The organism is Streptomyces sp. NPDC046881 (genome assembly GCF_040645015.1).
Lineage (GTDB): Bacteria > Actinomycetota > Actinomycetes > Streptomycetales > Streptomycetaceae > Streptomyces.
Map to the genome: position 1 here is coordinate 1 of NZ_JBEYXJ010000062.1, position 49,751 is coordinate 49,751.

Sequence of the window (49,751 nt, forward strand, 5' to 3'; positions counted from 1 at the left end):
TCCAGCGCGGCCCGCAGCCGCCCCAACTCCTCGTCGCGACCGGTGAACCCGGCGGGCGCCGGCGGCCGCGCGTCCAGGGCCGTAGGCGCCGGCCGCGGCGGCGGGGTCTCCGCCGACCCCCAGACCGGCCCCCCCCCGACACCCCCCCCCCCGCCCCACTTCTCGGCAAGTCACTCATTCGGGCGAGACCCGTGGCGTCAGCCGTCCGTACCGAACGCCATCACGAGGTACTCCTTGCTGGACGACGCCATGCCCCGCCTCTTGGCCCACACGGCGGACATGTAGAGCCGGCCCTGGCCGAAGCGCAGCTCCGCGTACTCCGGCAGCAGGTTGGCCTCCGAGTCCCGCACGCTCTTCGTGGCGGGGTTCTCCAGCAGCTTCACCGCCTTGAACGAACCGCCGTCGATGCTGACGACCTGCCCGCCCTTGTCGTACGGCGGCGCCTTGTAGGCGAGGAGGTTGCCGCCGTCGGTCCGCAGCGGGGAGAACGTGTAGCCGTCGCCGGCCTCGGCGCGCTGACCGGTGGGCTTGCCGGTCTTCAGGTCGAAGGCGACGATCTCGTTGGTCTTGCTGAAGTCGGCCTTGCCGTCGTGCGCCTCGGTCGCCAGGTAGAGCCTGCCGTTGCCCGCCACGACCTGCTTGCAGTCCTCGACCCGGGTGATGCCGTCGCAGTGGCCCGCGTAGGTGTCGCCGGGTGCGGGGATCCGGGCGAGCAGCGCGCCGGTCCTGGCGTCGATGGAGAAGTAGTCCGAGACGCCGCTGCCGTCGCCCGCGCTCTGGCCGACGTCGGCCGCGACCACCAGCGGGTCGGTGGAGACGACGGAGGCGTAGTCGATGCCGTCCGGCATCTTGTACTCGGAGTTCACCTTCCCGCTGGCCGGGTCGACGGTCTGGATGTGCAGCTCCGGCTCGTCGTAGGTGCCGCACTTGCGCACCGCGACCAGCCGGGTGCCGCCGCCGTACCCCTCGTCGTGGCAGGTGTCGCCCGGCTTGGGCTGCCACAGCGTCTTGCCCGACTCGATGTCGAAGGCGGCACCGCCCTCACCGCCGCCGACGGCGACGGTGTGCTGGGCGACGGTCACGTTCGAGAAGGTGACCGGGTAGTCACCGGACTTGATCGACTTCGTCCACAGCTGCTTGCCGGAGGTGAGGTCGACGGCGGAGACCTGGGTGCAGCCCGCGGTGGAGCCCTTCGCCGGCATCTTCGGCTGGAAGGCGACCGCCGTGCGGCCGTCCTCGTCGACGTGGCCGCTGGTCGCGCAGACCGGGCCGGGCAGCTTGAGCGTCCACAGCCGGGTGCCCTTGGCCGGGTCGTAGCCGACGATCTCCGCGATGCCGCTCTTGGCGTACACCGTGTCCGTCAGCCAGGAGCCCATGGTGCTGACCGTGTCGTCCGCCTTGGGCAGCGGCACCTCGAAGAGCACCTTGGCGGCCGCGTCGGACGGCACCTTCTCCTTGCCGCCCCCGCCGGTCGTGCCGCCGGAGCCCTTGCCGTGCGAGCCGCCGGAGGAGGCGGTGTGCTGCGGGTCGTCGCCCCCGGAGGACTTGGCGTACCAGACGCCGCCGCCGACGATCAGCGCGATGGCGACGACCGCCGCGACGACGATGAGCATCGCGGTGTTGTTCCGCCCGCCGCCCGCTCCGGGCTGGGGCTGCATCGGCACGGTCGGCGGCTGGCCCTGGCCCGGGTAGCCGTAGCCGGGCTGCGCGCCGTGCATCGGCTGCGGGGGCTGGGCGTAGGGGTTGTGCGGCTGGGCGCCGTAGCCCGGGGGCTGCGGGGCGGGGTGGGCCGGCGGCTGGGCGTACGGGTTCTGCTGCGCGCCGGGGTGGCCGTACCCGGGCTGCGGCGGCTGGGCCGGCGGCTGCGGGGGCGGGGGCGGCGGGTAGCCGTAGCCCGGTTGCGGCGGCTGCGGCGGCTGGTTCGGCGGGGGCGGGGGCGGCTGGGTCATGCTGTGGGTACCTCGATGACGCGGGAAGGCCGTACGGCGAAGGGGACTCGGGCAGGGGCGGGCTGCGGCCGGCTCAGTTGCCGAAGGCGATCATGAGCTTCTCCTTCGCGTCGTCGTCGCCGGACAGCCGGCCCGCGGAGACGAAGAGCCGCCCGCCGGTCCAGTCGACGACGCCGTCGTAGAAGGTGTTCTCGGCCTCGGCGGCGCCCTGCGGGTTCTGCAGCAGCCGGGTCGTCGGGTGGGAGGAGCCGGTGACCGGGACCGACACGACCTGGCCGCCGGTGTCGTACGACGGCTGCACGTACGCCACGAGCTTGCCGCCCTCGACCTTCACCGGTGACATCGGCTCGTCGGCCGGGGACTTCACCCGCCACTTCTCCTTGCCGTCGGAGAGGCTGATGGCGACGATCTCGTTGGCGCTGCCGGTGGCGTCGGTCGGCAGGTAGAGCATGTTCGCGTCGACCGCGACCCCCTGGCAGCCCTGCAACTCGCGCTCCAGGACCGCCCAGCCGCAGCGGGGGGCGAACTTCTCGTCCACCTTGACCTCCGAGCGGAACTTGCCGCTGCTGGTGAAGGTGGAGATGTTCCAGGCCTTCTTGTCCCGGTTGGTCAGGTAGACCACGAGCGGGTCGACCGAGTACGTCCGGGTCACCTCCCAGCCCTTCTTGACCGGCTGGGTCCAGCGCACCTTGCCGGTGGCCGGGTCGAGTTCCTGGATCTCCTCGTGCTCCTTGCCGGTGCCGGCGCCGCAGGAGGCGACCTGGATCAGCCGGCCGGTGCCGCCCGCGTAGGCGGCCGGGAAGCAGGCCGCGCCGTACTTCTTCTTGTCGTACAGCTTCTTGCCGCTGTCGATGTCGTACGCCGTGCCCGACTGCGAACGGCCCACCATCAACGTCTTGCCGCTCACCGTCAGTTCCACGTTGAGCGCGCTGTCGAACAGTCCGCCGTCGGCGACCTCGGCGCTCCAGCCCTTCTCGCCGGTGCGCAGGTCCAGCTGCTGGAGCTGGTTGCACTTGGCGCGGTCGCCGCCGCCGTTCAGGTACGCCACGACGATCTTGTCGTCGGCGGACTTCTGCGGGGTGGCCGCGCAGATCTTCTGCGGGAAGTCGACCGGCCCCCAGGCGGTGGCGCCGTCGGCGGTGCCGAAGGCGAAGACCTGCTTGTACGCCGCCTTCACCGCCGTGTCGCCGCTGACCCACATGCCGGGCGCGTCGGCGCCGGAGGCCGGGGCGTCGGGCGCCGGCTTGTACCAGAGCACCTTCGCGTCACCGGCCCGGCGGCCCTCGTTGAGGTGTTCCGGGTCGTCGCCGCCGGAGCCGGTCGGCGAGGCCGTGGCGGAGTGCTTGGGGTCGTCGCTCTGCTGGGCGACCGGCTTCTTCTTGCCGCCGCCGTCGTCGTCTCCGCCGGTGAGCGCGACCACCGTGCCGCCGACGACCAGCAGCGCGGCCACCGCACCGCCGACGATCAGCGCCGTCTTCTTGCGGGAGGCCGGCTTGCCGGCGACGAGGCCGCCGGGCGCGGCGCCGGGCATGCCCGGGTACGGCGGCTGCTGCGGGTGGCCGTAGCCGGGCTGCGGGGCGCCGTACGGGCCCTGCTGCTGCGGGGGTTGCTGCGGGTAGCCGTAGGGACCCGGGGTGGCGCCGTACGGGCCCGGTTGCGGGGGCTGCTGCGGATAGCCGTAGCCCGGCTGGGGCTGCTGCGGGGGACCCGCGGGCTGCTGCGGGGGCGTGGCCGGCGGCGGAGGCGCGCCGAACCCGCCCTGCGCGGGCGGGGTCTGCGGTGCGGCACCGAACCCGCCCTGGGCCGGCGGGTTCTGCGGCGCGGGGCCGAAACCGCCGCCCTGCGGCGGCTGGTCCTGCGGCGGTCCGAACCCGCCCTGCGGCGGCTGGTTGGGCGGCTGAGTCATCAGCGCTCTTCCCCCTCGTTCACTGATTTTTAGCCACGCCCCGAGGTTCGTGACGGCCCCAAGGTCGCTTACAGACAGTTCTCAGACGGCTCTTTCTATCACCCGGCACAGACAGCACACGGGGCCGCGTCCTCCCCTGTTCCCAAGGGCGGACCGGCCCGTGATGCTGTTGTTATGCGCCTTCACTCCCCCTTCACGCGGCGCACGCGCCCCCCTTCGTGCGCGCCCGTGGGAAGCGTGTGGGGTCAGGCGTCCTCCGCCAGTTCCAGCCAGCGCAGCTCCAGTTCCTCGCGCTCCCCGGCCAGGTCCCTCAACCGGGCGTCGAGTTCGGCGACCTTCGCGAAGTCGGTGGCGTTGTCGGCGATCTGCGCGTGCAGCTTGGACTCCTTCTCGGAGATCTTGTCCAACTGGCGCTCGATCTTCTGGAGTTCCTTCTTCGCGGCCCGCTGGTCGGCGGCGCTCTTCTCCGCGGTGACCGGCTTGGGTGCCGTGGCGGCGGACTGCGCGGCGACCGCCTCCTCCATCCGCTGCCGCCGCTCCAGGTACTCGTCGATACCGCGCGGCAGCATCCGCAGCGTGCCGTCGCCGAGGAGGGCGAAGACCCGGTCGGTGGTGCGCTCCACGAAGAACCGGTCGTGGGAGATGACGATCATCGAGCCGGGCCAGCCGTCGAGCACGTCCTCCAGCTGCGTGAGGGTCTCGATGTCGAGGTCGTTGGTGGGCTCGTCGAGGAAGAGGACGTTCGGCTCGTCCATGAGCAGGCGCAGCAGCTGCAGCCGCCGCCGCTCACCGCCGGACAGGTCCCCGACCGGCGTCCACTGCTTCTCCTTGCCGAAGCCGAACGTCTCGCACAGCTGACCGGCGGTCATCTCGCGCCCCTTGCCGAGGTCGACGCGCTCGCGGACCTTCTGTACGGCCTCCAGCACCCGCCACGTCGGATCGAGTTCGGCGACCTCCTGGGAGAGGTAGGCGAGCTTGACGGTCCGGCCGACGGCGATGCGCCCGCCGGCGGGCTGGGCCTCGCCCTCGGTACGCGCCGCGTCGGCCATGGCCCGCAGCAGCGAGGTCTTGCCGGCGCCGTTGACGCCGACGAGACCGATCCGGTCACCGGGGCCGAGCTGCCAGGTGACGTGCTTGAGCAGCACCTTCGGCCCGGCCTGCACGGTGACGTCCTCGAGGTCGAAGACGGTCCTGCCGAGCCGGGAGGAGGCGAACTTCATCAGCTCGCTGCTGTCGCGGGGCGGCGGCACGTCCGCAATCAGCTCGTTGGCGGCCTCGACCCGGAAGCGCGGCTTGGAGGTGCGGGCGGGGGCGCCGCGCCGCAGCCAGGCCAGCTCCTTGCGGATGAGGTTCTGCCGCTTGGCCTCCTCGGTCGCGGCGATCCGCTCGCGCTCGGCACGGGCGAAGACGTAGTCGGAGTAGCCGCCCTCGTACTCGTACACGTCGCCGCGCTGCACGTCCCACATGCGGGTGCAGACCTGGTCCAGGAACCACCGGTCGTGCGTCACGCAGACCAGTGCCGAGCGCCGGTTCCGCAGGTGCGTCGCGAGCCAGGCGATGCCCTCGACGTCGAGGTGGTTGGTGGGCTCGTCCAGGACGATCAGGTCCTGCTCCTCGATGAGCAGCTTGGCCAGCGCGATACGGCGCCGCTCGCCACCGGAGAGCGGTCCGATGACGGTGTCCAGCCCCTTCGGGAAGCCCGGCAGGTCCAGCCCGCCGAACAGCCCGGTCAGGACGTCCCTGACCTTGGCGTTGCCGGCCCACTCGTGGTCGGCCATGTCGCCGATGACCTCGTGGCGGACGGTGGCGGCGGGGTCGAGGGAGTCGTGCTGCGTGAGCACGCCGATCCGCAGTCCGCCGGAGTGCGTGACCCGGCCGGTGTCGGCCTCCTCCAGCTTGGCGAGCATCCGGATCAGGGTGGTCTTGCCGTCGCCGTTGCGCCCGACGACCCCGATCCGGTCCCCTTCCTGCACACCGAGCGAGACGCCGTCCAGCAGGGCACGGGTGCCGTACACCTTGCTGACGTTCTCGACATTGACCAGGTTGACGGCCATTTCACTCCTGTGCGCGGGGCTGTGTCTGTGTGCGGCTCCGCCGCGGGGTCGACCTTCTAGCGTAGGGCCTGCGGGGGTGAGGGCGGGGCGCGAGGGGGGTGTCACTCTTTGTGATGACGTGATCGGGAAAGGGCCGCTACGGTGGGAAGACAGGCCGCAGGATCCCGCCCATGGGAGGAACCATGACTGCCGAGCCGATCTCCGAGGCCGCCGCGCCCGACGACGAGCCGACCTCGCGGTGGCCGGTGCCTCCGGCGGACGGCTGGACCGTGGACGACCTGTTCACCCTGCCCGACCTCCCGCCGCACACCGAGTTGATCGACGGGAGCCTGGTCTTCGTGAGCCCGCAGCGGGATTTCCACAGCATTGTCATCGACCTGCTGGTGAGTGGCCTCCGCCGCACAGTGCCTACGAAGTTCAAGGTCCGCCGCGAGATGACCGTCGTCATCGACCGCAGAAACGGGCCCGAGCCGGACGTCTCCGTGCTCCGCTCGGAGGCGGTCGCCGGCCGCAGCCAGACGTCGTTCCCGGCCGCCGATGTCGTCCTCGCCGTGGAGGTGGTCTCGCCGGATTCTGAGTCACGCGACCGTGACACCAAGCCGCGCAAGTACGCCGCCGCGGGGATCGACCACTTCTGGCTGGTGGAAATGGTGGGAGAGGACGAGCGGCCGGTCGTCTACGTGTACGAGCGGGATCCGGTAACCAGGAGCTACACCGTCACCGGCATTCACCACGACCGGCTCAAGATCTCCGTCCCGTTCGACATCGACATCGACCTGACGGAGATCGACTCTCTCTGAGGCGCCCACCCCTCAGAGCACCGTCGCCCCCGCCACCGGCCCCGCCGCGGTCCGCACCGCCCTGCACGTCCCCGACGCCCGCAGCACCTCGGCCACCTTCTGGGCCGACTCCGCGTCCCGCGTGAGGAAGGCCGTCGTAGGCCCGGAACCCGAGACCAGCGCGGCCAGCGCACCCGCCCCGCGCCCCGACCCCAGGGTGTCCGCCAGCTCCGGGAAGAGGGACAGCGCGGCCGGCTGGAGATCGTTGGAGACGGCGGCGGCCAGCGCCTCGGCTTCCCCCTTCGCCAGCGCCTCCACCAACTCCGCCGAAACCACCGGCTCCGGGATCTCCCGTCCCTCGGCCAGCCGGTCGAACTCGCGGAACACCGCCGGCGTCGACAGGCCCCGCTCGGCCATCGCGAACACCCAGTGGAAGGTGCCGCCGACCTCCAGGGCGGTCAGCCGCTCACCGCGCCCCACCCCGAGGGCCGCCCCGCCGACCAGGCTGAACGGCACGTCACTGCCCAGCTCGGCGCAGATGGCGAGCAGCTCGGCACGCGAGGCACCCGTGCCCCACAGCCGGTCGCAGGCGAGCAGCGCGCCCGCGCCGTCCGCGCTGCCGCCCGCCATGCCGCCGGCGACCGGGATGTCCTTGGCGATGTGGACGTGGACGTTCGGTTCGATGCCCCGGCGCCCGGCGAGGGCGATCGCGGCGCGCGCGGCGAGGTTGGTGCGGTCCAGGGGCACCTGGGCGGCGTCCGGGCCCTCGCAGGTGATCCGGAGTTCGTCCGCGGGGGTCACCGTGACCTCGTCGTACAGGCCGACGGCGAGGAAGACGTTGGCGAGGTCGTGGAAGCCGTCGGGGCGGGCGGCGCCGACCGCGAGCTGGACGTTGACCTTGGCCGGGACCCGGACCGTGACGCTCACGTGCCGCTCTCCTCGTGCTCGGTGACGGCGTTCTTGTGCTCGGCGATCCGCGCGAACTCCTCCACCGTCAGCGACTCCCCGCGCGCCTGCGGCGAGACCCCGGCCGCGACCAGGGCGGCCTCGGCGGCGGCGGCGGATCCGGCCCAGCCGGCGAGCGCGGCCCGCAGGGTCTTGCGGCGCTGCGCGAAGGCCGCGTCGACCACGGCGAAGACCTCGGCCTTGGAGGCGGTGGTCTTGACCGGCTCGGCCCGCCGCACCAGGGACACCAGCCCGCTGTCGACGTTCGGCGCGGGCCAGAAGACGTTGCGGCCGATGGCCCCGGCCCGCTTCACCTCGGCGTACCAGTTGGCCTTCACGGACGGCACGCCGTACACCTTGTTGCCGGGCGCGGCCGCGAGCCGGTCGGCGACCTCGGACTGCACCATGACGAGGGTGCGCTCGATGCTCGGGAAGGTGTCGAGCATGTGCAGCAGCACGGGCACGGCGACGTTGTACGGCAGGTTCGCCACCAGGGCCGTCGGGGCGGGGCCGGGCAGCTCGCCGACGTGCATGGCGTCGGAGTGGACCAAAGCGAACCGGTCGGCGCGCTCGGGCATGCGGGCGGCGATGGTCGCGGGCAGCGCGCCGGCCAGAACGTCGTCGATCTCGACGGCGGTGACCCGGTCGGCGACCTCCAGCAGCGCCAGGGTGAGCGAGCCGAGTCCCGGGCCGACCTCCACGACCACGTCGTCGGGGCGGACGTCGGCGGTGCGGACGATACGGCGGACCGTGTTGGCGTCGATCACGAAGTTCTGGCCGCGCTGCTTCGTGGGACGCACACCGAGCGCTGCCGCGAGCTCGCGGACGTCGGCCGGACCGAGGAGGGCGTCGGGGGTGGGGCTGCTCACGGGGACAAGGGTACGGGGGCCGGGGGGACCGGCTTGCCAGGTGGCCGTCGGCCGGGGGCCCGGGAAACCGTGCGACCGGCCCCCGCGCCCGCCCCCGCACGCTCCCCGGTCACTTGTGCAGGAGCCCCCCGCAGTGCGGCCACGGGCTCGCCCCCCGGCGGATGTACAGCTTCTTCGCGCGGTAGGTCTGCTCCTCCGCGGAGGCGTCCTGGGGGCGGCCCTTGCCGCCGAGGGCGTGCCAGGTGCGGTTGTCGAACTGGTAAAGGCCGCCGTACGTGCCGGAGGGGTCGACCGCGTGCGGACGGCCGCCGGACTCGCAGGCGGCGAGCGCGCGCCAGTTCAGGTCGTCGGCGCCGTCCATGGCGGTGGGCCGCGGTTTGGTGCCGACCCGCACCACCTGCGTGCGGGGCGTGCGCACCAGCTCGGTCCGCTCCCGGCGCGGCCGCTGCCGGACCCCGTTGACGGTGCGCACGAGGTAGGTGATGCGCCGGAGCCCGGGCTGCCCGGGCTGGGCGACGACCTCGGTGCCCTTGAACAGCGAGGGGTCCTCGGTCCGCTGGACCTGGAACGGGATCTGCTCCTCGCGGACCTCGCGGGAGCCGGTCACCCTCAGCACGGTCACCGTCTGCCCGTCCCGCGGGAAGCTGTCGAGCGGGACGGAGGTGGTGTCCTGGCCGCGCAGGGTGATCCCGGCCTCCTCGACCGCCTCGCGGACGGTGGCCGCGTTGGTGCGGACGGTGCGGGTCCGGCCGTCGGCCAGGACCGTGACCGCGCGCTCGGTGCGCACGTCGAGCGCGAGTCCGGCGCGTCCGATGGGCCGGGAACGCGAGGTCGAGAGGTACGCGCCCTCGGCGCGCACCCCGAGCTGGTCCAGCGCGCCCTCCACCGTGTGCGCCGTCGTCCACACCTCGCGCCGCCGGCCGTCCAGGGTGAGCCGGACGGGACGGCCGTACCGCACCGCGACCTCGTCGCCGCTGGCGAGCGTCGTACCGGGGGCGGGCGCGATCACGTCGTGCGCCCCGACGTGTACGCCCTCCTCGGCGAGGAGTTCGCTCACGTCGTCGGCGAAGGTGTGAAGGGTGCGCTGCCTGCCGTCGACGCTCAGCTCGATCGCCTTGTCCTTGGCGACGAAGGCGGTGGTGCCGCCGGCCAGGAAGGCCACGACCAGGGCCTGCGGCAGCAGACGGCGCATGGGGGACTCCGGGCGCTCGGCGGAGCGCGCCCTGCGCCGGCGTGCGGCCCGCCCGCCGGCCTCCGTGGGCGGTCCCGGCACGGAGATCACCGTCGCGGGTGCGCCGGTCGTCTGCCGCGGCAGCGGCGGCACCGGCGGCAGCGCCTCCGTGACGAAGTAGGCCTCCGCCTCGTAGGCGGGCCGGTAGGTGTCCTTGGACAGGCCGTACGGCAGGGTCTCCGCGGTGTGGACGGAGGCGTCATGGCCGTAGGGGTCGTACGTCTCGTACTGCGACGTGCTCACGCCGACACGCTCCAGGGGCCAGAGGGGTCCGGATCGGGCCCCCAGAACCTAGCGGAGCGCCGGTCACTCTCCAAAGCGACTCGACTACGGACCGTCGCGCCTCGAACAGGCGCTCAGTAGCCGAAGGCGCGGGCGGTGTTCGCGCCCAGGGCGGTCGCCAGTGCGTCCTCGTCGATCCCGCGCACGGCGGCCATGGCACGGACGGTGACCGGCACGAGGTACGGGGCGTTGGGCCGCCCGCGGTAGGGCGCCGGGGTCAGGAAGGGCGCGTCGGTCTCCACCAGGACCAGTTCCAGCGGGGCGACGGCGAGGGCGTCGCGCAGGTGCTGGGCGTTCTTGAAGGTGACGTTCCCGGCGAAGGACATGAAGTAGCCCTCGCGGGCGCAGATCCCGGCCATCTCGGCGTCGCCCGAGTAGCAGTGGAAGACGGTGCGCTCGGGGGCGCCCTCCTCCTTCAGGATCCGCAGGACGTCGGCGTGGGCGTCGCGGTCGTGGATGACGAGCGCCTTGCCGTGCCGCTTGGCGATCTCGATGTGGGCGCGGAAGGAGCGCTCCTGGGCGGCCTTGCCCTCGGGACCGGTGCGGAAGTAGTCGAGGCCGGTCTCGCCGACGCCCTTGACCTGCGGCAGCGCGGCAAGCCGGTCGATCTCGGCGAGGGCCTCGTCCAGGGCCGCGTCGCCGCCCGCCGGGCGGGCGCCCTGCCGGGACCATCCGTCGGGGTCGCCGTGCACGATGCGCGGGGCCTCGTTGGGGTGGAGGGCGACGGCGGCGTGCACGCTCGGGTGGGCGGCGGCGATCTCGGCGGCCCACTGCGAGCCCTTGATGTCGCAGCCGACCTGCACGACGGTCGCCACGCCCACCGAGGCGGCCTTCGCCAGGCCCTCCTCGACCGTGCCGGACTGCATGTCGAGGTGGGTGTGGGAGTCGGCGACGGGCACCTGCAGCGGTGCCGGGAGCGGCGGGGCCGCCTTCCTGTCATCGTCTCCGGAGCTGTGGGCGGCGTTCGAAGGCATGCCCCGATCCTACGAAAGGGGCATGCCCCGGGCGGCCGGTGATCCGCTCAGCTCGCCCTGCGCTGGAACGGGTGCAGCAGGTCGGACAGGTGCCAGTGGTGCGGCTCCCTCGCCGGCCCCGGCACCTGCGGCGCCTCGGCCGGGCCCGCCGCCGGCACCCGGTGCTGCTGCCGCCCGGCCGCGCCGCGCACGGAGGAGACCTGGCCCGCGCGCATGATCCGCACGACGTGACCGTCGCAGTTGTGGCAGCACGGCCGGCTGAGCGGCGACGGCACGACCTGGCCGTCGGCCACGTACAGCACGAACTCCTGGCCCTCGGCGTCCGTGTGGTGCTCTATCTCGTACGACTGCTCCCAGCCGTGCCCGCACCGCATGCAGGCGAACGAATAGGACTCGTGAACGACGGCTGTGGCCGTACCGCGGAGACCGGTCTGCCCTGCTATGTCACTCATGCCAGCTCCCTGATGCACGGGTGCGTCCCTGATGGACGGGTGCGTCCCTCCGACCAGTGGACGCCTCGTCCGGGGCGAGCGCATCAGGCCTGTCGAGTGTTGGAGGCGATTTGGACATCGCTTGCCGAAGAGACGCGAACGAGACGGCTGAGCTTTGCCATCGACGCCAGCCCTTTGCCCGCCCATGGGGCGCGCGCTCACCCGAGAAGAGCCCTGCTCAGAGGCCTGGTGCGCCCCTAGCTCGGGTCTGCCTTCTTGGCGGCGACCACGGCGTCGAACACGACCCTCTTCGGCAGTCCGGCGTCCGCCGCCACCGCCGCGATGGCCTCCTTGCGGCGCTCGCCGGCCTCCTCGCGCACCCGCACCCGGCGGACCAGTTCCGCGGCGTCGAGTTCCTCGGGTCCGGGCTCGGGCGCGCCCTCGACCACGACGGTGATCTCCCCGCGCACCCCCTCGGCGGCCCACCGCGCCAGCTCGGCGAGCGGACCGCGCCGGACCTCCTCGTACGTCTTGGTCAGCTCGCGGCAGACGGCGGCCCGCCGGTCCGCGCCGAAGACCTCGGCCATCGCCGCGAGGGTGTCGTCGAGCCGGTGCGGGGCCTCGAAGTAGACGAGGGTGCGCCGCTCGCCCTCGACCTCGCGCAGCCGGGACAGCCGTTCGCCGGCCTTGCGGGGCAGGAAGCCCTCGAAGCAGAACCGGTCGACGGGCAGCCCGGACAGGGCGAGCGCGGTGAGCACGGCGGACGGCCCGGGGACGGCGGTGACCCGGATGTCCTGCTCGACGGCCGCCGCGACCAGCCGGTAGCCCGGGTCGGAGACCGACGGCATCCCGGCGTCGGTCACCAGCAGCACGCGCGCGCCGCCGAGCAGCTCCTGGACCAGTTCCGGCGTACGGGCGGACTCGTTGCCCTCGAAGTACGACAGCACGCGGCCCTTGGGGGTGACGCCGAGCGCCTGGGTGAGCCGGCGCAGCCGCCGGGTGTCCTCGGCGGCCACGACGTCGGCGCCGGCCAGCTCCTCGGCGAGCCGGGGCGGCGCGTCCGCGATGTCGCCGATGGGGGTACCTGCCAGGACAAGGGTTCCAGTCACGCCCCCATCCTCCCAGGAGTTCCGGGGCCGGTTCCGGGGGCCCGCATTCGGGGGGAAACGGACCGTGTCCCGACCGGTACCGCACATGCACGGGACTCGCACAGGCCGGTTCCCTACGATGGCGCGGTGACCAGTACCGCGTCCTCCATGGACCTCCGGCAGGGGCAGGCACCGCACGACCAGCGGCCGTCGTGGCAGCAGCGGCTGCGCCGATTCGGGTACGCGCCGGCCGCGGACGCGCCCTCGGGCGACGTACGCGACCGGCTGGTGCCGCCGTACGCCGAGCCGAGCCCCCGGCTGTGGCGGGTGCTCGGCGCGTCGCCGGTCCTCGCCGAGCGGCTCACCCGCTGGTCGGGCTGGGGCGGGCCGCTGCTGGTGACGCTGATGGCGGGCGTCATGCGGTTCTGGAACCTGGGCAGCCCGCGCGCGGTGATATTCGACGAGACGTACTACGCCAAGGACGCGTGGGCGCTCGTCCACCGCGGTTTCGAGGTCAGCTGGGACCAGTACGGCAAGAACGCCAACGACCTGGTGCTCCAGCAGGGCGGCCGTCTGACGCTCCCGACGGACCCGGCGTACGTGGTGCACCCGCCGGTCGGCAAGTACGTCATCGGGCTCGGCGAGCTGCTCTTCGGGTTCGACCCGTTCGGCTGGCGGTTCATGACGGCGCTGCTCGGCACGCTGAGCGTGCTGCTGCTGTGCCGGATCGGCCGCCGGATGTTCCGCTCGACGTTCCTGGGCTGCCTGGCGGGCGCGCTGATGGCGGTGGACGGCCTGCACTTCGTGATGAGCCGGACCTCGCTGCTCGACGGCGTGCTGATGTTCTTCGTGGTGGCCGCGTTCGGCTGCCTGGTCGTGGACCGGGACCGGGCGCGGGAGAGACTCGCCGCCGCGCTGCCGGTCGCGGCGGACGGGCGGGTACGTCCGGACGCGCGGGTCGCGGACGCCTTCCGGTTCGGGTGGCGCCCGTGGCGCTGGACGGCCGGGGTGATGCTGGGCCTGGCCGTGGGCACGAAGTGGAACGGCCTGTACGTCCTGGCCGCGTTCTGTGTGATGACGGTCCTGTGGGACGTCGGCACGCGCAAGGTGGCCGGCGCCCACCACCCGTACACCGCAGCCCTCAAGTACGACACCGGACTGGCCTTCGTGGCGACGGTTCCGGTGGCGCTGGTGGTCTACCTGGCCTCCTGGACGGGCTGGATCCTGTCCCCCACCAACGGCAGGGGCGGCTACTACCGCAACTGGGCGGCCACCGACGGCAAGGGCGGCACCTGGGCGTTCCTGCCGGACTGGCTGCGCAGCCTGTGGCACTACGAGCACGAGGTGTACAAGTTCCACGTCCACCTCGACCAACCGCACACGTACCAGTCCAACCCGTGGAGCTGGATCGTGCTGGGCCGCCCGGTGTCGTACTTCTACGAGTCCCCCTCCCCCGGCGCCGACGGCTGCCCGGCGGACGCGGGCGAGAAGTGCGCCCGGGAGGTGCTGGCGATCGGCACACCGCTGCTGTGGTGGGCGGCCTGCTTCGCGATCCTGTACGTCCTGTGGCGCTGGGCCTTCCGCCGCGACTGGCGGGCCGGCGCCATCGCCTGCGGCATCGCGGCGGGCTACCTGCCGTGGTTCCTCTACCAGGAGCGGACGATCTTCCTCTTCTACGCGGTCGTCTTCCTGCCGTTCCTGTGCCTGGCGGTGGCCATGATGATCGGCGCCATCGTCGGCCCACCGGGCTCCAGCGACACCCGCCGCGTGATCGGAGCGTCGGCAGCGGGCGTCCTGGTCCTGCTGATCAGCTGGAACTTCATCTACTTCTGGCCCCTGTACACGGGCCAGGCCATCCCGATCGACAGCTGGCGGTCGCGGATGTGGCTCGATACCTGGGTCTAGCTGGACACACACCACAGAAGGCGCGGCCAGCCGGCCGCGCCCTCGTGGCCGTTGTTGGTCGTCGGCAGTCGCCACTGGCCACCCTCGGACGGCCCGGCGACGGCAGCTTGGCTCACTCTGCGGGCCCACGCGAGTGAGCCTGGGGCGGGCCTCTCCCACCTCGATGCACTACATGAGCAAGGCGACCAGGGGTTTAGGCTCCTCCGCAGGCGATCAAGTTCAGTCATGCATGGGGCGGGGGAGCGTTGAGCGACATCGATCCGACGTCGATCGGCCATTACCGAATCGTGGGTCGGCTGGGGGACGGAGGCATGGGCCGCGTTTACCTGGGGCGTTCACCCGGTGGGCGCGCCGTGGCGGTGAAGGTGGTGCACCCGCAGTTCGCCTCCGACAGGGAGTTCCGTCGTCGTTTCGCGCGCGAAGTGGAAGCAGCCCGCCGGGTCAGCGGCGTGTTCACCGCTCCGGTGGTGGACGCCGATCCTGAGGGGTCGCCCCCGTGGCTTGCTACTGCCTACATACCGGGCGTTTCACTCCACGACGCCGTGGCCTGTCACGGTGCTCTGCCCACCGCCTCTGTACTCGGCCTCGGCGCAGGAGTCGTCGAGGCGTTGAAGGCCATCCATGAAGCCGGGCTCGTCCACCGGGACCTCAAACCGTCCAACGTCCTCCTGGCATCCGACGGTCCTCGCGTCATCGACTTCGGCATCGCCCTCGCATCCGAGGCTTCCGCGCTCACCCGGACCGGCACCACCATGGGTTCGCCCTCCTTCATGGCGCCCGAGCAGATATCCGGGGACAGGCCGGTCGGTCCGGCCAGCGACGTCTTCTCCCTGGGCTCAATGCTGGTCTTCGCCGCAACCGGAGAGGGGCCTTTCGGTTCCGGCCCCGTGCATTCGCTGCTTTTTCGGATCGTCCACCAGGAAGCGGCCATGGAGCGGGTCCCTACGGAACTGCGCGAGATCCTGGCCCCGTGCCTGCGCAAAGATCCGGACCAGCGACCGTCAGTGAACGACCTCCTGACGGATCTCACCACACGCCTGACCGTTTCACCGGAGGACGCTACGGTCTCGCTCCACAACCGCGGGTGGCTGCCAGACACGCTCGCGCGTACGATCCTGGGACGCATCGGGGCGGACCTTGCTCTTAGCGACCCGTCCGCTGACACGGAGATCCTCAGGGGCATCGGGCCAGACCGAACTCTCATCGACAACCAGGCTCTCCTCGGGACCGGAAACGGTGCAGCGGAAATGGCTGCACGCCTCAAGGAGCAGACCGAAGCGGAGTGCGCCGAGATGGTCGCGCAGGCCAGGACCGAGGCGTCCCTCATCCTTGCCAAGGCAGCTCGGGACGCCCAGGCCAAGCGGGAAGAGGCGGACGCTCTCTTCGAGGAGACCCGCGCCAAGGCCGCCCAGGCGGCAGCCGACTTCGAGACCAACCTCGCAAAGCGCCGCCGGCAGTCCGAGATGGAAATCCCGCAGGCCAGGACCGAGGCGTCGCTCATCCTTGCCAAGGCAGCTCAGGATGCCCAGGCCAAGCGGGAAGAGGCGGACGCTCTCTTCGAGGAGACCCGCGCCAAGGCCGCCCAGGCGGCAGCCGACTTCGAGACCAACCTGGCAAAGCGCCGCGAGCAGTCAGAACGCGACCTGGCCTCGCGCCAGCAGAAGGCCGAGAAGCGGCTGACGGAGATCGAGCACCGCGCCGAGCAGCTGCGCCTTGAGGCGGAGAAGCTGCGCACCGACGCCGAGCGCCGCGCCCGCCAGACGGTGGAGACGGCCCAGCGCCAGGCCGACGACATCAGGGCCGGCGTCTTCGCCCCATCTGAGCGGGACCTGGCAAAGCGCCAAGGGGAGGCATACATTCGTCTAGCCGAAACCGAGGAACGCGCGGAGACTCTCCGCCTGGAAGCAGAGAAGCTGCGCACCGACGCCGAGCGCCGTGCCCGCCAGGTAGTAGAGGCAGCGGAGCGAGAAGCCGAGGACATCAGGGCGGGTGCACTCGAAACCGTTGTGGACAGCGACTCCACGGCCAATCGCGGCACGAGGTGGTTTCGCCGGCACTAAGAAGCCTCGGGGGCTGCCGCCCTCCTGGCCTTCACGGTCCAGGCTGCATCGGGCTAACTGCATCTACTTCTGGCCCCTGTACACGGGCCAGGCGATCCCCATCGACAGCTGGCGGTCGCGGATGTGGCTGGACACCTGGGTGTAGCGGGGCGGGTGTCACACCCGCAGGCGTACCTGTGCCGGGCCGCCGGCGCCCGCGGTGACGGTGGCCTCGGCGGTCCGGTCGTCCGGGGTGCGGCACTGGACGGCGTAGACGCCTTCCGCCCGCACGGAGAGGGTGAAGCTGCCGTCGGCCCGGGAGAGCGCGGCGATGTCGGGGCGGGGCTCCGGGCCGGCGGTGAGGTACACGCTGGCCTCCGGGACGGGCCTGCCCGTCGCCGTGTCCTCCACGATCCCGGTGATGAGGTGGACGGGGTGACCGCCGGGCGGCACCTCAGGCCTTCCAGGCGACCAGGTTGTCGTAGACGGGCTGAGTGATCCTCGTCCCGGAGTTGACGGTCGCCCCGCCGTAGGCGTGCACGGCGATACCGTAGCGGTTGCCGTCGACGATGCTGAATACGGCGCTGCCGCTCTGCCCGCCGGCGGTGTCGATGTCGTAGTACACCTTCAGCGGGTTCACCGAGCTGATGCCCCGCGCGTCGAACCACTGGGTGCCCGGGGGCTTGTCGCCCGGGTAGCCGGAGATGTTGGCGGTGGTCTTGAGCAGATCGGCGTCCGGCCACGCCCCGAACCCGAACCATCCGGTGGTGGAGCCCAGTTCGGTGGGGATGATGATCGCGCCGTAGTCGTAGTTCTCGTCGCCGCCCGACTCGGTCCAGCCCTTCACCGAGCGGAAGTTGGTGCTGGTGACGGAGCCGAAGGGCAGGGTCGCGCCGTTGCGGCCGGGCATGACCTGGATGCTCTGGACCCAGCCGTGGTCGGGGTGACCGGGGTGGTTGATGAACACGACGTGGCCGGCGGTCGCGAGCGTGTGCGGCCCGATGAACCAGGCGGTCGCGATGTACGCGTCACCGTTCGCCGCGGTGATGCGCAGCGACGCGTTCGCCCGCCAGGGGTAGTCGGCCGTGTTCGTGATCTGAACCCTGTCGTCCGGTCCGTGCACGGTCTCGGCCACCGGCGGGGGCGGCCCGAACGACGCCACGCCGATGTCGGGCAGTTCCGCGGTGGGCGGGGTCCACAGCTCGGCCGGCATCCGGTCGTACTCCGGACGTACGTACCCCTCGACCTGTTCCAGTCCGTTGGTGCCCGCCGGTGCCCCGGCGCCCGCCACGCCCTCCGAGGGGGGCTGGAAGATGGCCTGCTCCGCGGCCAGGGCGACCTGTTCCGCGGGCTGGTTGGAGACAGAGATGTGCTGATCGCGTGTCATGTCCGAAGGCCTTCCTGCAGAAGCGGCGCCGCGATCAACCGGCGATTGCCGGCCGAACGTCCGACCACGCCACTTGGTATCCCCTTTGACACGATACGTCCGTCCGGGTGGTGTCGCATCAGCGGTATGGCCGCTCGCCCCGCCCGTCCAGGCCCGGCAACATCTCCTTTCGGACACCAATCGGCAACTCCGGTCACAAACAGGCGACACAACCGCTTACAGTGCTCCAGGACACCTGTTTTGAACGCGTTCAACAGGTCGGAGACGGAGGGGGATCCGCACCATGCGCAAGGGCGTCAAAGCGGGCGTCATAGGCGGAGTGTGCGTCACGCTGCTGGGCGGGGCCGGTTACGGGCTCTACCACGTCGCGTCCGCGCTGAACGGCGACGGCGGCCCGGGAGGCGCGCCGGCGCCCACGGGTCCGCCCAGCAGTTCCGAGGTGAAGGAGGCGACCGGCGCCTTCTTCGCCGCCTGGCAGAAGGGCGACGCGGCGGCCGCCGCCTCGTACACCAACTTCCCCGATGCCGCACAGCAGTTGCTGACGGCCTACTCCGGTGACGCGCACATCGGGAAAGTGCGGATCACGCCCGGCCCGGCCACCGGGGACACGGTGCCGTTCACCGTGCGGGCGACGGTGTCGTACGCCGGCGTGTCCCGCCCGCTGTCGTACCGCAGCACGCTGACCGTCGTCCGCGGCGAGACCTCGCACCGCGCGCTGGTCGACTGGCAGCCCTCCGTCGTCCACCCGCGCCTGCGCAAGGGGGACACGCTCACGACCGGCGACTCGGCCGCCCCGGAGATCGAGCCCGTGGACCGCGACGGCAAGGTGCTCACCCGCGTGAAGTACCCCTCCCTCGGCCCGATCCTGGACGAACTGCGCAAGCGGTACGGCGACAGGACCGGCGGCCGGCCCGGCGTGGAACTCGTGATCCGCCATCAGCCGGCCGCCGACGGCAGCCAGGCCGCGGACACCCCGCTGCTGACCCTTGCCAAGGGCAAGCCCGGCAGGCTCCCGACGACGCTCAGCGCGAGCGCCCAGGCGGCGGCCGAGAAGGCCGTGGAGAAGTACCCCGACTCCTCCGTCGTGGCCGTCAAGCCGAGCACCGGCGAGATCCTGGCCGTCGCCAACAACCGCAACGACGGCTTCGACGCGGCCCTCCTCGGCGAACGCGCCCCCGGCTCCACCATGAAGATCATCAGCGCGGCGACCCTCATCGACAACGGCCTGACCACGGCGAACGGACCGGCGCCCTGCCCGCCGTCGGCCGTCTGGCAGAGCCAGACCTTCCAGAACCTCAAGGGCCTGGCGCCGGACGAGCACGCCACCCTCGCCGACAGCTTCGCCCGCTCCTGCAACACGGCGTTCGTGAAGTTCGCGGACGAGGTGAAGGTCGACTCCCTCACCCGGGAGGCCGAGGAGCGCTTCGGGCTCGGGCGCAACAACTGGCAGGTCGGCGTGCCGACGTTCGACGGGCGGGTGCCCGCCTCCGGCGGCCCGGACACCGCGGCCAACCTGATCGGCCAGGGCCAGGTGCAGATGAGCCCGCTGAACATGGCGTCCGTCACGGCGACCGCGAAGACCGGCACCTTCCGCCAGCCCCTGATCGTGCCGCTGAAGCTGGACGACCGGGAACCGGCACGCGCGCGCGGGCTCTCCCCCGGCACGGCCCGGCAGCTGCGCGCCCTGATGAACCGCACCGCGCGCAGCGGCACCGCGGCGGGCGTGATGGCCGGACTGCGCGGCGAGGTGGGCGCGAAGACCGGGTCGGCCGAGGTCGACGGGGAGGCCAGGTCGGACAGCTGGTTCGCCGGCTACCGGGACGATGCGGCGGCGGCCGCCATGGTCCAGGACGGCGGTCACGGCGTCGACGCGGCCGGGCCGATTGTCGCAAGCGTGCTACGGAACGCGGGCTGAGATCACCCGTGAAGGCGGGGACTTTAAGGTGAATGCAGTCGTTGGGGAGTGTGAAGGGCGTACGGGGACCCTGGGGAAAGGTGCGGAGGAACTGAGGCTGTGGGCAAGAGAAGGCGCGTCGCCGAGCGGCGCAAGACCCGGCCCGCCGTACTCGGCGGGATGATCGCCGTGGTGGTCGGCGGCGCCGGGTTCGGCGTCTACGCGCTGTACGGCGGGGCCGCGGCCGACGAGCGGACCGGTGCCACGGCCGACCACAAGGCCGTCCCGTCCGGCCCCCTCACCGCCGCCGAGGTCCGCACGGCCTCCACCCGTTTCCTCACCGCCTGGCAGCACGGCAGGGTCACCGCCGCGGCGGCCGCCACCGACGACCCCGCCGCCGCCGGCAAGCTGCTCACCGGCTACGCCAAGGACGCCCGTCTGAAGGACGTCACGCTCACCCCGGGGACGGCGAAGGGCACCGAGGTGCCGTTCACCGTGAAGGCGACGGTGGCCTACCGCAAGCTCAGCAAGCCGCTGTCCTACGGCAGTTCGCTCACCGTGGTGCGCCGCGCGAGCGACGGCAGACCGCTGGTCGACTGGCACTCCGCCGTGGTCCACCCCGACCTCAGGGACGGCGACACGCTCGTGACCGGCGAGTCCGGCACCCCGCCGGTCAGGGCGCTGGACCGCGACGGCGGCGAGATCACGGCCGCCGAGTACCCGTCGCTGGGCACCGTGCTGGACGGGCTGCGGGAGAAGTACGGCAAGAAGGCGGGCGGCACGGCGGGCGTCGAGCTGCGCGTGGTGCGCGGCAAGGCGGCCAAGGCCGCCAAGCTCTCCGACAAGACGCTGGTGGAGCTGAGCAAGGGCACTCCGGGCACCGTGCGCACGACGCTCAGCCCGGCCCTCCAGGCCGCCGCCGAGCAGCAGGTGGCGAAGCGCGCGCGGGCCTCGGTGGTCGCCCTGCGGCCCTCGACCGGGGAGATCCTCGCGGTCGCCAACAGCGGGCACGGCTTCAACACCGCCTTCCAGGGCTCCCTCGCACCCGGCTCCACCATGAAGATCATCACGTCCTCGCTGCTGATCGACAAGGGCCTGGCCGGCGCGGACAAGAAGCACCCCTGCCCGAAGACGGTCACCTACGGCGGCTGGAAGTTCCACAACGACGACGACTTCGAGATCAAGGGCGGCACCTTCAAGGCGAGCTTCGCCCGGTCCTGCAACACGGCGTTCATCAGCCAGGCGAAGAAGCTGGAGAACGACGACCTGACCAAGCAGGCCCAGCAGGTCTTCGGGCTGTCGAGGAACAACTGGGCGATCGGGGTGCCCACCTTCGACGGCTCGGTGCCGGTGCAGTCGGCGGCGCAGATGGCGGCCTCGCTGATCGGGCAGGGCGGGGTGCGCATGAACCCGCTGAACATGGCCTCGGTGGCGGCGACCGTGAAGTCGGGCAGCTTCCACCAGCCGTACCTGGTGTCGCCGTCCGTGGACCACCGCACCCTGGCCACGGCCTCGCGGAGGCTGTCGGCCAAGACGGTGTCCCAGCTGCGCGAGCTGATGCGGTACACGGCCGCCTACGGCACCGCCGCCGAGGCGATGTCGGGGCTCGGCCCGGACTACGGCGCGAAGACCGGCTCGGCGGAGGTCGACGGGCAGAAGAAGCCGAACGGCTGGTTCACCGCCTACCGGGGCGACCTCGCCGCCGCCGGCGTGGTCCAGGCGGGCGGGCACGGCGGCGACACGGCCGGGCCGATCGTGGCGAAGCTGCTGAAGCTCGGGGGCTGATCAGCCGTATACGGGTTCGGCGAAGTACGTCCGGAGGAGGAACCGGATCAGCGCCTTCGACTCGAACTGCACCAGTTCGACGCCGTGGTCGGTGTGGAACTCGACCACGGCCTGGACCCGCCCGCAGGGCCACACCCGGACGGCGCCGCTCTCGGCGGGCGCCCGCAGTCCCCGTTCGAGGAGCGCGCGGGAGAAGGTCCACTCGTGCGGTCCCGGCAGGCCCACGCGGACCGACCAGGGATCGGCGTCGGGGTCGTACCGGAGCACGACGGGTACGGCTCCCGGGTCGTCCTCGTCCGTGACGATATGAGCGCGCGCGTACTGTTCGACTACAGACATCGGACCGCCCTCTCACGCACTGTGATCTATGCGAAAGCTGTGCATCCGCTTTCCATCAAGAGTCGCACACTTTCCGGTTCGCGCCCCGGCGAGACGAGACCCGGTCTCTCTTGCAAACAGTTCGCAACAAGGGCCTAAAATCATCTGGTGCATGTACCTGACGGATTCATCGACGCGCCCACCTCCGCGGTCACCGGGGTCGTCGCCGCCGGCGCCCTCGCGGTGAGCCTGCGCGGCGCCCGCCGCGAACTCGACGAGCGCACCGCCCCGCTGGCGGGCCTGGTGGCGGCGTTCATCTTCGCCGTGCAGATGCTCAACTTCCCGGTCGCGGCCGGGACCAGCGGCCACCTCCTGGGCGGGGCCCTGGCCGCGATACTCGTCGGCCCCTACACAGCCGTCCTGTGCGTGTCGGTCGTCCTGCTCATGCAGGGCGTGCTGTTCGCCGACGGCGGGCTGACCGCGCTGGGCGTGAACATCACCGACATGGCGATCGTCACGACGGTCGTCTCCTACGCCGTCTTCCGCGGCCTGCTCGCCGTGCTGCCCCGCAAGCGGCGCACGGTGACCGTCGCCTCCTTCGTCGCCGCCCTGGTGTCCGTGCCGGCCGCCGCGGTCGCCTTCACGCTGATCTACGCGGTCGGCGGCACCACCGACGTCTCCATCGGCAAGGTCGCCACCGCGATGATCGGCGTGCATGTGCTGATCGGTGTCGGCGAGGCGGCCATCACCGCGCTCACGGTCGGCGCCGTCATCGCCGTACGCCCGGACCTGGTGCACGGCGCGCGCGGGCTGCAGCAGCGGCTCCGGCTGCGCGTGAACGGCGAACTGGTGGACGCGCCCGCGCCCACGGCGCCCGTGGCGGCGCGCACCTCGCGGCGCACGCTGTGGATCACCGGTCTCGTCACCTCCCTGGTCCTCGCCGGCTTCGTCAGCTTCTACGCCTCCGCCGACCCCGACGGACTGGAGAAGGTGGCGCACGACAAGGGCATCGACAAGAAGGCGGAGAAGCACGCCACGGCCGACTCACCGCTCGCCGACTACGGCGTGAAGGACATCGCCGACGCCCGGCTGTCCGGCGGCCTCGCCGGCGTGATCGGCGTCGGTGTCACGGTCGTCGCGGGCAGCGCGGTGTTCTGGTCCCTGCGCCGGCGGCGCAGCGACGACGTGTCCCCCGCGAGCACCGGCGTCTGACGTGGGAGCGGGACACGCGCACCGGCTCTACCGGCACGGGCACTCGCCCGTGCACGGCCTGCCGCCGCACACCAAGCTCGCCGCCGTCTTCCTGTTCGTGGTGGTCGTGGTGTCGACCCCGCGCGAGGCGATGTGGGCGTTCGCCCTGTACGCCGTGCTGCTCGCGACCGTCGCGTACCACGCGCGCGTGCCCGCCGGTTTCCTGCTCCGGCGGCTGCTGATCGAGGTGCCGTTCGTCGCGTTCGCGGTGCTCATGCCGCTCGTGGCCGAGGGCGAGCGGGTGCACGTCCTGGGCCTCTCGCTGAGCGTGAACGGGCTGTGGGGCGCCTGGAACGTGCTCGCCAAGGGCACCCTCGGCGTCGCCGCCTCCGTACTGCTGGCCGCCACCACCGAGCTGCGCGAGCTGCTGCTCGGGCTCCAGCGGCTGAAGCTGCCGCCGCTGCTCGTGCAGATCGCGTCCTTCATGATCCGCTACGGCGACGTCATCACCGACGAGATGCGCCGGATGCGGATCGCGCGGGAGTCGCGCGGCTTCGAGGCGAAGGGCGTGCGGCACTGGGGCGTGCTCGCCAAGTCCGCCGGCGCGCTGTTCATCCGCTCCTACGAGCGCGGGGAGCGCGTGCACCTGGCCATGGTGAGCCGGGGGTACGCCGGCGCGATGCCGGTCATCGACGAGGTGACCGCCTCGCGCGCGCAGTGGTCGTACGCCCTCGCCCTCCCCTGTGCCGCCCTCGTCGTCTGTCTGCTGGGATGGATGCTGTGACAGCTTCTCTGGAGGTCTCCGGCCTCGCCTTCGCCTACCCCGACGGCCACCAGGCCCTGTTCGGCGTGGACTTCTCCCTCGCGCGCGGCGAACGGGTCGCCCTGCTCGGCCCGAACGGCGCCGGCAAGACAACCCTGGTGCTGCACCTCAACGGCATCCTGGGGGGCGGCACCGGCACGGTGACCGTGGCCGGGCTGCCGGTCGGCAAGCGGCACATGGCCGCGATCCGGCAGAAGGTCGGCATCGTCTTCCAGGACCCGGACGACCAGCTGTTCATGCCGACCGTGCGCGAGGACGTGGCGTTCGGGCCGGCCGCCGCCGGGATCCGGGGGGCCGCGCTGGAGGAGCGGGTGCGCACCGCGCTGGAGCGGGTCGGGATGCAGGACTTCGCCGACCGGCCGCCGCACCACCTCTCCTTCGGCCAGCGCCGCCGGGTCGCGGTGGCCACCGTGCTCGCCATGGAGCCGGAGATCCTGGTCCTGGACGAGCCGTCCTCCAACCTGGACCCGGCCTCCCGCCGGGAGCTCGCCGACATCCTGCGCTCCCTGGACGTCACGGTCCTCATGGTCACGCACGACCTGCCGTACGCCCTGGAGCTGTGCCCGCGCTCGCTGATCCTGAGCGACGGGGTGATCGCGGCGGACGGCCCGACGCCCGCGCTGCTGTCCGACGAGGAGCTGATGCGGGCACACCGGCTGGAGCTGCCGTTCGGCTTCGACCCGAAGTCCGTGACAATGGGCGCGTGACGAACGAGGACGCCGCCGCCGAGGGCTCGCTGCTGCTGGACGACCAGCTGTGCTTCGCGCTGTACGCGGCGCAGCGCGCCGTGACCGCCGCGTACCGCCCGCTGCTGGACGACCTCGGGCTCACCTACCCGCAGTACCTGGTGCTGCTGGTGCTGTGGGAGCGCGGGGAGACCACCGTGAAGGAGCTGGGGCGGGCCCTGCGGCTGGACTACGGCACGGTCTCGCCGCTGCTGAAGCGGCTGGAGGGGGCGGGGCTGGTGCGCAGGGAGCGCGCGCCGGGTGACGAGCGCTCAGTGCTCGTGGCGTGCACCGGGCGCGGCGAGGAACTCCGGGAGCGCGCGGCGCGCGTCCCCGGCGCCCTGCTGACGACGACGGGGCTCGGCGCGCAGGAGATCGCGCGGCTGCGCGAGGAGCTGTGGAAGCTGACCGAGCGCGCCGTCGAGGCGGCCGACCGGTACTGAGCCCGGGTTACCCCGGGTTTGCCACCCCCTGCGTCCCGCCCTGACCTACCGACAAGTACCTTGTGCACGATGTACTTGTGCGCCACTTGTTCCGGGGGAGGCCGGCCATGACCGAGGCAACCGCTGTCGACACGCGTCCGACGAAGATCATGTACGTCGCCGAGGCCACCGCCCACGGCGGCCGGGACGGCTACGTCACCAGCCAGGACGGCCGGATCGACCTGAAGGTCGCGATGCCCCCGGAGCTGGGCGGCCACGGCGGCGGCACCAACCCGGAGCAGCTCTTCGCGGCCGGTTACAGCTCCTGCTTCCACAACGCGCTGATCCTGGTCGGCAACCGCGAGGGCTACGACCTGACCGGCTCCACCGTGGCCGCGAAGGTCGGCATCGGCCCGAACAGGCACCGCGGCTACGGCCTCGCGGTCGCCCTGAGCGTCTCCCTGCCGGTCCTGGACCCCGAGGTGGCGACCCGGCTGGTGGACGCGGCACACGAGGTGTGCCCGTACTCCAACGCGACGCGCGGCAACATCGACGTAACGATTCTGTTGGGCTGATCCCACCGAGGAATCGCAGGCGCGCGGCCCGCGTTGCACCCACTGTCGCAGGCAATCTCGCAGGCAATCGGAAGGGGCGGCGGGCGTGGACGTGCACGGCACTGTGGCCGGGGGCTTCGAGCCGGTCAGGGAGGCGTTCGCCGCGAACTTCGCGCTGCTCGGCGAGCGCGGCGCGGCCGTCGCCGTCTACCGCGACGGCCACCGGGTCGTGGACCTGTGGGCCGGCACGGCGGACGTGGACGGTACGGCCCCGTGGCAGCCCGGCACCGCGCAGATCGTGCGCTCGGCCACCAAGGGCGTCGCCGCCGCCGCGCTGCTGCTCCTGCACCAGCGCGGCGAGCTGGACCTGGACGCCCCGGTCGGCACGTACTGGCCGGAGTACAAGGCGGCCGGCAAGGAGCACACCCGCGTACGGCACCTGCTCGCGCACCGCGCGGGCGTGCCCGTGCTGGACCGCCCGCTGACCCCCGCCGAGGCCGCCGACCCCGACGTGGGCGCCGCGGCCGTCGCCGCCCAGGCCCCGGTGTGGGAGCCGGGCACGGCCCACGGCTACCACGCCCAGACCTACAGCTGGCTCACCGGCGAACTGCTGCGCCGGGTCACCGGCCGCCCGGTCGGCGAGTGGATCGCGCAGGAGATCGCCGGGCCGGCCGGGGCGGACCTGTGGCTCGGCCTGCCGCAGGGGCAGCACGCGCGCGTGGGCCGCGTCGGCCCGGTGGACGCCCCGGAGAGCGCGGGCGGCCTGAAGACCCGCCCCAAGCGCGCGGTCGCCGAGGCCTACGCCGACCCGGAGTCCCTGACCCGGCGTGCCTTCGCCGCGATCACCCCGCTCCCCGACGAGAACGACCCCGCCTACCGCGCCGCCGCCCTGCCCGCCTCCAACGGCATCGCCACGGCCGACGGACTGGCCCGCTTCTACGCCTCGCTCATCGGCGAGGTGGACGGCGGCACCCGGCTGTTCACCCCGGAAACCGTGGCACTGGCCCGCGCCGAGCAGTCCGCCGGGCCGGACCGGGTGCTGGTGGTGGGCACCCGGTTCGGCCTCGGATACATGCTGCACGGCGCCGCGTCCCCGCTGCTCTCCCCCGGTTCCTTCGGGCACCCCGGCCGCGGCGGCGCCCTGGCCTTCGCCGACCCGGAGTCGGGCATCGCCTTCGGCTACGTCACCAACGGCTTCCGGCAGAGCGTCACCGCGGACCCGAGGGCGCAGGCGCTGGTACGGGCGGTCCGCACGGCGCTCGCCTGATCCGCGGCGCCGCGCGGCACGCCGGGCCGGTGTCAGACGTGGATGGGGTGCGAGGTGCGCCCGGACGCCGAGTCGATCTCCTCGTGGGCCTTGGTCAGCAGCTGCATGGCCAGTTCGTTCAGGGCGCGGGCACCCGCGATCTCCTCGCCGACCCGGGGCTGGTTCGCGTCGACGCGGTGCCGGCTGGCGCGGCCCTGGGCCCGCACCTCGGAGCCGTCGGGCAAGCGCACCAGCGCCGCCGCGCGCGTGTGCTGATCGTCCTCCATGAATTCCAGCTCGATGTGCCATCCGACAGTGGTGTGCATCATGACGGACTCCTCCCAGATCTCGCTGTCTCCAGGGTGCGCCTCGCCACCCCGGCCCGTCATGTCGTAGCCGGGGGCGCAGGGCCTTTCTTCCGGATCAGGCCGGCCCCCCAGCGACCGCGCCACCTGGCACCCCGCGACACCGGCAAGACCCGGAAGAGAGGCCCTAGCCGGCGCGCAGCATCAGTCCGATGCCCAGGACCACCAGGGCCGCCGCCGCGATGCGCGGGGCGCCGAAGCGTTCCTTGAAGAACAGGGCGCCGATGGCCGCGCCGACGATGATGGACGACTCGCGCAGGGCGGCGATCGGGGCGAGCGCGGCACGTGTCTGGGCCCACAGCACCAGGGCGTAGGCGGCGACGGACAGGGCGGCGCCGACGAGGCCGAGGGCGGCGTACGGCCGCAGCAGCCGTACCGTGTCGGCACGCGCGCGTGCGTACAGGAACACGGGCAGTACCGAGCCCTGGAGGACCATCAGCCAGGCGATGTATCCGAGGGACGTGCCCGAGGCCCGTACGCCCATGCCGTCGACGACGGTGTACACGGCGATGGTCACACCGGTCGCCAGGGCCGCGCCGATCGCCGCCCAGTCGGGCCGCTTCCCGCGCAGCCCCCACAGGCTGACGCCGGTCAGGCCCAGGCAGGACACGGCGATGCCGGCGCTCGCCCAGGCGCCGGGCACCTCGTGCGCGAAGACGGCGGCGAGCAGCGTGACGACGAGCGGGGCGCTGCCGCGCGCGATGGGGTACGCCTGCCCGAAGTCGCCCAGCCGGAACGAGGTCATCAGCAGGGCGTAGTAGGCGATGTGCACGGCCGCCGAGGCGCACAGGTACGGCCAGGCGGGCCCGGCCGGGAGCGCCGTGAACGGTGCGATCGCGAGCCCGATCAGCAGCCCGCCGCCGGAGATGAGGGCGAAGCCGACGAGCTTGTCGGTGATGCGGTGCGCGATGGCGTTCCAGCTGGCGTGGGTGACGGCGGCGAACAGCACGGCCGCCGCGACCAGGGGCGTCACGCGGTCTGCTCGCGCACGTCCACCAGCGTCGCGCCCGCGTGGGCGACGAGGTCCTGCGGCCCGATCGGGGAGACGGTGTACGGCGTGCCGGCCGCCGCCCAGACCACGTCGTGCGCGAGCAGCGAGCGGTCGGCGAGGACACGGGTGCGGGTGCGGTGCCCGAAGGGCGGTACGCCGCCGATGGCGTACCCGGTGGTCTCGCGGACCACCCCGGCGTCGGCGCGGGTGACCTTCCCGGCGCCCAGTTCCCGCCGTACCCGCTCGACGTCCACCCGGGAGGCGCCGTCCATGAGGACCAGCACCGGGGCCCCGTCGGCGGCGAACACCAGCGACTTGCAGATCTGGCTCAGTTCGCAGCCGATCGCGGCGGCGGCCTCGGCCGCGGTCCGGGTCGCCTCCGGGAAGCTCCGGACCCGGACGAGCACCTCCCCCAGTCCCGATTCCTCCAGTGCGGCGGCGAAACGAGGGTGTGCGGTCGTCGTCATAGGGCGCACGCTAGCGGGTCACTGCGTGGCATACGAAACGAATTCCGGGCGGGCGGCGCGGGCGGCCCGGGAACGGAAGAGCCGGTGAGGGTGCAGCCCCGTCCCCACGGGCACCCTCACCGGCGGCTGTGCCGTCAGGAGCGGTACGTCAGGCGCGTACCAGCTCCTTCTCCTCGTCGGGGTCCGCGGTGCGCAGCCCCTCGCCCTCGACGTCGACGTTGGGCAGCGCGCGGTCCAGCCACTTCGGCAGCCACCAGGCCCGCTTGCCGAGCAGGGCGAGGACCGCCGGGACGATGGCCATGCGGACGAGGAACGCGTCGAAGAAGACGGCGACCGCGAGACCGAAGCCGATCATCTTGACCATCGACTCGCTGGAGCCGATGAAGCCGGAGAAGACGGCGATCATGATGACGGCGGCGGCGGTGACGACCCGGGCGCCGTACCTGAAGCCGGTCACGACCGCCTGGCTGGGCTTCTCGCCGTGGACGTAGGCCTCCCGCATCCGGGTCACGAGGAACACCTCGTAGTCCATCGCGAGGCCGAAGACGACACCCACCATGAAGATCGGCATCATCGACATGACCGGGCCGGTCTGCTCGACGTTCATCAGGCCGGACAGCCAGCCCCACTGGAAGACCGCGACGACGGCGCCGAGCGCGGCCATCACCGACAGCAGGAAGCCGAGGGCCGCCTTCAGCGGGACCAGCACCGAGCGGAAGACCACGATCAGCAGCAGGAAGGCCAGGCCGACCACCAGGGCGAGGTACGGCAGGAGCGCGTCGTTCAGCTTCTGCGAGACGTCGATGTTCATCGCCGTGGAGCCGGTGACCAGGACCGTGGAGTCGGTGTCCCGGGCGATGTCCGCGCCCTTGTCGCGGATGGCGTGCACCAGGTCCTCGGTGGTCGCCGAGGACGGCTTGGACCGGGGCACGACGGTGATCGTCGCGGTGTCGCCGGCCTTGTTGGGCGTGGCCGGGGTGACGGTGACGACGTCCTTCAGGCCCTTGATCTCGTCGCCGACCTCGGTGAACGCGGCCTTGGGGTCGGCGCTGCCCTTGGCGTCGACGACGACCATCAGGGGGCCGTTGAAGCCGGGTCCGAAGCCCTCGGACAGCAGGTCGTAGGCGCGGCGCTGGGTGGTGGAGACCGGCTGGGAGCCGTCGTCGGGCAGGCCCAGCTCCAGGGAGGCGGCCGGGATCGCCGCCGCGCCGAGGCCGATCACGCCGAGCAGGAGCACGGCGACCGGGCGGCGGACGACGAAGCTGGCCCAGCGGGTGCCCATGTTGGGGCGGCCGGGGTTCTTCGGGGTACGGCCGCCGCCGAGCAGCTTGCTCTTCTCGCCGGCCGGCTTGACCTTGCGGCCGGCGTAGCCGAGCAGCGCCGGGATCAGGGTCAGGGCGATGAGGACGGCGACGGCGACCGTGCCGGCGGCCGCGATGCCCATCTTGGTCAGCATCGGGATGTTGACGACGGACAGGCCCACCAGGGCGATGACGACGGTCAGGCCGGCGAAGACCACCGCCGAGCCCGCCGTGCCGACCGCGCGGCCGGCGGCGTCCTCGCGCTCGCGGCCCTCGGCGAGTTCGGCGCGGTAGCGGGAGACGATGAACAGGGCGTAGTCGATGCCGACGGCGAGGCCGATCATCGACGCGAGGGTGGAGGTGGTGGAGCCCAGGTCCAGGGCGTTGGCCAGCGCGGTGATCGTGGAGACGCCGATGCCGACCCCGATGATGGCGGTGAGCAGCGGGAATCCGGCCGCGAGCAGCGAGCCGAAGGTGATGACCAGGACGACGGCGGCGACCGCGATGCCGATGATCTCGCTGGAGCCGGTCTCGGGCGTCGCGTTCAGCGCGTCACCGCCGACCTCGACGGTCAGCCCGGCGTCCCGCGCGTGCTGCGCGGCCTCCTTCAGGGCGTCCCTGGAGGAGTCCTCCAGCTCCATGCCGGAGACCTTGTACTTCACCGAGGCGTAGGCGATGGTGCCGTTCCTGCTGACGGCGTGCCCGGTGTAGGGGTCGGCGACCGAGGCGACCTCGGAGCCGCTGCCCAGTTCCTTGACGGTCTTCTCGACGGTCGCCTTGTTGACGGCGTCCGTCATCTTCTCGCCCTTGGGGGCCTTGAAGACGACCCGGGCGGTGGCGCCGTCGGCGCTCATCCCGGGGAAGCGCTGTTCCAGCAGGTCGAAGGCCTTCTGGGCCTCGGTTCCGGGGATGGAGAAGGAGGTGTTGCCGGCGGCCGGCGCGGAGGCGGCACCCACCCCGGCGAGGGTGAGCAGCGCGACCCATATGAGGGCGACGAAGTGCCGTCGCCGGAAGGCGAGGCGGCCGATTTTGTAGAGGAACGTGGCCACGGAGGCGTACTCCCGGTCAGGTCGTTGGGTTCAGCTGGGCAGGGGCGATCAGCCCGACGACGTGAGCGGTGACGTCAGGTGGTGGGCTTGCCGGGGAAGGGCGTGGATCAGGAGGCGGGCGCGCCGAGGGCGGGGAGGACCACGGCGTCGATGTACGAGAGCAGGAAGTCCTGCGTCGGCGGCTGCTCGTCGATCATGGTGCGGGCGGCGAACGCGCCGATCATCATGTGCATCACGAAGCCGAGCGCCGGGTTGTCCGCACGGACCTCGCCCCGGTCGACCGCGCGTTGCAGCACGCGGCGGAAATCCGCCATCTCCGGCTCGACGAGGTGCTCCCGGAACGCCGTGAGCAGGTCCGGGTTGCCGTGCACCGCCATGGCCAGGCCCCGCATCAGCGCGGAACTCTGCTCCATCTCGCAGTCGTCCGCACGCAGCGTGAGCGCGTGCAGATCGCCCTTGAGCGAGCCGGTGTCGACGTCGCCGACCCGGCCGGGCTTGTTGTGCCGCACGGCCTTGGCGACCAGTTCGGCCTTGCCGCCCCACTGGCGGTAGAGCGTGGCCTTGCTGGACCGGGTGCGGGCGGCCACGGCGTCCATGGTCAGGGCGTCGTAGCCGACCTCCCGGAGCAGGTCGAGCACGGCGTCGTACAGCTCGGCCTCGCGCTCGGGCGTGATCCGGCTGCGCCGTGCCGTGGCAGTGGCTTCGGTCATGCCAGTCACCTTCCCGCTCCGGCCTGTCGTGCTTCGTACACACTGAAGATACCCCCACGCTGTACGAAACGAAACGGTTTCGTACGTGTGGTGGGTCACGAAGGTGAAGACCCCGTAAGCAGACGCCACAAGTTGCTGGGGCCCTTTGACCGGAAAAGCATGGGGAGGTGAGCTATCTGCGCTTCCCCCACCTCAGCGGTGACCGGCTGTGCTTCGTCGCCGAGGACGACCTCTGGCTGGCTCCCCTCGACACCCCCGGCCGCGCCTGGCGGCTCACCGCCGACCGCACCAAGGCCGGCCACCCACGTTTCGCCCCCGACGGCCACCGCATCGCCTACACCACCTGGCGCAGCCTCGTCCCCGAGATCCACCTCACCGACGTCGACGGCGGCCCCACGCGGCAGCTGACGTACTGGGGCAGCGCCGACACCCAGGTCTGCGGCTGGACCCCGGACAGCGACATCCTGGCCGTCGCCTCCCACGGCCAGCCCTTCTCCCACTTCACCTGGGCCTACAAGGTCCCCGCCGACGGCGACCCGGGCGGCCGGCTGCCCTGGGGCCCGGTCGCCGACATCCAGGTCGCCGAGATCGACGGCGAGCGCAGAACCCTCCTGCTCACCGGCACCCCGCCGCACGAACCGGCCTCGTGGAAGCGGTACCGCGGCGGCGCCATGGGCCGGCTGTGGCTGCACGGGCAGCGCCTCCTGCCCGACCTCGGCGGCCATCTGGCCTGCCCCCTGTTCGTCGCCGGCCGGATCGCCTTCCTCTCCGACCACGAGGGCGTCGGCAACCTCTACTCCTGCGCCTACGACGGCACCGACCTGCGCCGCCACACCGACCACGACGCCTTCTACGCCCGGCACGCCTCCAGCGACGGCGACCGGGTGGTCTACCAGTGCGCGGGCGACCTGTGGCTGGTGGACGACTTCTCCCCGGCCGGCGCCCCGCGCAAGCTCGACGTCCGGCTCGCCGGCCCGCGCACCGGCCGCCGCCCCTACCAGGTGCCGGCCGCGCAGAACATCGACGGCATCTCCGTGGACGAGACCGGCCGGGCCAGCGCGGTCGTCGTCCGCGGCAGCCTGTACTGGCTCACCCACCGCGACGGCCCGGCCCGCACGATCACCGAGACGCCCGGCGTCCGGGTACGGCTGCCGGAGATGCTGGGCTCCACCGGACAGGTCGCCTACGTCACCGACGCCGAGGGCGAGGACGCCGTCGAGATCGCCCACCTGCCCCGCGCCACCGGCGCCCGCGCCCCCCGCCGCCCGGCCTCCGGCGACCTGGGCCGGGTCCTGGAGCTGGCCTCCGACCCCCAGGGCGAACGCCTGGCCGTCGCCTCCCACGACGGCCGGCTGCTGCTGATCGACGTCACGGAGGAGAGCGAGGAAGGCGAGGACGCGGCGGAGACAGAGGGGGCTGAGGGGACGGGGGCGGAGTCCGGCGCCGCCGGTCCGCGCGGGGAGGTCACCGAGCTGATCCGGTCCGACAACGGCCCGGTCCGCGACCTCGCCTTCTCCCCCGACGGCTCCTGGATCGCCTGGTCGCACCCCGGCATCGGCCGCACCCTGCGCCAGATCAAGCTCGCCCGCATCAAGGACCGGCTGGTCGTGGACGTGACGAACGGCCGCTTCGAGGACGAGAACCCGGTCTTCACCCGCGACGGCCGCTACCTCGCCTTCCTCTCCTGGCGCGGCTTCGACCCGGTCTACGACGTGCACACCGGCGACCTGTCCTTCCCGCTCGGCTGCCGCCCCTACCTCGTCCCGCTCTCCTCGGCCACGCCCTCCCCCTTCGCCCTCAACCCCGAGGGCCGCCCGGCCGCCGGCGGGCTCGACCCGCTGGAGGACGAGGAGACCGGCGAGGCCGGCACGGTGACGGTCGAGGTGGAGGGCCTGGCGAACCGGGTCACGCCGTTCCCGGTCATCGCCTCCAAGTACTCGGCGCTGTACCCGGTCGCGGGCGGCGGCCTGGTCTGGCTGCGCTGGCCGATCTCCGGCGCGCTCGGCGAGACCTTCGCCAATCCCGCCGACATCAGCGGCCGCCCCACCCTGGAGTACTTCAACCTCACCAAGGCGAAGAAGGCCGAACTCGTCGACCACCTCGACTGGTTCGCGGTGAGCGGCGACGGAACCCGGCTGGTCGTCGTGGACGAGGGCGACCTGCGCGCGGTGCCCTCGACCGAGGTCGGCGACGCCGACTCGACCGTCTGGATCGACGTACGCCGCATCCTGCACGAGACCGACCCGGCCGCCGAGTGGCGCCAGGCCTACGACGAGGCCGGGCGGCTGATCCGCGCCTACTTCTGGGACCCGGGCATGTGCGGCATCGACTGGGACGCGGTGCTCGACCAGTACCGTCCCCTGGTCGAACGGGTCGCGTCCCCCGACGAGTTCGCCGACCTGCTCCGCGAGGTCCTCGGCGAACTGGGCACCTCCCACGCCTACGTCACCGCCGCCCGCCGCAACGAGGGCCCGCCCCACTACCAGCGCTGGCAGGGCCTCCTCGGCACCAACTTCGTCCGCCGCGACGGCCACTGGACGGTCAAACGGATCCTGCCCGGCGACTCCTCCGACTCCAAGGCCCGCTCACCGCTGGCCGGCACGGGCATCCGCGAAGGCGCCGTCCTCACCCACGTCGACGGCCGCCCGGTCGACCCGGTCACCGGCCCCTACCCGCTGCTCGCCGGCTCGGGCGGTACGACCGTGGAGCTGACCTTCCTGCCCGGCGAGGGCGAGACCGGGCACGCCCGGCGGGTCGCCGTCGTCCCGCTCGTCGACGAACGGCCGCTGCGCTACCAGGACTGGGTGGCCAAACGCCGCGAGGTGGTCCGGGAGCTGAGCGGCGGCAGGTGCGGCTACCTGCACATCCCCGACATGGGCGGCTCCGGCTGGGCACAGTTCAACCGCGACCTGCGCATGGAGGTCTCCCGGCCCGCGCTGATCGTGGACGTGCGCGGCAACGCGGGCGGGCACATCAGCGAACTCGTCATCGAGAAGCTGACCCGGAAGATCCTGGGCTGGGACCTGACCCGGGACGCGCAACCGGTGTCGTACACCTCCAACGCCCCGCGCGGCCCGGTGGTCGCCCTGGCCGACGAGGCGACCTCGTCCGACGGCGACATGATCACGGCCGCGTTCAAGCTGCTGAAGCTCGGCCCGGTCGTCGGCCAGCGCACCTGGGGCGGGGTCGTCGGCATGACCGGCCGGCACCGCCTGGGCGACGGCACGGTCATCACCGTCCCGATGAACGCGGCCTGGTTCGACGCCTACGGCTGGTCCGTGGAGAACCACGGCGTCGCCCCCGACCTGGAAATCGTGCGCACCCCCCTCGACTGGGCGGAGGGCCGCCACGCCCAGCTCGCCGACGCGGTGGAACTCGCCCTGGAACTCCTGGAATCCAACCCGGCGGCGGTCCCCCCGGACCTCAGCGACACCCCCGACAGATCCCGCCCGAAGCTCCCGCCAAGGACGACTTGAGAACAAGGGATCGCCCAGTAGGGGCGCGGGGAACTGCGCGACAAGCCACTACGCTCCCGCACCCGGCACACCACCCGCGCCAGCCCGGAAAATGAGACGCAGGGCGCCCCCCGAAACAGGGGGCACCCCACGTCAACCGGCCAAAGCCGAGCGCAGCGGCTACGCGTCGTAGTCCCGGTCGAACCGGTCCTCCACCTGCTGCTCCGTGTCCTCGATGTCACGGTAGTTCTGGCCGCCCCGCTCGGGGGGCTGCTGGCCCTGACGGCCCTGCTGACCGCGCTGGCCGGCCTTCTCGCGGCCCTGGTCCATCTTCCCCTTGGCCTGGTCCATCTTCCCCTTGGCCTGGCGCGACTTTTCCTGGAACTGGTCCTTCATACCCATGTGGGTTCACTCCCGTGATGAGTGGGGGTCCGGCCCCCGGTGGGGCCTCGACCAGATTCACACGGGCGAACACGCCCTGCATGTCGATCAGTTACGGTCCGTAGTCCGCGCCGCCTCGTCGGCCGCCCCACCTGCGCCGACGAGCCCCGAGCGCATCCCCTGCAGACGCGGCCCGAACCGCTTCATCTCGCGCTGCCCGACCGTCCCGATGAGCGCCGGCAGATAACCGCGCACCCCCTGCATGCCGCGCAGCCACCACTGCCCGTACACATGCGCCGAGCGCCGCTCGATCCCGGCGACCAGCCGGTCCACCGTCGGACCCAGCGGGTACGTCTTGTTCGCCGGCCACGTCAGCCGCTGCCGCAGCTCCCGCATGACGTCGTCCTGGTCGGCGCCGCGCACCATGTCGGTGTCGGTCCAGGACAGGTACGCCACGCCGACGCGCACGCCCTGGTAGCCGACCTCGGCACGCAGACTGTGCGCGTACGCCTCCACGCCCGACTTGGACGCGCAGTACGCCGTCATCATCGGCGCCGGCGTGATCGCGGCGAGCGAGGCGACCTGGAGCAGATAGCCGCGGCTCTCGACCAGCACCGGCAGGAACGCCCGCGCGGTCACCGCCGAACCGATCAGGTTCACCTCGATCACCCGCCGCCAGGCCTGCGGATCGGACTCGATGAACGGACCGCCGGTCGCCACACCGGCGTTGGCGACCACGATGTCGACCTTGCCGAAGCGCGCCTTCACCTCCTCGGCGACCCGGCTCATCGCCTCGTGGTCGGTGACGTCGGCGTACCAGTGGGCGCTGTCGCTGTGCAGGCGCGAGGAGACCTCCTTGAGCGCCTCCTCCTCCAGGCCGACCAGCGCGACCTTCGCGCCGCGCGCGGAGAGCTTGCGCGCCAGCAACTCACCGACACCGCGCGCCGCCCCGGTGACGACCGCGACCTGTCCTTCGAGGCTGACCCTGCTCATGCGCCCTCCTTGATCTGCCCGACCTGCTCGGCCCGCTCGGCCCGCTCGATCTGCTTGCCCTGCTCGGTCTGCTTGCTCTGCACGGTCTGCTTGCCCTGCTCGGCCGGCTCGCTCTGCGCGGTCTGCGCGGCCCGCTCTCCCCGCTCGGTCTGCGCGGGGATGGCTCCCCGCTCGGGGGCGGCCCCCGTGACGTACGCGCCGACGAGTTCCCGGATCCGGGCGGTCACCGGCTCCGGCGCCTCGATCGGCGTCATGTGGCCGACGCCGGGCAGCTCGGTGAGCCCGACGCAGTTCGGCAGCGCGGCCACCATCGCCCGGGCGTGCACCGGGGGTGTGAGCCGGTCGTCCGTGCCCGGCACCACCGCGGTCGGCACGCTCAACTCCCGTATCCCGTGGTCGAGATCGAGCGCCGAGAGGACGGCCGACCAGGCATGGCGCACGGCGCGCGGACAGGCGTGCACGATCCGCGCGCACGCCTCCACCATGTGCGGGGCGGAACCGGCGCCCATCGTCGCGTACCTGAGGATCCGCTTCGCCACCGGCGTGACCGGCCCGAGCGGAGCGCGCGAGCCGAGGACGCGCCCGGTGAGCCAGGTGCGGACGCGCCCGGCGCGCAACGGCACCACGAGCGCCTCCGCGACCAGCCGCGAACTGCCCGTGCTGCACAGCAGGACGGCGGCGGCGTGCTCCCGGAAACCGGGCCGGCCGGCCGCGGCCATGACCGTCATACCGCCCATGGAGTGGCCGACGACGAGCGCCTTCTCCCCGGGCGCGAGCGTCTGCGCGAGCACCGCTTCGAGATCGTCCGCCAGCGCCTCGGTCGTGCACGCGGGGCTCGCGGGACTGCGCCCGTGCCCCCTCTGGTCGTAGGCGATCACCCGGTGATCCCTCGCCAGGTCCCGGATCTGCGCCGCCCAGAAGGCCGTCGAGCAGGTCCAGCCGTGGGCGAGGACCACCGGGGGCGCAGTCTCGGGGCCGTGCACCTCGACGTGCAGCCGCGCGCCGTCGGCGGAGACGGCGGTGAGGGTGCGGGCCGGAACGGGCGGGGCGTAGGGGCCGCTGGTCACGGAGGCGACGGGGCTCATGCGACGGCCTCGCTCCTGCTCCCGGAGACCACCGCGGGCCTGCGGATCACCTCGTACTCCGCCAGGTCCACGCGCCGGGTCGCGCGCCGGAACTCGGTCGTCGTACCCGGCCAGATGGTGGTGTTGCGACCGCTCGCGTCCAGGTACCAGCTGGTGCAGCCGCCGGTGTTCCACACGGTGCGCCTCATCCGCTCCTGGACCCGGTGGTTCCAGTCCTCGACGGCCGCGGGCCGGGCATCGAGGGCCGTACGGCCGCCGAGGACGTCCAACTGCCGCACGTAGTCGGCCATGTAGTTGAGCTGGGACTCGATCATGAGAATCATCGAGGAGTTCCCGAGGCCGGTGTTGGGCCCGATGATCGTCATCCAGTTCGGGAACCCGGCCGCGGCCGCACCGCGCAGCGCCTGCATGCCGTTCTTCCAGGACTCGGCGAGCGTGATGCCCTCCGCGCCGACCACCCGCTCGGCGATGGGCATGTCCGTGACGTGGAAGCCCGTACCGAAGATGATCGCGTCCACCTCGGCCTCGGTGCCGTCGGCCGCCACCACCGTCGACCCGCGGATCTCGCTGAGCCCGCTGGCCACGACGTCCACGTTCGGCCTGGTCAGCGCCGGGTAGTACGTGCTGGACAGCAGGATCCGCTTGCAGCCGATGCGGTAGTCCGGGGTGAGCTTGGCGCGCAGGGCCGGGTCCTTGACCGCGCGGGCCATGTTCCGCTTGGCGAGCTGCTCGACCAGGCCCAGTTCGTCCGGGCGCTTGGTGAACGCCTGCACCTGCAGTTCCCGGATGCCCCACAGCAGTCCACGCCGGGCCTGGGCGGTGACCGGCAGCCGCCGGTGCAGCCAGCGTTCGGCACCGCTGATCGCGCGGTCGACGCGGGGCATCACCCAGGGCGGGGTGCGCTGGAAGAGGGTGAGCCGGCCGACCTGCGGCTGGATGGCCGGCACGATCTGGATCGCGGAGGCGCCGGTGCCGACCATGGCGACCCGCTTGCCGCGCAGGTCGTAGTCGTGGTCCCAGCGGGCGGAGTGGAACACCTTGCCCGGGAACGACGCGAGGCCCGGGATCTCGGGGATCTTCGGGTCGGACAGCGGCCCCGTGGCGGAGACCACGACATCGGCCGACAGCGTCCCGCGCGTGGTCTCGATGTTCCACCGCAGGTTCTCGCCGTCCCAGGTCATCAGCTTGACCTCGGAACCGAGGCGGAGATGCGGGCGCAGGCCGAAGAGGTCGGTGACGTGCTCCAGGTAGGCGCGGATGTGCTCCTGCCCGGAGAAGGTGCGCGGCCAGTCGGGGTTGGGCGCGAAGGAGAAGGAGTACAGGTGCGAGGGCACGTCGCAGGCGCACCCGGGGTAACTGTTGTCCCGCCAGGTGCCGCCGACGCTGTCGGCCCGCTCCAGGACGACGAAGTCGGTGATCCCCTCACGGCGCAGCCGCACGGCGGCCCCCAGACCGCCGAACCCGGATCCGATCACCGCCACCCGTACATGCTCGTGCTCGGCCATCCCGAAGCCTCCACGCATCACCTAGGAACCCTGCCAGTGATTACTGGCACGATGGGACTGTAGAGCAGCTCCGTACTGAGCGGTAGGGGGCGGGAGAAGGAAAGTTACCCCCGGTACGCCATAGGCTGCGGACGTGGCAGAGGACACAGAACCCCAGGAAGGCCCCCGCGAGTACCGCACGGAGGAACTGGCCCGGCTGGCCGGCATCACCGTGCGCACCCTGCGCTTCTACCGCGAGCGCAAACTGCTCCCGCCACCCCGCCGCGAGGGCCGCATCGCCTGGTACGACGACCACCACCTGGCCCGGCTGCGCACCATCGCCGCCCTGCTGGAGCGCGGCCACACCCTGAACGGCATAGCGGAACTCGCCGAGGCCCTCGACCAGGGCCGGGACGTCGCCGACCTGCTCGGCGTCGGCACCCCCACCGAGGAGGAGCCGGTCCGCCTCACCCCCGAGGAACTCGCCGCCCGCTTCGAGGGCGAGGTCACACCGGAGAACCTCGCCGCCGCCATGGAGCTGGGCTACCTCGGCACCGACGGCGACGAGATCGTCCACATCAGCCGGCGCCTGCTGGACGTCTCCTCCGCCCTGGTCCGCGAGGGCATCCCGCTCGCCGAGGTCCTGACGGCCGGCGCCCGCGTCCGCGAACACGCCGACGCCCTGGCCGACCTCTTCACCGCCCTGATCCTCCGCCACGCCCCCGAGGAAGACCTACGCCGCCTGCGCCCCCTGGCCCGCAGCGTCGTGGAAGCAGAACTCTCACTGGCCCTGGACCGGCGCCTGAACAAGCGGGACTGAGCGGAACCGAGGCGGACGGGCGCGACTACAGCTCGTAGACGACGGTCACCGGCGCATGGTCCGACCACCGCTCGGCATGCGTGGCCGCGCGCTCGACGTACCCCTTGACCGCCTTGCCGGCCAGCCCGGCCGTGGCCCCGTGGTAGTCGATGCGCCAGCCCGAATCGTTGTCGAAAGCCCGCCCCCGGTACGACCACCAGGTGTACGGACCCTCGGTGTCGGGGTGGAGGGTGCGGACGACGTCGACGTAGCCGCCGTCCTGTGGGGCGAAGACGCGGTCGAGCCAGGCCCGTTCCTCGGGCAGGAAGCCGGAGTTCTTGGTGTTGCCGCGCCAGTTCTTGAGGTCGGCCTGCCGGTGGGCGATGTTCCAGTCGCCGCAGACGAGGACCTCGCGCCCGTCGGCGGCGGCCCGCTCGCGCAGGTCCTTCAGGTGGGCGAGGAACTCGCCCATGAAGCGGATCTTCTCGTCCTGCCGCTCGGTGCCCACCTCGCCGGAGGGCAGGTAGAGGGAGGCGACGGTGACGCCGGGCAGGTCGGCCTCGACGTAGCGGCCGCTGCCGTCGAACTCCGACGAGCCGAAACCGACGCGGACGCGGTCGGGCTCGCGGCGCGTGTAGAGGGAGACGCCCGCGCGGCCCTTGGCGGCGGCCGGTGCGTGCACGACGTGCCAGCCGTCGGGCTGCCGGACCTCCTCGGGCAGCTGGTGCGGCTCGGCGCGCACCTCCTGCAGGCAGACGACGTCCGCCTCGGTCCCGGCGAGCCACTCCACGAAGCCCTTCTTCGCGGCGGCCCGCAGTCCGTTCACGTTCACCGAGGTCACAGTCAGCACCCGGGCACGATACCGGCACACTGGTCGGGGTCCGCACAACCCAGGACCCCCGCCGACCGCATAGAAGTACGATGCCCAGCATGATTATTCGCCGCGTTCGCTTCGATCACCCCGACGCCCTGAAGCTCAACGACGAGGTCCAGGCCGAATACCACGTGCGCTACGGCGACGGGGGCGACGCCACGGTCCTCGACGCCGCCGAGTTCGACCCGCCCCGGGGCGTGTACCTGATCGCGTACGACGAGGACGACCGTCCGGTGGCCACGGGCGGCTGGCGCAGCCAGGACCGCAACGAGGAGGGCAACGAGGACGGCGACGCCGAGCTGAAGCGGATGTTCGTCGTCGAGCAGATGCGCGGCCGGGGCCTGGCCCGCCGCATCCTCGCGGCCCTGGAAGAGGACGCGCGCGCGGCGGGCCGGGTCCGCATGGTCCTGGAGACGGGCACCAAGCAGCCGGAGGCCATAGCCCTGTACACCTCCAGCGGCTACGAGCCGTGCACGAAGTTCGGCTACTACCGCCACCACGAGGAGAGCCTCTGCTATGCCAAGCCGCTCTGAGGCCCGGCGCGCCATCGACGGTGCCGATGGGGGCATCGGTTTCGTTCGCCGGCGGGCCGTGGACCGGGTGTCGTACGGGCCCGTAGCTTCTTCTCGCGCCGGCCGCACGGGGTGGCCGGCGCGGACGGGGCTCCCCAGGAGGATGGCATGGGCACATCAGGCATGCCCGCGCGCACGGAGACGCGCGGCGCGGTCGAACTGACGGCGGCGATGCTGCTGTCCGGCACCATCGGCGTCTTCGTCGTCGAGTCCGGCGCCTCGCCGTTCACCGTGGTCTTCTACCGGTGCGTGTTCGGCGCCCTGTTCCTCGGCCTGTACTGCCTGCTGCGCGGCTTCTTCAGGAACCACGGCTTCACCCCGAGGAAGCTCGCCCTCACCGCGCTCGGCGGCGTGTTCATCGTGTTCAACTGGGCGTTCCTCTTCGAGGCGTACGGCAGGACGTCCATCTCGGTGGCCACCGTGGTCTACCACACCCAGCCGTTCTTCGTGGTCCTGCTCGGCGCGCTGTTCCTCAAGGACCGCGTCACGAAGCAGAAGGCCGCCTGGCTGCTGGTCGCCTTCCTCGGGCTCGTCCTGGTCGCCGGCGTCTCCGTCTCCGACCTCTCCGGGGACGGCGCCTACCTCGTGGGCCTCGGCTACGCGCTGCTGGCCGCCCTCTTCTACGGCCTGTCCACGATCATCACCAAGCGGGTGACCGGCGTACGGCCCCATCTGATCGCCCTGGTGCAGGTCCTGCTGGGCATCCCGCTGCTGCTGCCCTTCACCCGGCTCGGCCAGAGCGCGCACCTCGGCACGGGCTGGGCCTGGCTGGCGGGCCTCGGCCTCCTGCACACCGGTGTCATGTACGCCCTGATGTACTCCGCGTACCAGAAGCTCCCCACCCCGAAGATCGCCGTACTGGCCTTCGTCTACCCGGCCGCCGCCCTGCTGTCCGACTGGGCCGTCTACGGACACCACATCGGCTGGAGCCAGGCCCTGGGCGTCCCCCTGATCGTCGCCGCCTCCCTGGGCACCACCCTGGGCCGGCAGCCGGGGCGGCGCGGGGACGCGAGGGTGGCGGGCGGCGCGGCCGGCACGGTCACGGCCGTCTCGGCCCCTTCGACCTCGTCGGTCCCGTCGGCCCCGTCGGCCTGCGCGGCCGGAGGGACCGGCAGCGCCTGACCGGCGTGGCGTTCAGGCCGGTGCGTCCACCGCTGCGTCCTCCCGCATCAGCCGCACCGCCTGGTCGATGAACAGCCTCAGCTCGCGGGACAGCCGCCGGCCGCCGCGCCACGCCAGCTGGGTGTACACGGAGAACGGGGCGTCCCACGGCAGCGCCGTCATCTCGCCCTTCTCCAGTTCGGCGGCGACGGTGACCGCGGGCAGCAGGGAGATCCCCAGCCCGGACGCCACGCCCTTCTTGATCGCCTCGATGGTGCCGAACTCCAGGAAGGGCGTGCCGTCGCGCACGGTCCGCAGCTCCGCCTCGAACAGGTCGCGATAGGCGCACCCGGCCTCGGTCGCCAGCACGGACACGGTCGCGAGGTCGGCCGGCGACAGCTCCCGCCGCCCTGCCAGCGGATGGCCGGGAGCCGCGACGAGGACCAGCGGCTCCTCGGCCAGCACCACGGTCTCCAGACCCGGATGCCGCGTCTCCTGCTCCATGAGGAAGCCGATGTCGAAGTCGCCCTGGCGAAGGGCGTGCCGGGTCTCGGCGCACAGGCTCGGCCGCAGGGAGAGCTGCACCTTCGGGTAGCGGTGGTGGAAGAACTCCAGCAGCGGCGGCATGCGGTAGGAGGTGACGCTCTCCATCGTGCCGATCAGCAGCGTCCCCGACGGGCCGTCCCCGCCCGCCACGTCGGCGCGCGCCGTCTCGACGAGGGTGAGGATCTGCTCGGCGTACTCCAGCAGTTTCTCGCCGGCGGCCGTGAGCCGGATCCGCCCGCCGAGCCGGTCGAAGAGCTCCACGCCGAGCGAGGACTCCAGGGCGCGGATCTGCGTCGTCACACTCGACTGCGCGTAGCTGAGTTCCTCCGCGGCGCGCGTGAAACTCAGCAGCGTCGCGACCTTCTGGAACGTCACCAGATGACGCAGCTCCATCGAAACCCCCCGTATACGGCCCCGGATACGACGAAGATCCCGACCGGTCATGATGACCGACGGGATCTACGTCGTGCAGTGGACCTGAGGGGATTTGAACCCCTGGCCCCCTCGATGCGAACGAGGTGCGCTACCGGACTGCGCCACAGGCCCTTGCAACGAGTGAAACTTTAGCATCCCGATCGGGGTGCTTGGAAATCCGCTCCCTGACTGGTCAGGGCGGGGGTTCCCGGGGTGTGACGGCGGTCACTCGTTGGCCGCGCGGGGTCGGTCGCCGTCCTCGTACTGGTCGAAGAGGGGCGTGTGTCCGCGTTCCCGGGACCGCCGTGCGGAGGCGGCGCGGCGGGCGTCGCCGCCGGCGCCCGCGGGCCGGTCCCCGGCCGCGGGTGCCGGTTCCCCGGCCGCCTCGGGGGCGTCGGCGTCCTGCTCGGGGGCCACCGCGCTGGACCGCGCCGAGCTCCAGGTGCCGGGCGCGCCCAGGTCCACGTCGGAGGTGGCGCGCGGGGCGACCGGCGCGGTGACGTACGTCGGCAGGGGCACCGGCACCGGGTCCCAGCTGTCGCCGTGCCCGGGGCGTCGCTGCCGTTCCCGCTGCTGGTCGACCCACTCGGCGTGGTCGGTCTGCTCGACGAGGGCGCGCCGGTCGGCGGCGAGCGTGGAGAGGCCGGTGTCCGTGCCGGTGTCCGCGGCTGGTCCGGTCTCCTCCTCACCGGCGTCCGTGTCGAGGGGCGCGCGCCGGTGCGGCTGGCGTTCGCGCAGGTACTGGGCGGCGGCCTCGGCCTGCCGGCGGTCCATCTGGTAGGCGAAGCGGCGGCGCTCCTGCGCCCGCAGGTAGGCGATGTACGCGCTCAGCGTGACGGCGGGCGCGGCGGGCGCCCACAGGAAGGCGAGTCCGCCGACGGCGGCCACGACCGCGCCGAGCGTGAAGGCGAGGAAGAGGATCACGGTGGTGCGCCGACGGCGTGCGAGCACCTTCGAGCGCCGGGCGCGTGCCGCGGCCGCCTGGGCCGAGGCCGTCTGCTTCTGCGCGTTCTGCGCGGGCACGGCTGCGGAGGCGTGCGCGGGTGCCGGTTCGGGCGCCGGTTCGGCGCTCTGGTCGCGTGCCGGGTCGGCGCTGCCGGGTGCCTCGGGTCCGGCGTCCACGGTGACCTGACGGCGCGTCGGAGGCATGGCGAAGGCACGGACGTCCACCGAGTCGGTGGCGGCGTCCGGATCGCCGGTGTCCGCCTCCCCCTCCTGGGTGGAGCGTGCCCGCAGGTCCCTGGCGTACCGGCGCTCCATACCCGCCCGTCCGGACAGCAGCCGGATGGCGGTGCTGAAGCGTTCCGTCGGACGGGCCTCGTTCAGCTCGTCCTGCCTACGGAGCCACATCGGCACCAAGTAGGCGGCCCAGGCCCCGACAATGACTGCGTAGATGAGGCCGCTGCTGCTCACGCCTCACACGGTAGAGGGGTTTGCATGAGGCCATCCGCCAATTGGGCCGGTGTGTCGCACGATCTGGCTGATATTTCCAGCATTTTTTGCGACGGATGCGATCAGAGGACCACCCTGGCTGGGAATTCAGTGCCCTGAGTTGGTCAACAGCCGATCAATTTCGAACATATTTTCAATTTACTGGCGCTCGGTGCGCTGGGCCCCTTGCGAGCGGGCCCGCTTCCACCGCGCGAGCAGCCCGTCGGGCACCTCCTCGGCGGTGAGCGCGAAGACGAGATGGTCCCGCCAGGCCCCGTCGATGTGCAGATAACGCGGCCGGAGGCCCTCCTCGCGGAATCCGAGTTTCTCCACCACCCGCCGGCTCGGCCGGTTCTCGGGGCGAATGCACACCTCGACGCGGTGCAGACCGACGGTACGGAAACAGTGGTCCACCACGAGCGCGACGGCCGTCGGCATCACCCCGCGCCCGGCCACCGCCTCGTCCACCCAGTAGCCGACGTGTCCGGAGCACATCGAGCCCCAGGTGATCCCGGCGACCGTCAACTGCCCGACCAGCTGCCCCTGGTACTCGATGACGAACGGCAGCATCCGGCCCGAGTTCGCCTCGGCGCGCAGGTGCCGGACCATCTGGCGGTAGGTCGGCCGGTGCGCGATCGGCCCGCTCGGCGTGGGCGGCGGAATGGTCGCCTCCCAGGGGCGCAGCCAGTCCCGGTTGCGCCGGTTCACCTCGCGCCAGGCCCGCTGGTCGCGCAGCTTTATCGGCCGGAGGACGACATCGCCGTCCGCCAGTACGACGGGCCAGGAAGGGGTGTTCAGCTCGCACCCCCGCTGCTGTCCGGTCTGGGGTGGTCACCGCCGCGGATCTGGTCGACGGCGTGGACCAGCAGGGGCTCCAGCACGGCCAGTCCGTCGCGCACCCCGCCGGTCGACCCGGGCAGGTTGACGATCAGCGTGCCGGCGGCCACCCCGGCCAGGCCCCGGGACAGCACGGCGGTCGGCACCTTGTCCCGGCCGTACGCGCGGACGGCCTCCGCGATGCCCGGCACCTCGTACTCGATCACCGCGCGGGTCGCCTCGGGCGTGCGGTCGGTCGGGGACAGACCGGTGCCGCCGGTGGTGACGACGACGTCGTACCCGGCCGCCACGGCCGCCCGCAGCGCCGCCTCCACCGGATCCCCGTCGGGCACCACCTGCGGGCCGTCCACGGCGAACCCGAGGTCCTGCAGGCCCTTCACGATCAGCGGGCCGCCCCTGTCCTCGTAGACACCGGCGGCGGCCCGGTTGGAGGCGGTGACGACCAGCGCGGCGTACGGCGCCCGCAGAGCGCCCCCGATGCCGTCGTCGAGAGTCATGCCCGGCTCCAGTCGCCCGACTTGCCGCCCGTCTTCTCCTCCACCCGTACGTCCGTGATGACCGCTCCCTTGTCGACCGCCTTGACCATGTCGATCACGGTGAGCGCGGCGACCGTCACCGCGGTGAGGGCCTCCATCTCGACGCCCGTGCGGTCCGTGGTCTTCACGGTGGCCCGGATCTCCACGGCGTCGTCCGCGACCGACAGATCCAGTGTCACACCGGACACCGACAACGGGTGGCACAGCGGGATCAGGTCCGGGGTGCGCTTGGCCCCCATGATCCCGGCGATGCGCGCGGTGGCCAGGGCGTCGCCCTTGGGCATCCCCTCGCCGCGCAGCAGCTCGACCACGCGCGGTGAGACGAGGACCCGGCCGCTGGCACGGGCGGTGCGCGCGGTCACGTCCTTCCCGGACACGTCGACCATGCGGGCCGCACCCGCGTCGTCGATGTGCGTCAGTCGGTCCTGCGCAGGGGGTCCGGGGGTCTCCCCCCGGGAAGGCACTGTCATCGCTGTGGCGCTCCCGGTCCCGGCCCGGCGCGGTGCGGAGCGCGGGCCTGCTGTGCGCGACACGGTACCGCCAACCGGCACAGGTCAGCCGAGGAGGACCACCTCCACCTCGCTGCCGGGCTCGACGGACTCCACGTCCTCCGGTACGACGATGAGCGCGTCGGCCTGCGCCAGCGCCGCGATCAGATGGGAACCGGCGCCGCCCACGGGGGTCACCTCCCCGTCGGCGTACGTCCCGCGCAGGAACTGGCGGCGCCCCTTGGGCGAGCGCAGCGCCGCGTCCGCCTTCAGGGCGGCCCGCGCGCGGGGCCGGTGCAGGTCGGTGAGGCCCATCAGGGCGCGGATGGCGGGGCGGACGAACAGCTCGAAGGAGACGTACGAGGACACCGGGTTGCCGGGCAGGGCCAGCAGCGGGGTGTGGTCGGGGCCGATGGAGCCGAAGCCCTGCGGCTTGCCGGGCTGCATGGCGAGCTTGCGGAAGTCCACGCCGCTGCCGGGCTCGTCCGCGTCGCCGGCGTACGACAGCGCCTCCTTGACCACGTCGTACGCCCCGACGCTCACCCCGCCCGTGGTCACCACCAGGTCCGCGCGGATGAGCTGGTCCTCGATGGTGGAGCGGAGGGTCTCGGCGTCGTCGGCGACGGCGCCCACCCGGTAGGCGAGGGCGCCCGCGTCCCGCGCGGCGGCGGTCAGGGCGAAGCTGTTGGAGTCGTAGATCTGGCCGGTGGCCAGCTGCTCCCCGGGCTGGACGAGTTCGCTGCCGGTGGAGAGCACGACCACGCGCGGGCGCGGGCGCACGCGGACCGTGCCGCGGCCGATCGCGGCGAGCAGGGCGATCTGCGGCGGGCCGAGGATCGCCCCGGCCGCAAGGGCCAGGTCGCCGGCCTTCACGTCGCTGCCCTTGGCCCGCACGTGCGCGCGTGCCTCGGCGGGCCGGTACACGTGCACGTGCCCCTCGGCGCCCTGGGGGGCCAGGCTGCGCGCCCGCATGCCACTGACCGGGCCCTCGCCGAGCCCGCCGTCGGTCCACTCGACGGGGACGACGGCCTCGGCGCCGGGCGGCAGCGGGGCGCCGGTCATGATGCGCGCGGCCTGTCCGGGGCCGACCCGGACCGGGTCGGCCGCGCCGGCCGCGACGTCCCCGACGACCTCCAGGACGGCCGGGAACTCCTCGCCGGCGCCGGCGACGTCCGCGACCCGCACCGCGTACCCGTCCATGGAGCTGTTGTCGAACGGCGGCAGGGACACCGGCACCGTGACGTCGTCGACCAGGACGCAGCCCTGGGCGTCGAGCAGTTGCAGCTCGATGGGTTCGAGGGGGCGGACGGCAGAGAGGATGTCCTCCAGGTGCTCGTCCACCGACCACAGGTCGTCCGGGCCGGCGGGGCGGGTCGCGGCGCTGCTCAAGACTGCTGCATCTCCTCGGCTACGTAACTGCGAAGCCAGGTCCGGAAGTCCGGGCCCAGGTCCTCACGTTCGCACGCGAGTCTGACAATGGCACGCAGATAGTCGCCGCGGTCCCCGGTGTCGTAGCGGCGGCCCTGGAAGACGACGCCGTGCACCGGACCGCCGACCTTCTCGTCCTGCGCGAGCTGCTGGAGGGCGTCGGTGAGCTGGATCTCACCGCCGCGGCCCGGCTCCGTCTTGCGCAGTATGTCGAAGATGTGCGGGTCGAGGACGTACCGGCCGATGATCGCGTAGTTCGACGGGGCATCCGCCGGGTCGGGCTTCTCGACCAGCCCGGTGATCTTCACGACGTCACCGTCGGCGGTGGCCTCCACGGCCGCGCAGCCGTAGAGGTGGATCTGCTCGGGCGCGACCTCCATGAGGGCGATCACACTGCCGCCGTGCTGCTCCTGGACGTCGATCATGCGCTGGAGCAGGGGGTCGCGGGGGTCGATCAGGTCGTCGCCCAGGAGGACGGCGAAGGGCTCGTGGCCGACGTGCGGAGCGGCGCACAGGACGGCGTGGCCGAGGCCCCTGGGGTCGCCCTGGCGCACGTAGTGCATGGTGGCCAGGTCGCTGGACTCCTGCACCTTCGCGAGCCGTTCGGCGTCGCCCTTCTTCTCGAGCGCCGACTCCAGCTCGTAATTGCGGTCGAAGTGGTCCTCGAGGGGGCGCTTGTTACGCCCGGTGATCATGAGGACGTCGTCGAGCCCCGCCGACACGGCCTCCTCGACCACGTACTGGATCGCCGGCTTGTCGACAACCGGCAGCATCTCCTTGGGAGTGGCTTTGGTGGCCGGCAGGAACCGGGTGCCGAGGCCGGCTGCGGGGATGACAGCCTTGCTGATCCTGGGGTGGGACTGAGTCATGCCCGCAACCATATCCGGTGCCTTTGTAGGGAATCTGGGGCTCCGGCTGCTTGACCCTCGTATGACCGGCATTAAGAAAGGGGCGCGAACCGCCAGTGGAACACCTCGGACGCACGGGCGAGCCTGACAAGCGGATGTTGCGGCGAGAGCTCCTCGCGGTGAGGAACGGGTTGACGGCGGATGACGTCCGGGAGGCGGGCCGCGCGCTGGCCGAGCGTGCCCTGGAGCTGCCCGAGCTGGCGCACGGGCGCACGGTGGCGGCGTACGTCTCCGTGGGGAGCGAGCCCGGCACGCTCGCGCTGCTGGACGAGCTGCGCGCGCGGGGCGTGCGGGTCCTGCTCCCCGCGCTCCTGCCCGACAACGATCTGGACTGGGGCGAGTACGCCGGCCCGGACTCCCTCGCGCGGGTGCAACACGGCGGGAGGATGGCACTGTTCGAGCCCTCCGGGGCACGGCTCGGCCCGGACGCCGTGACGGCCGCGGACGTCGTCCTGCTGCCCGGGCTCGCGGTGGACGCGCGCGGGATGCGCCTGGGGCGCGGCGGAGGGTCGTACGACCGGGTGCTGGCCCGGCTGGAGCGCGCGGGCGCCCGCCCCCGGCTCGTGGTGCTGCTGTACGACACGGAGGTCGTCGCCCGGGTCCCGACGGAGGCGCACGACAGGCCGGTGCACGCGGTGGTGACGCCGTCGGGGGTGCGCCGCTTCCCGGACGGCTGACCGGACCGTCCGCCGCCGGAACCGGAAACGGGGCCCCCCCCGCCGGGGGGGGGGCGGGTTTT

General features: G+C 72.3%; 45 protein-coding genes and 1 tRNA gene. 16 read left to right on the forward strand and 30 right to left on the reverse strand.

Going from position 1 to position 49,751, the window contains the following annotated elements; genetic code table 11:
* Positions 1–197: 197 nt before the first annotated feature.
* From ABZ923_RS25905 to ABZ923_RS25915, 3 genes are all read right to left on the reverse strand, one after another.
* Positions 198–1,949 (reverse strand): PQQ-binding-like beta-propeller repeat protein, encoded by a 1,752-nt coding sequence (locus ABZ923_RS25905; RefSeq protein WP_361475927.1) that lies wholly within the window; start codon positions 1,947–1,949, stop codon positions 198–200.
* A 73-nt stretch (positions 1,950–2,022) separates the two neighbouring features.
* Positions 2,023–3,855 carry a PQQ-binding-like beta-propeller repeat protein gene (locus ABZ923_RS25910; protein WP_361475929.1) on the reverse strand — a complete coding sequence of 611 codons (1,833 nt, stop codon included), beginning with the start codon at positions 3,853–3,855 and terminating at the stop codon, positions 2,023–2,025.
* Positions 3,856–4,100: 245 nt separating this feature from the next.
* A complete protein-coding gene (locus ABZ923_RS25915; RefSeq protein WP_361475931.1) occupies positions 4,101–5,909 on the reverse strand; it encodes an ABC-F family ATP-binding cassette domain-containing protein in 1,809 nt (602 codons plus the stop codon).
* A gap of 182 nt (positions 5,910–6,091) precedes the next feature.
* Here ABZ923_RS25915 and ABZ923_RS25920 point away from each other — a divergent pair, with 182 nt between their 5' ends.
* Positions 6,092–6,709, forward strand: coding sequence for a Uma2 family endonuclease (locus ABZ923_RS25920; RefSeq protein WP_361475933.1), 618 nt, complete (start codon positions 6,092–6,094; stop codon positions 6,707–6,709).
* Between the two features lie 12 nt (positions 6,710–6,721).
* On the opposite strand, the gene ABZ923_RS25925 is transcribed toward ABZ923_RS25920, so the two are convergent.
* From ABZ923_RS25925 to rsmI, 6 genes are all read right to left on the reverse strand, one after another.
* On the reverse strand, positions 6,722–7,615 hold the full coding sequence (locus tag ABZ923_RS25925; RefSeq protein ID WP_361475935.1) for a 4-(cytidine 5'-diphospho)-2-C-methyl-D-erythritol kinase: 894 nt from the start codon (positions 7,613–7,615) through the stop codon (positions 6,722–6,724).
* Complete coding sequence (rsmA, locus tag ABZ923_RS25930; RefSeq protein WP_361475937.1) at positions 7,612–8,502, reverse strand: 16S rRNA (adenine(1518)-N(6)/adenine(1519)-N(6))-dimethyltransferase RsmA; 891 nt, start codon at positions 8,500–8,502, stop codon at positions 7,612–7,614. Before rsmA ends, ABZ923_RS25925 begins: the two co-directional genes overlap by 4 nt.
* 109 nt (positions 8,503–8,611) lie before the next feature.
* Positions 8,612–9,976 carry a ubiquitin-like domain-containing protein gene (locus ABZ923_RS25935; RefSeq protein WP_361475939.1) on the reverse strand — a complete coding sequence of 455 codons (1,365 nt, stop codon included), beginning with the start codon at positions 9,974–9,976 and terminating at the stop codon, positions 8,612–8,614.
* 113 nt (positions 9,977–10,089) lie between these two features.
* Positions 10,090–10,989 carry a TatD family hydrolase gene (locus tag ABZ923_RS25940; RefSeq protein WP_361475941.1) on the reverse strand — a complete coding sequence of 300 codons (900 nt, stop codon included), beginning with the start codon at positions 10,987–10,989 and terminating at the stop codon, positions 10,090–10,092.
* Positions 10,990–11,036: 47 nt separating this feature from the next.
* Positions 11,037–11,441: a hypothetical protein gene (locus ABZ923_RS25945; protein ID WP_361475943.1), complete on the reverse strand. Its 405-nt coding sequence runs from the start codon at positions 11,439–11,441 to the stop codon at positions 11,037–11,039.
* 236 nt (positions 11,442–11,677) lie between these two features.
* Positions 11,678–12,529 (reverse strand): 16S rRNA (cytidine(1402)-2'-O)-methyltransferase, encoded by an 852-nt coding sequence (gene rsmI, locus ABZ923_RS25950; protein ID WP_361475945.1) that lies wholly within the window; start codon positions 12,527–12,529, stop codon positions 11,678–11,680.
* Between the two features lie 126 nt (positions 12,530–12,655).
* Between rsmI and ABZ923_RS25955 the strand changes: the two genes are divergently transcribed.
* Together ABZ923_RS25955 and ABZ923_RS25960 are read left to right on the forward strand one after the other, a co-directional pair.
* Positions 12,656–14,413 (forward strand): phospholipid carrier-dependent glycosyltransferase, encoded by a 1,758-nt coding sequence (locus tag ABZ923_RS25955; protein WP_361475947.1) that lies wholly within the window; start codon positions 12,656–12,658, stop codon positions 14,411–14,413.
* Between the two features lie 245 nt (positions 14,414–14,658).
* Positions 14,659–16,473 carry a protein kinase gene (locus tag ABZ923_RS25960; protein WP_361475949.1) on the forward strand — a complete coding sequence of 605 codons (1,815 nt, stop codon included), beginning with the start codon at positions 14,659–14,661 and terminating at the stop codon, positions 16,471–16,473.
* Between the two features lie 156 nt (positions 16,474–16,629).
* On the opposite strand, the gene ABZ923_RS25965 is transcribed toward ABZ923_RS25960, so the two are convergent.
* Together ABZ923_RS25965 and ABZ923_RS25970 are read right to left on the reverse strand one after the other, a co-directional pair.
* Positions 16,630–16,905 carry a carboxypeptidase-like regulatory domain-containing protein gene (locus tag ABZ923_RS25965; RefSeq protein ID WP_361475951.1) on the reverse strand — a complete coding sequence of 92 codons (276 nt, stop codon included), beginning with the start codon at positions 16,903–16,905 and terminating at the stop codon, positions 16,630–16,632.
* A gap of 1 nt (position 16,906) precedes the next feature.
* The gene (locus tag ABZ923_RS25970; RefSeq protein ID WP_361475953.1) at positions 16,907–17,839 is read right to left on the reverse strand and encodes an endopeptidase; all 933 of its coding nucleotides are present in this window, start codon (positions 17,837–17,839) and stop codon (positions 16,907–16,909) included.
* A gap of 283 nt (positions 17,840–18,122) precedes the next feature.
* On the opposite strand from ABZ923_RS25970, the gene ABZ923_RS25975 reads away from it, so the two are divergent.
* Complete coding sequence (locus ABZ923_RS25975; RefSeq protein WP_361475956.1) at positions 18,123–19,754, forward strand: penicillin-binding transpeptidase domain-containing protein; 1,632 nt, start codon at positions 18,123–18,125, stop codon at positions 19,752–19,754.
* 99 nt (positions 19,755–19,853) lie between these two features.
* The gene (locus ABZ923_RS25980) at positions 19,854–21,518 is read left to right on the forward strand and encodes a penicillin-binding transpeptidase domain-containing protein (RefSeq protein ID WP_361475958.1); all 1,665 of its coding nucleotides are present in this window, start codon (positions 19,854–19,856) and stop codon (positions 21,516–21,518) included.
* Here ABZ923_RS25980 and ABZ923_RS25985 read toward each other — a convergent pair whose 3' ends face one another.
* Positions 21,519–21,857, reverse strand: coding sequence for an SsgA family sporulation/cell division regulator (locus ABZ923_RS25985; protein WP_361475960.1), 339 nt, complete (start codon positions 21,855–21,857; stop codon positions 21,519–21,521). It abuts the gene before it with no gap.
* A gap of 147 nt (positions 21,858–22,004) precedes the next feature.
* Between ABZ923_RS25985 and ABZ923_RS25990 the strand changes: the two genes are divergently transcribed.
* From ABZ923_RS25990 to ABZ923_RS26015, 6 genes are all read left to right on the forward strand, one after another.
* Entirely contained in the window at positions 22,005–23,048 is a 1,044-nt protein-coding gene (locus tag ABZ923_RS25990; RefSeq protein WP_361475962.1) for an energy-coupling factor ABC transporter permease, read from the forward strand.
* Between the two features lies 1 nt (position 23,049).
* Positions 23,050–23,811 carry a cobalt ECF transporter T component CbiQ gene (cbiQ, locus tag ABZ923_RS25995; protein ID WP_361475964.1) on the forward strand — a complete coding sequence of 254 codons (762 nt, stop codon included), beginning with the start codon at positions 23,050–23,052 and terminating at the stop codon, positions 23,809–23,811.
* Entirely contained in the window at positions 23,799–24,557 is a 759-nt protein-coding gene (locus ABZ923_RS26000) for an ABC transporter ATP-binding protein (protein WP_361475966.1), read from the forward strand. The genes cbiQ and ABZ923_RS26000 overlap by 13 nt, the downstream gene beginning before the upstream one ends.
* Positions 24,554–25,018 carry a MarR family transcriptional regulator gene (locus ABZ923_RS26005; protein ID WP_361475968.1) on the forward strand — a complete coding sequence of 155 codons (465 nt, stop codon included), beginning with the start codon at positions 24,554–24,556 and terminating at the stop codon, positions 25,016–25,018. Before ABZ923_RS26000 ends, ABZ923_RS26005 begins: the two co-directional genes overlap by 4 nt.
* A 107-nt stretch (positions 25,019–25,125) precedes the next feature.
* The gene (locus tag ABZ923_RS26010) at positions 25,126–25,572 is read left to right on the forward strand and encodes an organic hydroperoxide resistance protein (RefSeq protein ID WP_361475970.1); all 447 of its coding nucleotides are present in this window, start codon (positions 25,126–25,128) and stop codon (positions 25,570–25,572) included.
* Positions 25,573–25,657: 85 nt separating this feature from the next.
* Positions 25,658–26,818 (forward strand): serine hydrolase domain-containing protein, encoded by a 1,161-nt coding sequence (locus tag ABZ923_RS26015; RefSeq protein WP_361475972.1) that lies wholly within the window; start codon positions 25,658–25,660, stop codon positions 26,816–26,818.
* 32 nt (positions 26,819–26,850) lie between these two features.
* Here the strand turns inward: ABZ923_RS26015 and ABZ923_RS26020 are convergent, their stop codons facing one another.
* The 5 genes from ABZ923_RS26020 to ABZ923_RS26040 form a co-directional block, all read right to left on the reverse strand.
* Positions 26,851–27,126 (reverse strand): DUF1876 domain-containing protein, encoded by a 276-nt coding sequence (locus tag ABZ923_RS26020; RefSeq protein ID WP_361475974.1) that lies wholly within the window; start codon positions 27,124–27,126, stop codon positions 26,851–26,853.
* Between the two features lie 163 nt (positions 27,127–27,289).
* Positions 27,290–28,135: a DMT family transporter gene (locus ABZ923_RS26025; protein ID WP_361475976.1), complete on the reverse strand. Its 846-nt coding sequence runs from the start codon at positions 28,133–28,135 to the stop codon at positions 27,290–27,292.
* Positions 28,132–28,620 carry a YbaK/EbsC family protein gene (locus ABZ923_RS26030; protein ID WP_361475978.1) on the reverse strand — a complete coding sequence of 163 codons (489 nt, stop codon included), beginning with the start codon at positions 28,618–28,620 and terminating at the stop codon, positions 28,132–28,134. The genes ABZ923_RS26025 and ABZ923_RS26030 overlap by 4 nt, the downstream gene beginning before the upstream one ends.
* A 148-nt stretch (positions 28,621–28,768) precedes the next feature.
* Positions 28,769–30,970 carry an MMPL family transporter gene (locus tag ABZ923_RS26035; protein ID WP_361475980.1) on the reverse strand — a complete coding sequence of 734 codons (2,202 nt, stop codon included), beginning with the start codon at positions 30,968–30,970 and terminating at the stop codon, positions 28,769–28,771.
* 107 nt (positions 30,971–31,077) lie between these two features.
* Positions 31,078–31,680: a TetR/AcrR family transcriptional regulator gene (locus ABZ923_RS26040; protein ID WP_361475982.1), complete on the reverse strand. Its 603-nt coding sequence runs from the start codon at positions 31,678–31,680 to the stop codon at positions 31,078–31,080.
* Between the two features lie 167 nt (positions 31,681–31,847).
* On the opposite strand from ABZ923_RS26040, the gene ABZ923_RS26045 reads away from it, so the two are divergent.
* On the forward strand, positions 31,848–35,156 hold the full coding sequence (locus ABZ923_RS26045) for a S41 family peptidase (RefSeq protein WP_361475984.1): 3,309 nt from the start codon (positions 31,848–31,850) through the stop codon (positions 35,154–35,156).
* Positions 35,157–35,315: 159 nt separating this feature from the next.
* On the opposite strand, the gene ABZ923_RS26050 is transcribed toward ABZ923_RS26045, so the two are convergent.
* From ABZ923_RS26050 to ABZ923_RS26065, 4 genes are all read right to left on the reverse strand, one after another.
* Positions 35,316–35,537, reverse strand: coding sequence for a hypothetical protein (locus ABZ923_RS26050; RefSeq protein ID WP_361475986.1), 222 nt, complete (start codon positions 35,535–35,537; stop codon positions 35,316–35,318).
* An 87-nt stretch (positions 35,538–35,624) separates the two neighbouring features.
* Positions 35,625–36,509, reverse strand: a complete 885-nt coding sequence (locus tag ABZ923_RS26055) for an SDR family oxidoreductase (RefSeq protein ID WP_361475988.1) — start codon at positions 36,507–36,509, stop codon at positions 35,625–35,627.
* A complete protein-coding gene (locus ABZ923_RS26060; protein WP_361475990.1) occupies positions 36,506–37,594 on the reverse strand; it encodes an alpha/beta hydrolase in 1,089 nt (362 codons plus the stop codon). Before ABZ923_RS26060 ends, ABZ923_RS26055 begins: the two co-directional genes overlap by 4 nt.
* On the reverse strand, positions 37,591–39,099 hold the full coding sequence (locus tag ABZ923_RS26065) for an NAD(P)/FAD-dependent oxidoreductase (RefSeq protein ID WP_361475992.1): 1,509 nt from the start codon (positions 39,097–39,099) through the stop codon (positions 37,591–37,593). Before ABZ923_RS26065 ends, ABZ923_RS26060 begins: the two co-directional genes overlap by 4 nt.
* Before the next feature lie 133 nt (positions 39,100–39,232).
* Here ABZ923_RS26065 and ABZ923_RS26070 point away from each other — a divergent pair, with 133 nt between their 5' ends.
* Positions 39,233–39,898, forward strand: coding sequence for a MerR family transcriptional regulator (locus ABZ923_RS26070; RefSeq protein WP_361475994.1), 666 nt, complete (start codon positions 39,233–39,235; stop codon positions 39,896–39,898).
* Positions 39,899–39,923: 25 nt separating this feature from the next.
* On the opposite strand, the gene ABZ923_RS26075 is transcribed toward ABZ923_RS26070, so the two are convergent.
* A complete protein-coding gene (locus ABZ923_RS26075; protein WP_361475996.1) occupies positions 39,924–40,727 on the reverse strand; it encodes an exodeoxyribonuclease III in 804 nt (267 codons plus the stop codon).
* A gap of 80 nt (positions 40,728–40,807) precedes the next feature.
* On the opposite strand from ABZ923_RS26075, the gene ABZ923_RS26080 reads away from it, so the two are divergent.
* Together ABZ923_RS26080 and ABZ923_RS26085 are read left to right on the forward strand one after the other, a co-directional pair.
* The gene (locus ABZ923_RS26080; protein ID WP_361475998.1) at positions 40,808–41,284 is read left to right on the forward strand and encodes a GNAT family N-acetyltransferase; all 477 of its coding nucleotides are present in this window, start codon (positions 40,808–40,810) and stop codon (positions 41,282–41,284) included.
* Between the two features lie 147 nt (positions 41,285–41,431).
* Entirely contained in the window at positions 41,432–42,445 is a 1,014-nt protein-coding gene (locus tag ABZ923_RS26085) for a DMT family transporter (protein WP_361476000.1), read from the forward strand.
* Between the two features lie 12 nt (positions 42,446–42,457).
* Here ABZ923_RS26085 and ABZ923_RS26090 read toward each other — a convergent pair whose 3' ends face one another.
* The 8 genes from ABZ923_RS26090 to galU all read right to left on the reverse strand — a co-directional run bounded on the left by ABZ923_RS26090 (position 42,458) and on the right by galU (position 48,973).
* Positions 42,458–43,363, reverse strand: coding sequence for a LysR family transcriptional regulator (locus ABZ923_RS26090; RefSeq protein WP_361476002.1), 906 nt, complete (start codon positions 43,361–43,363; stop codon positions 42,458–42,460).
* A gap of 79 nt (positions 43,364–43,442) precedes the next feature.
* Positions 43,443–43,516, reverse strand: a tRNA-Ala gene (locus tag ABZ923_RS26095).
* A gap of 93 nt (positions 43,517–43,609) precedes the next feature.
* On the reverse strand, positions 43,610–44,797 hold the full coding sequence (glpR, locus tag ABZ923_RS26100) for a gephyrin-like molybdotransferase receptor GlpR (protein WP_361476004.1): 1,188 nt from the start codon (positions 44,795–44,797) through the stop codon (positions 43,610–43,612).
* Positions 44,798–44,974: 177 nt separating this feature from the next.
* Complete coding sequence (locus tag ABZ923_RS26105; RefSeq protein ID WP_361476014.1) at positions 44,975–45,613, reverse strand: GNAT family protein; 639 nt, start codon at positions 45,611–45,613, stop codon at positions 44,975–44,977.
* On the reverse strand, positions 45,610–46,149 hold the full coding sequence (locus tag ABZ923_RS26110; RefSeq protein WP_361476006.1) for a MogA/MoaB family molybdenum cofactor biosynthesis protein: 540 nt from the start codon (positions 46,147–46,149) through the stop codon (positions 45,610–45,612). The genes ABZ923_RS26105 and ABZ923_RS26110 overlap by 4 nt, the downstream gene beginning before the upstream one ends.
* A complete protein-coding gene (gene moaC / locus ABZ923_RS26115; RefSeq protein ID WP_358641695.1) occupies positions 46,146–46,658 on the reverse strand; it encodes a cyclic pyranopterin monophosphate synthase MoaC in 513 nt (170 codons plus the stop codon). Before moaC ends, ABZ923_RS26110 begins: the two co-directional genes overlap by 4 nt.
* An 84-nt stretch (positions 46,659–46,742) precedes the next feature.
* Complete coding sequence (gene glp, locus ABZ923_RS26120) at positions 46,743–48,065, reverse strand: gephyrin-like molybdotransferase Glp (RefSeq protein WP_361476008.1); 1,323 nt, start codon at positions 48,063–48,065, stop codon at positions 46,743–46,745.
* Entirely contained in the window at positions 48,062–48,973 is a 912-nt protein-coding gene (gene galU / locus ABZ923_RS26125) for a UTP--glucose-1-phosphate uridylyltransferase GalU (protein ID WP_361476010.1), read from the reverse strand. Before galU ends, glp begins: the two co-directional genes overlap by 4 nt.
* 134 nt (positions 48,974–49,107) lie before the next feature.
* Here galU and ABZ923_RS26130 point away from each other — a divergent pair, with 134 nt between their 5' ends.
* Positions 49,108–49,689: a 5-formyltetrahydrofolate cyclo-ligase gene (locus ABZ923_RS26130; protein WP_361476012.1), complete on the forward strand. Its 582-nt coding sequence runs from the start codon at positions 49,108–49,110 to the stop codon at positions 49,687–49,689.
* Positions 49,690–49,751 lie beyond the last annotated feature (62 nt).

Excerpts from the sequence above, each read along its gene's own strand:
- ABZ923_RS25910 (WP_361475929.1), bottom strand. The coding sequence starts at position 3,855 with ATGACTCAGCCGCCCAACCAGCCGCCGCAGGGCGGGTTCGGACCGCCG.
- ABZ923_RS26110 (WP_361476006.1), bottom strand. The coding sequence starts at position 46,149 with ATGACTCTCGACGACGGCATCGGGGGCGCTCTGCGGGCGCCGTACGCC.
- moaC (WP_358641695.1), bottom strand. The coding sequence starts at position 46,658 with ATGACAGTGCCTTCCCGGGGGGAGACCCCCGGACCCCCTGCGCAGGAC.
- ABZ923_RS26050 (WP_361475986.1), bottom strand. The coding sequence starts at position 35,537 with ATGGGTATGAAGGACCAGTTCCAGGAAAAGTCGCGCCAGGCCAAGGGG.
- ABZ923_RS26000 (WP_361475966.1), top strand. The coding sequence starts at position 23,799 with ATGGATGCTGTGACAGCTTCTCTGGAGGTCTCCGGCCTCGCCTTCGCC.
- ABZ923_RS26010 (WP_361475970.1), top strand. The coding sequence starts at position 25,126 with ATGACCGAGGCAACCGCTGTCGACACGCGTCCGACGAAGATCATGTAC.
- ABZ923_RS25985 (WP_361475960.1), bottom strand. The coding sequence starts at position 21,857 with ATGTCTGTAGTCGAACAGTACGCGCGCGCTCATATCGTCACGGACGAG.
- ABZ923_RS26130 (WP_361476012.1), top strand. The coding sequence starts at position 49,108 with ATGTTGCGGCGAGAGCTCCTCGCGGTGAGGAACGGGTTGACGGCGGAT.
- ABZ923_RS26060 (WP_361475990.1), bottom strand. The coding sequence starts at position 37,594 with ATGAGCCCCGTCGCCTCCGTGACCAGCGGCCCCTACGCCCCGCCCGTT.
- ABZ923_RS25975 (WP_361475956.1), top strand. The coding sequence starts at position 18,123 with ATGCGCAAGGGCGTCAAAGCGGGCGTCATAGGCGGAGTGTGCGTCACG.
- ABZ923_RS26090 (WP_361476002.1), bottom strand. The coding sequence starts at position 43,363 with ATGGAGCTGCGTCATCTGGTGACGTTCCAGAAGGTCGCGACGCTGCTG.
- ABZ923_RS25945 (WP_361475943.1), bottom strand. The coding sequence starts at position 11,441 with ATGAGTGACATAGCAGGGCAGACCGGTCTCCGCGGTACGGCCACAGCC.
- ABZ923_RS26020 (WP_361475974.1), bottom strand. The coding sequence starts at position 27,126 with ATGATGCACACCACTGTCGGATGGCACATCGAGCTGGAATTCATGGAG.
- ABZ923_RS25970 (WP_361475953.1), bottom strand. The coding sequence starts at position 17,839 with ATGACACGCGATCAGCACATCTCTGTCTCCAACCAGCCCGCGGAACAG.
- ABZ923_RS26030 (WP_361475978.1), bottom strand. The coding sequence starts at position 28,620 with ATGACGACGACCGCACACCCTCGTTTCGCCGCCGCACTGGAGGAATCG.
- ABZ923_RS26085 (WP_361476000.1), top strand. The coding sequence starts at position 41,432 with ATGGGCACATCAGGCATGCCCGCGCGCACGGAGACGCGCGGCGCGGTC.
- ABZ923_RS26080 (WP_361475998.1), top strand. The coding sequence starts at position 40,808 with ATGATTATTCGCCGCGTTCGCTTCGATCACCCCGACGCCCTGAAGCTC.
- ABZ923_RS25920 (WP_361475933.1), top strand. The coding sequence starts at position 6,092 with ATGACTGCCGAGCCGATCTCCGAGGCCGCCGCGCCCGACGACGAGCCG.
- galU (WP_361476010.1), bottom strand. The coding sequence starts at position 48,973 with ATGACTCAGTCCCACCCCAGGATCAGCAAGGCTGTCATCCCCGCAGCC.
- ABZ923_RS26040 (WP_361475982.1), bottom strand. The coding sequence starts at position 31,680 with ATGACCGAAGCCACTGCCACGGCACGGCGCAGCCGGATCACGCCCGAG.
- ABZ923_RS25940 (WP_361475941.1), bottom strand. The coding sequence starts at position 10,989 with ATGCCTTCGAACGCCGCCCACAGCTCCGGAGACGATGACAGGAAGGCG.
- ABZ923_RS25915 (WP_361475931.1), bottom strand. The coding sequence starts at position 5,909 with ATGGCCGTCAACCTGGTCAATGTCGAGAACGTCAGCAAGGTGTACGGC.
- ABZ923_RS26055 (WP_361475988.1), bottom strand. The coding sequence starts at position 36,509 with ATGAGCAGGGTCAGCCTCGAAGGACAGGTCGCGGTCGTCACCGGGGCG.
- ABZ923_RS26065 (WP_361475992.1), bottom strand. The coding sequence starts at position 39,099 with ATGGCCGAGCACGAGCATGTACGGGTGGCGGTGATCGGATCCGGGTTC.
- ABZ923_RS25905 (WP_361475927.1), bottom strand. The coding sequence starts at position 1,949 with ATGACCCAGCCGCCCCCGCCCCCGCCGAACCAGCCGCCGCAGCCGCCG.